Raw genomic sequence first — 57,671 nt, 5'->3', positions numbered from 1 at the left:
ACGGCCCCCCTCGTCCGTCGCCCGAGCCTGCCGCAGCCGCGGCAGCTGCGGCACGTCGTCGGTCACCTCGCACCGCAGCACATCGGTCCGCAGCAACCGCAGGGTCACCGGCCGCGTCGCGTACCGCACCGCGTTGGTGACGACCTCACTGATCAACAGCTCGACCGAGTCGGTCAGTTCCTCCAGCCCCCAGCGGGACAGGGCATGCCGGGCCAGCCGACGCGCCCGCCCCGGAGCCATCTCCTCCGGCTCCAGGAACCAGTACGCGACGTCGCTGGGAGCGATCCCATCGAACCGCGCGGCAAGAAGCGCGATGTCGTCGTCACGGTCCCCCGGACCGAGCATGTCGAGCACCTCGTCGCACAGCGCTTCCAGCGGCGGCGGATGATCCGGCCCGGTCAGCTGCGCGGTCGCGGCCAGCTTCTCCCGCAACTGCTCTATCCCGGTCCACACGTCCCGCAGCCGGGACTCCACGAGCCCGTCGGTGTACAGCAGCAACGTGCCACCGGCCGGCGCGTCCAGCTCGACCGCCTCGAAGTCCACCCCGCCCACGCCGATCGGCGCCCCCGGCGGCACCCGCAGCACCTCGGCGCGCCCGCCGAGATGCAGCAGCACCGGCGGCGGATGCCCGGCGTTGGCGATGGTGATCCGGTGCGAGACCGGGTCGTACACGGCGTACAGACAGGTCGCCATGCGGTCCGTACCGAGCCGTTGGGCCTGCTCGTCGAGGTGGTGCAGCACCTCCTGCGGCGGCAGATCCAGCCCCGCCAGGGTCTGCGCGGTGGTCCGCAGCTGACCCATGATCGCGGCCGACGTCATCGAATGACCCATCACATCGCCCACGACCAGCGCGACCCGGCTGCCCGGGAGGGGGATCGCGTCGTACCAGTCGCCGCCGACCCGCGCGGTCTCCGCGGCCGGCAGATACCGGTGCGCGAGGCGCACGCCGGTGCACTTCGGCAGCGCCTCCGGCAGCATCGTGCGCTGCAACTCGTCGGCGATGTAGGCCTCGCGGCCGTACAGCACCGCCTTGTCGATGCCGAGCGCGCTGTGCGTGGCGAGCTGGGCGGCGACCAGCAGATCGTCCTGCTCGAACGCCATCCGCTCCGGGCGGCGCAGGAACACCGCCGCGCCGATCACCCGACGCCGCCCGCGCAGCGGCGCGAGGATCGCCCGCTGGCCGTTCGGCACGGTCAGTTCGGCGTCCGGGCCGAGGAGTTCCGGCAGCGCGTCGTGCGCGGCGGGGGCGTCCGCGAAGACCGGGCGCACGCCCCGCAGCACCTCGGCGAGCGCCCCACCGGGACGTACCTCGCACTGCTCGGCGGTGACGACGGCCAGGTCGACGGGCTGCTCGGGCTGGAGCGACGAGGGCATGAAGCCGCCCTCGGTGTCCCGCTCCTCCGGGATCCGGTCGGTGCGGCGCAACCGCAGCACCATGGGCCCGGTGGGCCGCTCGTCGCCGACCGGCAGCGGCTCGCGCAGATACACGAGGATCGCGTCCGAGAACGTCGGCACGGTGGCCCGGCACAGACCCATCACGATCTCGTCCAGGTCGATGCCCCGGGCGATCCGCCGGGTCGCGGCGCCCACGAAGCGCAGCCGGTCGCCGTCCCGCCGCATGGGCATGGGGGCGCCGGGCGGCACTCCCTGCCCGCCGCGCCGCTCCAGACCGGCCGGAGCCGAGCCGGAGCGGTCCGGCTCACCGCCGGGCTGCGCCGGGATGGTCTCCGGCGCGGGCCTCGGGCGGTGCGGGTCGGGCTCGGTGGCCGCGGGCTGCGAGTGCTCGGAGAGCGCCGGCTGCGCGTGCTCCGAGGGCGCCTCGCTCTTCGCGCAGGGGGCCGCGGTGCCCGGCTCGGCCGGCGCGTCACCCATGCGTGCCTGAGCGGGTAAGGCCGTGGCGGGCGCGGTGCGCATCGACTCCTGGGTACGCAGCAGCGCCCCGCGGGGATCCGTGGGGCCGGCGCCACCCTGAGGGCGCTCGTGGGAGGTGGGGTGCTCCGTCACGCGTGTCGAATCCATCCGTCCGGGACTGCGCTTCGTGAGCGCAGTGCGTCCCGCAAACCCGATACTTCGTCCCGCAGAAAGGCCGATACCCGGATTACGTGTCCTGGGAACGGAATTCCCGCGTGGTCAGAGGCAGTTCCTGTGGCACACACGGTACCGGCGGGCTCGCCGAACGACAGTACTGCCCGTCCGCCGGGCCGTCTCCGGCTCGTCCCGGTGTAACCCTCGTACCCCTTGATCACGTCTTGCCGCCCCTCGGTGACGTACGGTCAAGCCCTGCCCGAACTGCGGGAGTTGCCCCTGTGAACCATTGCGGAGGACGATCCTACGGTTGCGGACCGGGGGCGCATCAAGGGTCTCATGAGGACAAGTGCGCGGGCGTACGGTCCCAGTCGTCCGGGAGAGACGGTACTCCCCATGCCGGATTCGGGCGCCAGTGCTGCCAACCGTCCGAGAACGGCGGGCCCCACGCGCGGATCACCTCCACCGCCGACCGCCCCGCCTCCCGGACCCGCTCGGCCGCCGAAGCGTCCATCAGACCGTCCTGCTGGGCCTGCGCGAACTCGTCCTCGTCGAGCCAGTTCCACGATCGGTCCGGATACACGCAGATGTCCAGGAAGTGGTCCTCTGAGTCCACACCGCCGTCCCAACGGGCCAGTGGTGTCTCCAGATTGACGTACCAGTTCTTGAAACGCCAACCCTGCTCCCAGAACAGCCACACCGACCACGGCTCGCCCGGCCGTGCCAGCTTCAGCACTCCGGTGCCTGACCAGCGGCCGAGCCGCACGCTCCTGGGCTGCTTGTAGCGGGAGTCGAGCGGTACCGAGGTCAGCGAGGCGCCGTCCGCCAGCGCGGGTCGTACGCACTCGGTGCCCGGTGCCATCCACACGGCCAGCAGCTCCGCGTCGTCGCGCACCACCGTGACGGGACGCGCGATATGGAAGCGTTCGCCACCGTTCTCCCGGTAACGCCACAGGATCTGACTTCCCGGCTCCCAGAACGCCGTCGCCCCGCCCGCTTCCACTCGTCTCACCACTCCGTCGTCTCCCATGCGCAGATATTAGGTGTCATGCGCATATGACGCTGCGGTACCGGTCACGGTTCACGCCTCGGCGGGAATCGGTAACCCGGGGGACACCCGCGAAGGCCGGAACTCGCCGTCCGGTCACGGCCGTGTCATCCGCAGGACATCCAGCGCCTCGTCGAGCTGCTCCAGCGTCAGATCGCCGCGCTCGACGTACCCGCCGTCCAGGACGACCTCCCGGATGGTCCGCCGCTCCGCGAGCGCCTTCTTGGCCACCTTCGCGGCCTCCTCGTACCCGATGTACTTGTTGAGCGGGGTGACCACGGACGGGGACGACTCGGCGTACTCACGGGCCCGTTCCCGGTTCGCGACGATCCCGTCCACGGTCCGGTCGGCGAGCAGCCGCGAGACGTTCGCGAGCAGCCGGACGGACTCCAGCACGTTCTTGGCGATGACCGGCAGCATCACGTTGAGCTCGAAGTTGCCGGAGGCGCCCGCCGTGGTGACCGTGACGTCGTTGCCCGTGACCTGCGCGGCGACCATGAGAACGGCCTCCGGGATCACCGGGTTGACCTTGCCGGGCATGATCGAGGAACCGGGCTGGAGGTCGGGCAGCGAGATCTCCGCGAGACCGGTCCGCGGGCCCGACGCCATCCACCGCAGATCGTTGGCGATCTTGGTGAGGGAGACCGCGATCGTACGGAGCTGGCCGGACGTCTCGACGATCCCGTCCCGCGCGCCCTGCGCCTCGAAGTGGTCCCGCGCCTCGGTGAGCGGCAGCCCGGTGGCCCGCGCGACCTCCGCGATGACGGCGGCGGAGAACCCGGGCGGTGTGTTGATGCCCGTGCCCACCGCCGTTCCGCCGAGGGGGAGTTCGGCGAGCCGGGGGAGCGAGGCCGTGAGCCGCTCGACGCCGTACCGCACCTGGGCCGCGTAGCCACCGAACTCCTGGCCGAGAGTCACCGGCGTGGCGTCCATGAGATGTGTACGACCGGACTTCACGACGTCCGCGAACTCCACTGACTTGCGGGTGAGAGCGTCGGCGAGATGCTCCAGGGCCGGGATCAGATCACGCGTCACGGCGGCGGTGGCGGCGATGTGGATCGAGGACGGGAAGACGTCGTTGGACGACTGCGAGGCGTTGACGTGGTCGTTCGGATGCACGTTCCGGCCGAGCCGCTCGCTCGCCAGGGTGGCGACGACCTCGTTGGTGTTCATGTTCGACGACGTCCCCGAGCCCGTCTGGAACACGTCCACCGGGAAGTGCGCGTCCCAGCGGCCCTCCGCGACCTCGTCGGCCGCCTCCCGGATCGCCTCGGCGATGTCCTTGTCGAGCACGCCCAGTTCGGCGTTGACCTTCGCGGCCGCGCCCTTGATCCGGGCCAGGGCCTCGATGTGGGCGCGCTCGATGTGCTGCCCGGAGACCGGGAAGTTCTCGACCGCCCGCTGTGTCTGGGCCCGCCACTTGGCGTCCGCCGGCACGCGGACCTCGCCCATGGAGTCGTGTTCGACGCGGTAGTCACTCATGCCCGGTACAGCGTCCCGGCCGTCCGTGATGTTCCCGGCCGTACCCCGTCAGGGTGACCACGACCGACGCGGCGGCCCGGCCCGGTCCCGGGCCGGGCCGCCGTCACGGACTTCCGCGGAGGACTACGCCAGGCCGGGCCCGCGCACCGGGATCGACGTGAAGGTGGGCGCCGGGGCCGGGTCCTTGAAGAAGTCGTTGCCCTTGTCGTCGACGACGACGAACGCCGGGAAGTCCTCGACCTCGATCTTCCAGACGGCCTCCATGCCGAGTTCCTCGTACTCGACGACCTCGACCTTCTTGATGCAGTCCTGCGCGAGGCGGGCGGCGGGGCCGCCGATGGAGCCGAGGTAGAACCCGCCGTGCGACCCGCACGCGTCCGTGACCTGCTGTGACCGGTTGCCCTTCGCCAGCATCACCTTGGAGCCGCCGGCCGCCTGGAACTGCTCGACGTAGGAGTCCATGCGCCCGGCCGTCGTCGGGCCGAAGGAACCGGAGGCGTACCCCTCGGGGGTCTTCGCCGGGCCGGCGTAGTACACCGGGTGGTCCTTCAGGTACTGAGGCATCTCCTCGCCCGCGTCGAGCCGCTCCTTGATCTTGGCGTGCGCGATGTCGCGCGCCACGACCAGCGGCCCGGAGAGCGAGAGCCGCGTCTTCACCGGGTACTTGGTCAGCTCGGCGAGGATGGCGTCCATCGGCTGGTTGAGGTCGATCTTCACGACGTCGCCGGCCTCGTCGAGGTGCTCGTCCGTGGTCTCCGGCAGGAACCGCGCCGGGTCCGTCTCCAGCTGCTCCAGGAACACGCCCTCGGCGGTGATCTTCGCGACGGCCTGGCGGTCGGCCGAGCAGGAGACGGCGATCGCGACGGGGCAGGAGGCGCCGTGCCGCGGCAGCCGGACGACCCGCACGTCGTGGCAGAAGTACTTGCCGCCGAACTGCGCGCCGATCCCGATCTTCTGCGTCAGCTCGAAGACCTTCTCCTCCAGCTCCTTGTCCCGGAACCCGTGACCGAGCGGCGAACCCTCGGCCGGGATCTCGTCCAGGTAGTGCGCGGAGGCGTACTTCGCGGTCTTCAGCGCGTACTCGGCGCTCGTACCGCCCACCACGATCGCCAGGTGGTACGGCGGACAGGCGGCCGTCCCCAGCGAACGGATCTTCTCCTCCAGGAACTTCATCATGGACGCCTCGTTGAGGACGGCCTTCGTCTCCTGGTAGAGGAAGCTCTTGTTGGCGCTGCCGCCGCCCTTGGCCATGAACAGGAACTTGTACGCGCCGCCGTCGGTGGCGTACAGCTCGATCTGCGCCGGCAGGTTCGACCCGGTGTTCTTCTCCTCCCACATGGTGAGCGGAGCCATCTGCGAGTAGCGCAGGTTCAGGTTCAGGTACGCGTCGTAGATGCCCTGGGACAGGGCCCTCTCGTCGCCGCCCTCCGTGAGGACGTTCTGCCCGCGCTTGCCCATCACGATGGCCGTGCCCGTGTCCTGGCACATGGGCAGCACACCGGCGGCCGCGATGTTCGCGTTCTTCAGCAGGTCCAGCGCGACGAACTTGTCGTTGCTCGACGCCTCGGGGTCGTCGATGATCCGGCGGAGCTGCGCGAGGTGCGCCGGACGCAGATAGTGCTGGATGTCGTGGATCGCCTCGGCGGCCAGCTTGCGCAGCGCCTCCGGCTCCACCTTGAGGAACGTCCGCCCGTCGGCCTCGAAGGTGGAGACACCCTCGGAGGTCACCAGCCGGTACGGGGTGGTGTCCTCTCCCATGGGGAGCAGATCGGTGTACTCGAACTCAGGCATGTCGCCCATTCCTCACTCGGCACTCGGCTCTCGGCGCTCGACAAGACGGCGCGGCTGGCCTCCATCGGCAGCGTCCACCAGCGTAGAACCTGGCTCGGAGACCGGGCTTGTGAGGTAAGGCTCAGTTCGCCGGCCCCGAGTTGTCCACACCCCTGGTCGCGATCTATCGCGAGTGGGTACGCTGCTGCCGTGGACCTTCACAAGCGCCCCACCCAGGAATCGCCGTTGTCCGCTGCCGAGCTGCGCGCCTCCGACGCCGACCGCGACCGGATCGCCGACCTCCTGCGCGACGCCCTCGCCGAGGGCCGCCTCACCGCGGACGAGCACGCCGAGCGCGTCGAGGGCGTGCTCGCCGCCAAGACGGTGGGCGAGCTGGACGTCTTCGTACGGGACCTGCCGGCCGGTCAGGCCCGCAAGGCCGGGCCGGTGTATGTGCCGCCCGTCTCCTCCGTGCCCAACCGGCCGACGCCCGGCGCCATCCCGATCGACCCCGACGACCGGCTGGTCGCCGTCTTCAGCGCCTCCACGCGCAAGGGCCGCTGGCGGCCCGGCCGCCGGATCCACGCCTACGCGATATTCGGCAGCGTGGAGCTGGACCTGAGCGAGGCGCTCTTCGAGCATCGCCAGGTGATGATCAAGGTGATCTCGGTCTTCGGCAGCGTCGAGATCCGCGTCCCGGAGAACGTCTCGCTGCGCGGCAGCGGCGCCGGTGTCCTCGGTGACTTCGCGGTGGACGCGCTGGACTCGGAGGAGACGGACGCCCCCGTGGTCTATGTGGACGGACTGGCCGTCCTCGGGAGCGTCGAGGCGAAACCCAAGCGGGGCAAGGTGATCGCCGATCTCCTCGGCCGGGTCACCGACCATGTCGCTCGCAAGGTGGACGATCATTTGCGCAAACGTCTGGATCGTTGACGCTTGTGAATCGACCACGTCCGGACAGACCCCGAAGGGATCCGGTCCGGTTGTGACCACACGGTGTTGACAACGAATTCCAGCGGTTCGGGACTCAGTGCATAGGCCCGCGCACAGCGGGTAGGCCTTGCTGCATCGTCTCTCGCTCGCGAAGCCGTCGTCAGGAGTAGACCGTGCTGCATCCGCCGCATTCGTCCCTGCAGGTCGCTGCTGTTCCGCCCCAGCGGGTGCCAGTGCGAGACAGGGATCAGGACGCCCCGTGGCACACGGAGGCCGTGTGCCGGCGTGACGAGGCCGGGCTGTTCTTCGCCCCCTCCAAGGAACCCACCGCGTCCCGGCTCTCCCGAGAGGAAGCCGCCAAGCGTGTCTGTGCCCGCTGTCCCGTCATGGTCGAGTGCCGGGAACACGCACTCCTGCAACCCGAGCCGTACGGCGTCTGGGGCGGCCTCACCGCGGCCGAACGCCGCGTGGTGCTGGCCCGCAGGCGCCGCAGGGACGTCGAACTGCAGAAGGCCGCGCGGGCCAACGGGACGATAGCGGCGGCGGGTTAGCCCGCACCGCCGACCCGGCCTCGCACACCCACCGGACAGGGCGCCCTCTCCGCACAGGAGGGCGCCCTGTCCGCTGCGGCCCGCCGGGGGCGCGGGGAACTGCGCGACCGGCCACGCACGACGCGCAGTCGACGGACGGTCGAGGTACCCCACTCCTTCGGTTTGACCGGCGGAGCTACTTGGCCTTCTCGAAGTCGATGGAGCTGTAGGCCCGCAGCTTGCTCAACCGGTGCGTCGAATCGATCCGTCGCACCGTCCCCGACTTCGACCGCATCACGATCGAGTCGGTGGTCGCGGTCTCCGACCGGTACCGCACGCCGCGCAGCAACTCGCCGTCGGTGATCCCCGTGGCCACGAAGAACACGTTCTCCCCGGACACCAGGTCGTCGGTCGTCAGTACCCGGTCGAGATCGTGCCCCGCGTCGATCGCCCGCTGCCGCTCCGCGTCGTCCTTCGGCCACAACTTGCCCTGGATCGTGCCGCCGAGGCACTTCACCGCGCAGGCCGAGATGATGCCCTCGGGCGTACCGCCCACGCCGAGCAGCAGATCGACACCCGTGCCCTCGCGCAGCGCCAGGATCGAGCCCGCGACGTCGCCGTCGGAGATCAGCTTGATCCGGGCGCCGGCCTCCCGGATCTCCTTGATGATCCCCTCGTGCCGCGGCCGGTCGAGGATGACCACGGTCACATCGTCCGGCGCGGACCGCTTGGCCTTGGCGACCCGGCGGATGTTCACGGAGACCGGCGCGTCGATGTCGACGAAGTCGGCCGCCTCGGGTCCGGTGACCAGCTTGTCCATGTAGAAGACGGCCGACGGGTCGAACATCGTGCCCCGGTCGGCCGCCGCCAGCACGGCGATCGCGTTCGTCATGCCCTTGGCCGTCAGCGTCGTACCGTCGATCGGGTCCACGGCGATGTCGCACTCCGGGCCGGTGCCGTCACCGACACGCTCGCCGTTGAAGAGCATCGGGGCCTCGTCCTTCTCGCCCTCCCCGATCACGACGACACCGTTCATCGACACGGTGGAGACGAGGGTCCGCATGGCGCGCACGGCAGCTCCGTCCGCCCCGTTCTTGTCCCCGCGGCCGACCCAGCGGCCCGCGGCCATCGCGGCCGCCTCGGTCACCCGTACGAGCTCCAGGGCGAGGTTGCGGTCGGGGGCCTCGGAGGGGACTTCGAGCTCGGACGGCAGATGATGGTTCTCGGTCATCGGAGCGCACCTTTCTGATACGACGACGGCCGGATGAGGGTTCCGCTCGACTCTATCGTCAGTTCGACAGAATGAGCAGGGGACCCCACGGATGAGCAGACCGGGGCACCTGCGACGATGAGGGCGTGGCAGGTACGAAAGGCAAGCAGACCGTTCGCGACATGGTCCTCTCCCTCGGACTCATCATGCTGGCGGCGTGGGTCATCTATCTCTTCATCCCCCATGACGAGACCGAGCAGGAGCCCAAGCGCGTCGACTACCGCGTCGAACTGCTGACGGCACGTCGCGCGGCCTCCTACCCGGTGGCCGCGCCCGAAGGTCTGCCCGCCGCCTGGAAGGCAACCTCCGTCCGCTTCCAGGGCGACGAGTCCGACCACTGGCACCTCGGGTTCCACGACCCCGAGGGGCAGTACGTGGGGATCGAGCAGTCCGCCGAGAAGCCCTCCCGGTTCATCGCGGACGCCACCCAGGACGCGAGGAAGACCGGGACCACGCAGGAGATCGGCGACGAGACCTGGGACCGGTACGAGGGGGACCGCTACGACGCCCTGGTCCTCGAGGGCGCGAATTCCACCACCGTGGTCACCGGCTCCGCGTCCTTCGCCCAGCTGACGAAGATGGCCGAGGCGCTCAGGACGGAGTGACCGCGCGTGCGGTGAACGTGCGACGGGCCCCGGCGAGTTCGCCGGGGCCCGTCGTGGTGTGCGGTGGGACTCAGACCGTGGTGACGACGTGGTCGAAGTCCAGGCGCGGGGAGCGCGGGTGCGACGCGCCCTCGCCGGGCCTGCCGATGTTGACGACCATCAGCGGCGTGTGGTCGTCGTCCAGGAACTCCTTCTGGACACCGGCGAAGTCGAAGCCGGTCATCGGGCCGGCGGCCAGGCCCGCGGCGCGGACGCCGATGATGAAGTACGCGGCCTGGAGGGCGGCGTTCATGCCGGCGGCGGACTCACGCGCCGCGCGCTCGGCGAAGAAGAGGTCCTTGGCCTGCGGGAACGCCGGGAAAAGGGTCGGCAGTTCCTCGTGGAACTCGTTGTCGGCGGCGAGGATCGCGACCAGCGGGGCGGCGGCCGTCTTGGCCTGGTTGCCCTCGGCCATGTGCGGCACCAGACGCTCACGGGCCTCGGCGGAGCGGACCAGCACGATCCGCAGCGGGGTCTGGTTGAAGGCGGTCGGACCGTACTTGACCAGGTCGTAGATCGCCTGCACCTGCTCATCGGTCACCGGCTCGTCGGTGAACGTGTTCGCGGTGTGGGCCTCGCGGAACAGCAGGTCCTGGGCGGCGGGGTCGAGAACGAGGGACATGGAACAACCTTCGTGCGATGGGTGCGGTGCGGGGGTGTACGTCATCGACCGTACGGGATTGAATTTCAACTTTCAACTAAAGTGGGCGTTGGTTGCGCACGTCACAGTGGCTCGTGGGAGTGCGGTGCGAGATGCGAGGGGGTGTGGCGACGGGCCGGAGAGGGCGAGGGTCAGCCGGCGGTGGTGCCCCGCCCGGGCCGCTCCGCCTCCTCTGCCGCGTCCTCCTCGGCCAGCGCCGCGTCCAGCCGGGCCCGTGCCCCGTCCAGCCAGCGGCGGCAGACCCTGGCCAGCTCCTCGCCGCGCTCCCAGAGCGCGAGGGACTCCTCCAGCGTCGTACCGCCCGCCTCCAGGCGCCGCACGACCTCGATCAGCTCGTCCCGCGCCTGCTCGTACCCGAGGGCGCGGTCGGCCTCCGAGACCCCGGCGGCCTCGGTCGTCCCCTCGGCCTCACTCACGTTGCTGGTCATGCGGCCCACCTTATGCGTCCCCTCCGACAGTCCCGGTCCCGTCGACGGTGCCCGCTCCGTCGACCCGGACGACGAACTCGCCCTCGGCCACCCGCGCCCGCAACGACTCCTCCGGCCCGACCTCGCCGGGAGCACGGACCACATGCCCGTCCGCCTTCTGCAGCACCGCGTACCCCCGCTGGAGCGTCGCCGCGGGGGAGAGGGCCACCACCCGCGCGTGCGTGTGCGTCAACTCCGAGGAGGCACGGTCCAGATGGTGCCCGAGGCAGCGGCGCCCCCGGTCGAGCAACGACGCCACATGGTCGGCGCGCTCGTCGATCATGCGGTGCGGATCCTCTATCGAGGGGCGCGCCAACGCATGGGCCAGCCCCCGCTCCTCCCGCTCCACCAAGGCCTGCACGCACCGCCGCGCCCGGTCCCGCAGCCACCGCACACGCTCGTACTCCTCGCCCACGTCCGGTACGACCTTCTTGGCCGCGTCGGTGGGCGTGGAGGCGCGCAGGTCCGCCACATAGTCCAGCAACGGCGTGTCCGGCTCGTGCCCGATCGCCGACACCACCGGCGTACGACAGGCCGCCACCGCCCGTACGAGCTGCTCGTCGGAGAACGGCAGCAGGTCCTCCACGCTGCCGCCGCCGCGCGCCACCACGATGACGTCCACGCCCTCCAGCGCGTCCAGCTCCTTCACCGCCTGCACGACCTGCGGGACCGCGTGCACCCCCTGCACGGGGACGTTGCGCACCTCGAAGCGGACGGCCGGCCAGCGGTGCCGGGCGTTCTCCAGCACGTCCCGCTCGGCGGCCGAGGCGCGGCCGCACACGAGGCCGATGAGCTGCGGCAGGAAGGGCAGCGGCTTCTTCCGCTCGGGCGCGAACAGCCCCTCGCTCGCCAGTGACTTCTTCAACTGCTCCAGCCGGGCCAGCAGTTCACCGACCCCGACCGGCTTTATCTCGGTGGCCCGCAGCGACAGCTGCCCGCGGGGCGCGTACCACTCGGGCTTCGCCAGGACGACGACCCGGGCGCCCTCGCTCACCACGTCGGCCACCGAGTCGAACACCTGGCGATAGCAGGTCACGCCCACGGAGATGTCGTGCGAGGGGTCCCGCAGCGTGAGGAACACGACGCCCGCGCCCGGTCGCCGCGACAGCTGGGTGATCTGCCCCTCGACCCACACTGCTCCGAGCCGGTCGATCCAGCCGCCGATGAGGCGGGAGACCTCGCCGACGGGGAGGGGGGATTCGGCGGATGTGTTCAGAGCCATGCGGCTGAGCGTAGTGGGGGGCGCCGACAAGGCCGCCTCGTGGACCAGGCCCTGCGCGCCTGAGAAGCACGGGGCGCAGCCCCTGCTTTTCAGGGGCGCGGGGAACTGCGCGGGCAACCACGAACCACCCGCACCCGCCGACGCACCCGAACCCCCACCCCAAGCCGCGCCCCCATCGGCGAAGGCCCCGCCCGGGGACCCCCTACGATGGAAGACATGACCGCTTCGCCTGGCCGCCGCCGTGTCCTCCTCGCCGCCCCGCGCGGCTACTGCGCGGGTGTCGACCGCGCGGTGATCGCCGTCGAGAAGGCCCTGGAGCAGTACGGGGCCCCGATCTACGTCCGCCACGAGATCGTCCACAACAAGTACGTCGTGCAGACGCTGGAGAAGAAGGGCGCCATCTTCGTCGAGCAGACGGAGGAGGTCCCCGAGGGCAACATCGTGATGTTCTCGGCGCACGGCGTCGCCCCGACCGTCCACGACGAGGCCGCCCGCGGCAAGCTCGCCACCATCGACGCGACCTGCCCGCTCGTCACCAAGGTCCACAAGGAAGCGATCCGGTACGCCAAGGAGGACTTCGACATCCTCCTGATCGGGCACGAGGGACACGAAGAGGTCATCGGCACCTCGGGCGAGGCGCCGGACCACATCCAGCTGGTCGACGGCCCCGAGGACGTCGCCAAGGTCGAGGTCCGCGACCCGTCCAAGATCGTCTGGCTCTCGCAGACCACGCTCTCCGTCGACGAGACGATGGAGACGGTCGGTGCGCTCAAGGAGAAGTTCCCGCTGCTCGTCTCGCCGCCCAGCGACGACATCTGCTACGCCACGCAGAACCGCCAGCTCGCCGTGAAGCAGATGGGCGCCCAGGCGGAGCTGGTCATCGTGGTCGGTTCACGCAACTCCTCCAACTCGGTCCGGCTCGTCGAGGTCGCCAAGCTCGCCGGCTCCCGCGAGGCGTACCTCGTGGACTACGCCAGCGAGATCGACGAGGCGTGGCTGGAGGGCGTGGAGACCGTCGGCGTCACCTCGGGCGCCTCGGTGCCGGAGGTCCTCGTCGAGGAGGTCCTGGAGTGGCTGTCCCAGCACGGCTTCGAGGACGTCGAACTGGTGAAGGCCGCCGAGGAGTCGATCACCTTCTCCCTGCCCAAGGAGCTGCGGCGCGACCTGCGCGAGGAGGCGGCCTCCCTGGTCGCCGAGCGCACCGGCCCGGGCGCCTGAGCGTCCGACCCCGCGTGTACGGCCCCGGAACGTGAAGGTTCCGGGGCCGTAGCCGTGCGGGCACGTGAGGATTCCGGCCCCCGTCGGCTACCGGCCCCCTCGCGAACGTGACTGTCAGTCGTACGACGTAACGTAGGGCCATGCACATCTTCGGCGTGGACATCGGTGGTTCGGGGATCAAGGGTGCCCCCGTGGACCTGGATCTGGGCGACCTGGCGGACGAGCGGCACAAGGTGCTGACCCCGCACCCGGCGACGCCGGACGCGGTGGCCGACGGGGTCAAGGAGGTCGTCGACCACTTCGGCTGGACCGGCCCGGTCGGCATCACCTTCCCCGGTGTGGTCACGGGCGGTGCCACGATCCGTACGGCGGCCAACGTCGACAGGAGCTGGATCGACGTCGACGCGCGTGCCCTGCTCGGTGAGCGGCTCGGCGGCCTGCCGGTGACCGTGGTGAACGACGCGGACGCGGCGGGTGTGGCAGAGGTCCAGTTCGGCGCGGGGCGCGACCGGCAGGGCACGGTCATCCTGCTCACCTTCGGCACGGGCATCGGCAGCGCGGTCTTCTCCGACGGCGTCCTCGTCCCCAACACGGAGCTGGGCCACCTGGAGCTGCACGGCCACGACGCCGAGACCCGCGCCTCCACCAAGGCCAAGGAGGACCACGACCTGACCTGGGAGCACTGGGCCAAGCGCGTCACCAAGTACCTCGGCCACGTCGAGATGCTCTTCTCACCCGAACTCTTCATCATCGGCGGCGGCGTCAGCCGCAAGTCCGCGAAGTTCCTCCACCTCATCGAGGACATCAGGGCGGAGATCGTCCCGGCCCAGCTCCAGAACAACGCGGGCATCGTGGGCGCGGCGATGCGGGCGGCGAAGCGCGGCTAGGGGCCGGCGCGGTTCGGTTGCGTTGTCGGCTGCCGGCCCGGTGGGGCTTCTCGCGCAGTTCCCCGCGCCCCTGAAAGACCAGGCCCTGCGGGCCTGGAAGACCACGGTCCTGCGGGCCTGGAAAGCGACGGGGCTGCGCCGCTGAAAAGCACAGGGCGCAGCCCCTGCTTTTCAGGGGCGCGGGGAACTGCGCGAGAAGCCCCGCGCACCCGCACCCGCACCCGCACCCGTACGACGGCCTCTCGCGACCCTTCGCGCGGAGCGCCCGCTACCCCCGGGGCTACCCCCGGGGCACGGTACGGCGCGGCTGGGCCGGAGGCCGTGGCGCCCGGGGCCCGACCGGCCGGTGGTCGTACGATCCCGGCCCACCAGGCGCTGCTCCCCGCCCCTGCCCACCGACCCGAGCCCGCCCCTCCCGGCCCACCAGGCGCTGCTCCCCGCCCCTGTCCATCTCCCGCTCGGCGGCCCGGCGGGCCATCAGCCGCAGCTTGCGCACGGTCACGATGACGCCGGCGACGAGGGTGCCGCCGTAGAGCCAGCCGGCCTGCATGGCGAGGGCGGTGACCAGGGCCATCAGATGCCCCCCGAGGCCGCCTTCGCCCTCGGCGAGCGGCGGCAGCCCGACCGCGAAGGCGATCGGCACGACGACGGGCGCGCTCGCCAGGTCACCGCGCCGCACCCACACCGCGCCCAACGCGCTGACCAGCAGGAACAGCACCCCGTACACGGCGGCGGAGGCGCCGAGGAGCAGCCGGTCGAGCCCGGCCAGCACGAACATGGACACCCCGCAGAACAACCCGCAGCCCAGCCCGGTGAGGCGCGGGTTGGGCATCCGGCGCACGGCCCGCGCGACGTTCCGCACGGCTCGGACCGAGGGCGGCACGGGCCCGCGCGCGACCGGAGCACGACGTGGCACGCCCGCGCCGGGGACCCGGCCCCCTCTGCCCGCCTGCGGCGGAAGGGGCGAGGCGCCGCGCTGCGGCCCGGTGCGTCGGGGATGCGGGGGGTGCGTCCTCTGCTGGTGCTCCACTCGTCCAACTTAGGTCGGTTAATGTGCCGAATGGGTTCACAGACACGCCGTCGAGCGGACCTTGGCCAAGCGTTCGATACCTCGCCGGGTCGGGTGCCGGTACGCCGTAAACTGGGGGATCGGCCGGCCTTCCGGCCGCTGGGGCACGATCCGCCGGACAGGCTCCGGGCCGGCCCCAGGCCCAGCCGCTCCAGCCCCGGCCGCCTGGCCCTCCTACGTACGGGAAGTCGCAAACGTGTCGCTCACGATCGGAATCGTCGGTCTGCCCAACGTCGGCAAGTCGACCCTGTTCAACGCCCTGACCAAGAACGACGTGCTGGCGGCCAACTACCCGTTCGCCACGATCGAGCCGAACGTCGGTGTCGTGGGCGTCCCGGACGAGCGCCTGACCAAGCTCGCCGAGATCTTCAGCTCGCAGCGCGTCCTCCCGGCGACCGTCGACTTCGTCGACATCGCGGGCATCGTGCGCGGCGCCAGCGAGGGCGAGGGCCTCGGCAACAAGTTCCTCGCCAACATCCGCGAGTCGGACGCGATCTGCCAGGTCATCCGTGCCTTCCAGGACGAGAACGTCGTACACGTCGACGGCAAGGTCTCGCCCAAGGACGACATCGAGACGATCAACACCGAGCTGATCCTCGCCGACCTCCAGACCATCGAGAAGGTCCTGCCGCGCCTCCAGAAGGAGTCGCGCATCAAGAAGGACATCGCGCCGAAGGTCGCGGCCGTCGAGGCGGCCAAGGAGATCCTGGAGAAGGGCGACACCCTGTTCTCGCAGGGCATCGTGCAGGGCTCCGGCAACGAGGAGCTCCTCCACGACCTGCACCTGCTCACCACCAAGCCGTTCCTGTACGTCTTCAACGTCGACGAGGACGAGCTGACCGACGAGGACTTCAAGAACGAGCAGCGCGCCCTGGTCGCCCCCGCCGAGGCGATCTTCCTCAACGCCAAGCTGGAGGCGGACCTCGCCGAGCTGGACGAGGCGGACGCGATGGAGCTCCTGGAGTCGGTCGGCGCGGAGGAGCCTGGCCTCGCCACGCTCGCCCGCGTCGGCTTCGACACCCTCGGCCTCCAGACCTACCTCACCGCCGGTCCCAAGGAATCCCGCGCCTGGACCATCAAGAAGGGCGCCACCGCCCCCGAGGCCGCCGGCGTGATCCACACCGACTTCCAGAAGGGCTTCATCAAGGCCGAGGTCATCTCCTTCGCCGACCTGGTGGAAACCGGCTCGGTCGCCGAGGCCCGCGCCAAGGGCAAGGCCCGCATGGAGGGCAAGGACTACGTCATGCAGGACGGGGACGTCGTCGAGTTCAGGTTCAACGTCTGAACGGGTGACCTGACGCCACGTCACTGGCGCCAAGCGCGCAGGCCGGAAGGGGCCGGGCTCAGGGGAGCCCGGCCCCTTCCGCTGTGTGCGCGGCACCTCGATGGGGACGCGGGACCTTCGAGGGGCGGTCTTCGGCTGTTTTGTGTCGGGAACGTACGGGTTTGGGGTGTCGATCTCCCGGGGTGGGCAGTTCTTCGGCAGATCGGCAGATCGGCAGATCAGGCTGCACATCAGGCTGGGGAGGGGGACCACATGTGGGTGGCATGGGCGATTCTCGGTGTGTTCGTCGTGTTCAACGGTGAGTTCCGGGTGCTGGCGATCGCCGCCGGAGCGCTGTTGCTGTGGGTCGGGCACAAGCGCGGCAACATGCTGCTGACGGCGCTCGGCGCGGGGTTCCTCGCGCTGATGCTGTACGCGGCGTACTGACCCCACCCCGGCTCCCGCCGGTCCCGCGGTCCTCAGGCCCCCGCCAACCCCGTCTTCACACCCGCGCCGCACAGCGGCACCACCGCCGTGCGCGACCCCAGCGCTCCGTCCCGCACCGCCGCCCAGCAGGCCACGCCCGTGGACTCGACGTACAGGCCGCGGGAGGCCAGGTCGCGTTGGGCGTGGCGGATCTGGTCCTCCGTCACGGTGAGGAAGGCGCCGCCCGAGTCGCGCACCGCGCGGAGGATCTGGCGGGCCCGGGGCGGGCGGGGGATGGCGATGCCCTCGGCGAAGGTGGGTGCCGTGGGAGTCGTCCCGACGAGGTCGTCGGCGCCCTCGGTCCAGGCATGGGCGAGCGGCGCCACGGCGGCCGACTGGACGGCGTACAGGGCGGGGCGGCGGTCGATGAGGCCCGCCGCGTGCAGTTCCGCGACGGCCAGGGCCGCGCCCAGCAGCAGCGTGCCGTTGCCCACCGGTACGACGATCACCTCGGGAAGGCGGCCGCCCAGGTCCTCCCACAGTTCGTGGACGTATGTCTTGGTGCCGTGCAGGAAGTACGGGTTGTAGACGTGCGAGGCGTAGAAGACGCCGTCCTCGTCCGCCGCCTCGCGGGCCACCCGGGCCGTGGCCTCGCGGTCGCCGTCGACGAGGTGGAGCTGCGCGCCGTGCGCCCCGATCTGCTCCAGCTTCTTGTCCGACGTGCCGGCCGGGACGTACACCGTGCAGGGCAGCGCGGCCCGTGCGCAGTAGGCGGCGACCGCCGTGCCCGCGTTGCCGCTGCTGTCGGCGATCACCTGCCGGGGGCCGAGCCGTAGCGCCAGCTCGGCGAGGAGCACCGCGCCCCGGTCCTTGAAGGACAGCGTCGGCATCAGGAAGTCGAGCTTGGCCCGGATGCCCTCCCGCAGTTCGACGAGCGGGGTCCGGCCCTCGCCCAGCGACACCGTCGGCGACGTCAGGGGGAGGCATTCCGCGTACCGCCAGAGCGAGTTCACCCGGCCGGAGAGGGACTTCAGCGAGGCCGGTGTGGGTGCGAAGTCCAGGTCCAGGGGGCCGCGGCAGGCCGGGCAGCACCAGGCGAGGGAGGCGGCGGCGACGCGCGTGCCGTCCGTCGGGCAGAAGCGATCCGGCAGAGGGGTCATGAACGCAGGTTAGTTCGAGCGGGGGCGCTCGGCAGGGGTGGCCGGGCGGAGAGAGGAGGGGGTGGCGGTCGCCCACCGCGCCTTCCGGCCCGCCCGGCGTATCGCCCGACCCCGTCCCCCGCTTACCATGCGCCCAGTCGTACGTCAGTTCCCCTTCGGTTCGGCGCAAGGAGCATCCGTACCCGTGGCCACGCCCCCGCCCTTCGGGCCTCAGCAGCCGCCCGAAGGTGGCCCGTTTCCGTCGCCTGGGCAGCCGCCGGCGGGCGGTGGCGGGCAGCCGTACCCGTACGGGGCGGGCGCCGAGCCCTGGGGGCGGGCCTGGGGGCAGCCGTATCCGGCCTGGGGGTCCACCCCACCGGTCAACGGGCTCGCGATCACCGCCTTCGTGCTCGGTGTGCTCTGCTTCCTGCCCGGGATCGGGCTGGTGCTCGGCGTCGTCGCGCTGGCGCAGATCAGGAAGAGGGGCGAGCGCGGCAGGGGCATGGCGGTGGCCGGAATCGTGCTGTCGACGGTCGGCGCGCTGCTGATCACCCTCGCCTGGACCACGGGCGGCGCGCGGGACGCGTGGGACGGCGTCCGTGACGCGGCGCAGGGCGCGGGCGGCACTTTCTCGGTGGCGAAGGGCGAGTGCTTCGACTCGCGCACCGGAACCCTGGAGGGGTACGCGTACGACGTCGACATCGTGCCGTGCGGCGGTGAGCACGACGCCGAGGTGTTCGCCAACTTCCCCGTGCCGGGCGACGACCGCGCGGACGGTGACTATCCGGGCGACGACGCGATGGCCGAGGTCGCCGACGACCGGTGCTACGAGCTCTCGGAGGCGTACGCGATGGACGCCTGGGCGCTCCCGGCCGAGGCCGACGTCTACTACTTCACGCCCACGCGCGAGAGCTGGCGGTCCGGCGACCGCGAGATCACCTGCATGTTCGGCAACGTGGACCCCGAGGCCGGCCTGACGGGCTCGCTGCGGCAGGACGCGACGACCCTCGACGACGACCAGTTCGCCTTCCTGGAGGCCGACGCGATCCTGAACGACGCCTTCGACTCGATGCCGGAGACGACGTACGTCGAGGACGACCTGGCCGGGCACAAGGAGTGGGCGCCGGAGGTGGCCGACGCCCTGGACCGGCAGGCGACCGCCCTGCGCGCACACGACTGGGACCCCGCCGCCGAGGAGGCCGTCTCCGAGTACGCCGACGCCCTGGACGAGGCGCGCGAGGAATGGGACGCGGCGCACGAGGCGAGCGACGCCGAGGACTTCGACGAGCACTGGGACGCGGCGCACCGGCAGACGGACGGCACCCTGGCCATCACCGCGCGCAAGGCTCTGGGGCTGGCCACCGGACCGCCGGCGGGCGACGACGGGGACACCGGCGGCGGCGACGGCGAGGAGGGGCCCGGCGCGGAGGTGTGACGGCGTCCATAGTGGGGAGAAAGTGCCTGCGTAAAGCCCTCACCGGGCACATGTCATCACATCGAGTGATTCTCTGGCCTTTGCTTGCATGGCCGAACCCACGGTTGCCACGCTGTTGCTGTCTGTACATCCAGATGGGAGCGGCCAGTGACTTTCGGTGAGCAGCCGGCGTACTTGCGTGTCGCGGGTGATCTCCGCAGGAAGATCGTGAACGGATCGCTGCCGCCGCACACCCGCCTTCCGTCCCAGGCCCGTATCCGCGAGGAGTACGGCGTCTCGGACACGGTCGCGCTGGAGGCCCGCAAGGTGCTCATGGCCGAGGGGCTGGTGGAAGGTCGCTCGGGGTCGGGCACCTATGTGCGGGAGCGGCCGGTGCCGCGCCGGGTCGCCCGTTCCGGGTTCCGGCCCGCCGGGGGTGCCACGCCCTTCCGGCAGGAGCAGGCCGACGCCGCGGCGCGCGGCACCTGGGAGTCGCGCAGCGAGCAGGTCGAGGCGGGACGGACGGTCGCCGAGCGGCTCGCGATCCAGACCGGCGACCGCGTGATGTGCACCCGGTACACCTTCCGGGACGCGGGGGAGACGATGATGCTCTCCACCTCCTGGGAGCCCCTCGCCCTCACGGGCCGCACACCCGTGATGCTGCCCGAGGAGGGCCCCCTCGGGGGTATGGGCGTCGTCGAGCGGATGGCGGCCATCGACGTCGTCGTCGACAACGTGACCGAGGAGGTGGGCGCCCGGCCCGGCCTGTCCGAGGAGCTGCTCGCCCTCGGCGGTGTACCCGGACATGTCGTCCTGGTCGTCCACCGCACCTACTTCGCCTCCGGGCGCCCGGTGGAGACGGCGGACGTGGTGGTGCCGGCGGACCGTTATCAGGTGGCGTACCACTTGCCGGTGAAGTGAGGCCGGGACGCGGCCCGTTCGGACATCCGACGGCATTCGTGTGTAGCGGACGGTGACGGGGGCATGGGTCAAGTGGCCCTTGCCGAAGGGAAGTTGAAACCGTCACCGCCTCGGGTGATCCGGTCCGAACGTAGTTCGAATTCGGTCGTTCTTGGCGACGGGCCGTCATGGCGCCCGGCAGGTGCCCGTTCCGTGCGCAGGGCGCGGGACCGCTGCTCGTCGGAGCGCTGGGGGGTGCGCGGGTGGTGATCGACGGCGCGTTCGACGGGGTGCGCCCCCCTCGTTCTGGCTGGTTGCGTACCTCTTTGTGAGAAGTCGGATTCGCTCCGTGAAGGTTAGGCGTACGCTCGGGCATATGCGGATTGCGGTTTCCTTAGGTGGTGGGGCGCGGCGGCATCCGGGGGCGGGACCTGGAGAGGCCGGGGCGAGAAGGAGCGGTGGGGGTCGATGAACGACGGCACGATCACTCTTCCCTGGCTCGTCATAAGGCAGGACGACAACGGCAATCGCTACCGGGTGGGCAGGTACGCGACGCGCGCCGAGGCACAGCAGATCGCGGACAGCCTCGATGCCCGCGGCCACAAGCAGCTCTACTGGGTCGAACGCATCGGGCAGAACGGCCAGAACGGGATGAGTGTGAGCAAGTGACTCACCCTGCCCGGCGCTCGTGTCCGCTCCCGTAGGCTCCCGCGCATGACCGAACCGATCGTGGTGGTGGGGGCCGCTCTGCTGAGCGGCGGCCGACTGCTCGCCGCGCGCCGCAGCGCACCGCCCGAGTTGGCCGGACGGTGGGAGCTGCCGGGCGGCAAGGTGGAGCCCGACGAGTCCCCCGAGCAGGCGCTCGTGCGTGAGCTGCGGGAGGAGTTGGGTGTCGAGGCGAAGTCCGCGGAGCGGGTGCCCGGTGAGTGGGAGGTGCGGCCGGGCTATGTGCTGCGGGTGTGGATCGCGCATCTGCTGTCCGGTGAGCCCCGGGCGCTGGAGGACCACGACGAGCTGCGCTGGCTGACCGTGGACGAGGTGTGGGACGTCGACTGGCTCGACCAGGATGTGCCGGCCGTGATGGAGGCGGCGCGACTGGCCTGGGGTGACGCAGGCGCGTGATGAGGTGCCGGGTGCGTGTCCACGTCCCGCACCCGGCGCTGAGCCTGTCCGTCCCGTTCGGGAGGGCTCTGCCCCCTGCTGTTTCGTCCCTGTTCGCGCAGTTCCTCGCGCCCTTTCTGGTCCGGGTCGTCGGTTGTGGGTTGTCGGCTCTACGCCGTTCGTGCCACAGTGCGCCCTCGTGCGCGGTACTTCGTGCGGGATATCGGGTATGTGCCCATTAACCCCATGAAACCGGACAGGGTCTGCTTCTGGACTGGGAAGTGATCGGCGTGATCGACAGCGGAGACGACTGCGCCGAGTGGACCTTTCCCGCGCAGCCGGGAGCGGTGCGGGGCGCTCGTGCGGTGGTGCGAGGGAAGCTGCGCGAGTGGGGCCTGGAGGTGCTCGCCGACATCACCGCCCTGTTGGTGAGCGAACTCGTGACCAACGCGCTGCGGCACGCGACCGGACCCATCGGCGTGCGGCTCGTGCGTCCCGCCGACCCCTCCGGGACTCTCCTGGTCGAGGTCTCCGACCCGCTGCCCGACCCGCCGCGTGAACGCGCGGCCGATGTCGACGACGAGAGCGGCCGGGGCCTTCAGCTGGTGGCCTGTTCCTCGCGGGCCTGGGGTACCCGCCCCGGAGAGGCGGGCAAGACCGTCTGGTTCGAGCTGGCGGTTCCCGGCTGAGCGCCTCCGTCGGCGTACGGGGTGAAGGTCCGGATGCACGGCGGGCGTTCACGGCGTACGGGAGGGGGGAGGGGGCGGCTCCCGGGGGCGCGCGTGCGACCGGCTGGTTCAAGCCAGTAGCGCTGGCTGGAGTCTTTGATTCGAGGGGGCAACGCCTGGTTAGAAGACTTGGGAGTATGTCGCAGCCGGTCCAAAAACGATCGGGACTGTGCTGTGATCGTGAACACCGTGTTGCGCGGCGCCGTAGTGCTGGATACTGCGGGCAGCCGCCCCTGGTGACCGAAGCCGGACGCGGTGAGCTGGAGGGGACGGTTCGCGTGAGCGAGATACCAGCGAAGGCCACGAAGTCCACGGGTTCGAGGAACCCGTCGGACCGCGCGAGGCCCGAGGCCGCAGACGATTCAGGCCTGGGCGGAGCCACACGCGACAGCGGCGCCGTGCGCGAGAGCGCGGGCGACGAGCCGAAGAGCGGCGAGCGCACCGGCGCGCGTCGCCCCGGTGTGCGCGGCCACGGCGCGACCGGATCCGCCGGTGACGCGGCTGAATCCGCCGGTGGCCCGGGTGTCATGGGTGGTCACGGGGTCGGCGACCCGATGTGGCAGACCAGCCCGCCCGGCTCCATGTACGACTACATCAAGGTCGCTTCGTTCTCGATCGGTCCTGACGGACTCGTCGACCAGTGGAGTCTGCGGGCCGAGCAGTTGTTCGGTATTTCGGCGGAGCGGGCCGTGGGGATGGACCCCATCGAGGCCTTCGTCGACCCCGATCGGCGTGCCGAGGGCCAGCGGAAGATGGCCGAGGTCCTCGACGGCCGGGAGTGGACCGGGGTGGTCCCCTTCCGTGTGCCGACTCCCGGCGGGGCGGAGGGGCTCGCCGAGGTATATGTGATGCCCACCACCGTGGCCGGTGGCGAACGGGCGGCCGTGTGCATCGTCGTGGACGTCCGGACCCTGCGCCGGATAGAGACCGACCTTGCCGCTTCGCAGGCCATTTTCGGCCAATCCCCGTTCGGGTTCCTTCTGATCGACACCGATCTCCGGGTGCGGCGCGCCAATCAGCGGTTCGCCGCCATCTACGGGGGCGAGGTCGACGACCACCGCGGCCGGGGCGTGCACGACTATCTCCGGTCCCCGGAGGCCGAACGGGTCGAGGCGACCCTGCGCCGGGTCCTGGAGACCGGCGACTCGATCACGGACATGCACATCACCGGCTTCGTGCCCAGCTCCGAAGAGCGCCGCCACTGGTCCGTCAACCTCTACCGCGTGCACAGCGGCACCGGCCGCCCCATCGGCATCGCCTGGCTCGCCATCGACATCACCGCCCGCCGCGCCGCCGCCCGCGAGGCCGCCGCGGCCCGGCGGAATCTCGCCCTCCTCAACGAGGCGGGCTCGCGCATCGGCAACTCCCTCGACCTGGAGACCACCGCCCGCGAACTCCTCGACGTCGTCGTCCCCGGCTTCTGCGACCTGGCCACCGTCGACCTCTACCAGGGCCTGCTGGTGGGCGACGAGACCCCGCCCGGACTCGCCGACGGAAGCGCCGAGCTGCGCCGGGTCGCCTTCGCCAGCGCCGTCTCCGACGCGCCGTTCGTCGGCGGACCCGCCCCCGTGCGCGTCGGGGCCGTCCACCACTACCCGTTCAACTCGGCCTGTTCGGACGCCCTGCGCACCGCGCGCCCCCAGGAGGTGCCCGAGGAGGGCAACCTGATCCAGTCGACGCTCGCCGTGCCGATGGTCGCGCACGACACCGTCGTCGGACTCGTGCAGTTCTCCCGGACCAAGGGCAGCGAGCCCTTCGGCGAGCGCGACCGGGGACTCGCCGTCGAGCTGGCCGCGCGCGCCGCCGTCTGCATCGACAACGCGCGGCTGTACCGCCGCGAGCACGAGCGCGCCCTGATCCTTCAGCGCTCCCTGCTGCCGCCGGGCGACCCCGAGGCCTCCGGGCTGGACATCGCCTGCCGCTATCTGCCGGGCAACGCGGCCACCGAGGTCGGCGGAGACTGGTTCGACGTCATAGAACTCCCCGGCCACCGCACGGCACTCGTCGTCGGCGACGTGATGGGCCGCGGACTGCGGGCAGCGGTGGCGATGGGTGAACTTCGTACGGCTGTCCGTACGTTGGCCCTGCTGGACCTGGAGCCCGCCGAGGTCCTCTCGGCGCTCGACGAGATCGCCCGTGGCCTCGGCACCCCCGGCGGCGTCCAGTCGACCTCGCGCACCGCCGCCAGCCGGCCCAGCGACAAGGACCTCTCCGAGGTCTACCTCGCGACCTGCGTCTACGCCGTCTACGACTCGGTGACCCGCCGCTGCACCTTCGCCAACGCCGGCCATCTGCCGCCGGTGCTGGTCGAGCCGGGCGAGAGCGCGCTGATGCTCGACGTACCGCCCGGCATGCCGCTCGGGGTCGGCGGCGAGCCGTTCGAGGAGGTGGAGGTCGAACTGCCCGAAGGGGCACTGTTGGCGCTCTACACGGATGGACTGGTCGAATCCCGCGATCACCCCCTCGACGAGGGCCTCCAGGCGTTCGTCGGCGCGCTCACCGACCCCGGTCAGCCGCCGACCACGCTCCGCGCGGACACACCCCGGTCCCTGGAGGACGTCTGCGACCACGTCCTCAACACCCTCGACACCCACCACGGCGAGGACGACATCGCGCTGCTGATGGCCCGTGTGCAGGGGCTGCCGGAGGACTCCGTCGGCGACTGGACCCTGCCGCGTGAGCCGCGCAGCGTGGGGCGCGCCCGGGAGTACGCACGCGGGCGACTGCTGGCGTGGGATCTGGAGCCGCTCGTCGACACGGCGGAACTGCTGGTCAGCGAGCTGGTCACCAACGCGCTGCGGTACGGCGAGGGCGAGATACGGCTCCGGCTGCTGCTGGACAGGACGCTGGTGTGCGAGGTGTGGGACGCCGGGCTCGTGCAGCCGCGCCGGCGTCGCGCCCGGGACACGGACGAGGGCGGACGGGGGTTGCAGCTGGTCGGGCTGCTCTCCGCCGCGTGGGGCTCGCGCCGGACACCTCGCGGCAAGACGGTGTGGTTCGAACTGCCGCTGCCGGGCGGGGAGCACGGCCTGACGGATCCGGCGGAGGCGTTGCTCAGCTTGTTCTAGGGCCGGTTGGGGAGAGGGGGCGGCCCGCCGTTCAGCGGCGGCCGCTCGTCGCTCTGCGGGCCCGGGTGGCCGTTCCGCCGTAGCAGGCGGGGCCTCGTGGGTCCGTCCGGCCGGTGTCCTCGGCGGGTTCGCCGAGGATGATGCCGCCCAGGAGGGCTCCGGCGAGTCCGTCGCCGACGGGGCCGCCGTACGGGTTGCCGTACGCCCGTACGTCCTGCTCGGCCAGGCCGCGGGCCTCCGCGGCGAGGGTGTCCGCGCGGTGGGCGTGGTCGGCGCTCTCGTCCTCTCCGGCGAGCCCCAGGTGCCGTTCCGCCTCCGCCAGCCGGATCCTGGCCCGGACGCCCACCGCCGCCCGGTGCGTGGTGATGAAGTCGGCCGCGACCGCGACGGCGCTGCGGGACGGCAGGAGCCGGCGGCCCTGGCGGCGCAGGACGTCCAGGGGGTCGTCGTACGGGCCCGTGTACGGGGCGCCCTGCTTCGCGAGCTCGGCGGCGCGGGTCAGCTCGGCGGCGAGCCGCTCCACTCCGGTCACGAACAGGTCCGCCTGGTGGATCGCGCCCTCGGCGGCCCGTAGGTGCACAGCCGCGGTGTCCAGGTCGCCGGGGTAGGCGGACTGCCGGGCCCGGTTCAGCTCGGTGGTCGCGAAGACCAGGCGGTCCTTGGCCTGCTCGACGTGGCCGGCGACGGGGAGGGAGGCGGCCGGGGCGTAGGTGTCGTGCAGGGCGGTGAGGATGCCGGCCGCGGTCGCCGTACGACCGGTCAGCTCACGGAAGCGGGTCTCGGCGCACTCCAGGGCGGGGGTGATGTCCCGCTCCAGGGCCCGGAGTTGATCGAAGGCGGGGGTCGCGGTGTCGAGCCGCCGCTGTGCCGTCGTGCACCGGGTGAGGATCTCCTCCAGCAGTGCGCGCTCCTCGTCGGGCGACAGCGTTTCGCTCTCCTCCTCCAGCCGCAGGCCCGCTCCGAACGCGGCCACCAGTTCGCCACGCGCGTCCGTCAACGCCTCCACGAACGGCCGCACCGCGTCCCGCGCCGCGGGCGTCTCCGCGAAGGGCTGAGCCGGATCGAGCACGAACGGCCGGGCCGCACGCGAGCCGAGGGAGCCGGCCGCCGGGGGTTCCGCCGCGTCAGACTCGTCGGCGTCGGGCTTCTCGACGTCGGGCCGGTCGAGGCCGGACTTCTCCATGTCCGGCCTGCTCGCAGCCGGCCGGTCCGTGGGCGGCTGGTCCGTGTCGGGTTTGTCGGGGCCCGGGGGGACCACGCCCGACTCGGTCGTATCCGGCTGGTCCGCGTCCGGTCGGGGCTCGCGGTGATCCGGGGCGGCCTCCGGGGACGGCTCGGCCTCGGCGGGGCCCGGTTCCTCACCCGCGGGTGGCGTGGTGGCGCGGTGGCCCGGGCGAGCCGCCGCGAAGCCGAGTTCCTCGGTGCTGGTGCGGACGCTGTCGTCGGTTTCGACGAGCAGGCGCCGGGCGCGGTGGCGCAGGTCGGTCAGCGGGGTGGTGGGGGCTTCGAAGCCGCCGGTCGGGGTCGTGCGCAGCCGGGCGCGGCGTCTGCGTCGTACGAGGGAGTACGCGGCGACGGCGACGGCCGTGCCCGCGGCGGCCACCGGCAGGACCAGATCCGAGCCGGAGCTGTCGTCGGCCGGAGCCGCGATCCCCTCGGTGGCCGTCGCGGGCACGGCGAGCCGGGTGGGGGCGGCGGGCGCGGGCCGAGCGCCGACGGGCGGGCCCATGACCCGGACCACGGACCGCTCGGCGGTGTGCGGGGCCGTGGGCGGCCCCTCGGCGGCCGTCCGCGTCGCCGTGGGCAGCAGGAGCCACGCCAGGGCCACGAGCCCCCCGAACGCGGTGTGGGCCACGCGCACGGCTATGTGGGACGTGGCCCCGCGCGCTCGGCTCCTTCTCAGACGCGACGTCACATTCGGGAGCGTATGGCCGGTGACGGGCGCCCGCGAGCGGGGTGGGCCGGAGTGGGGGAGCCGCCCGTGCGCGGGACGGGCGGGGCGTCACCCGCCCGCCCGGGACCTCACCCCGCCGAGGAGCGCCTCCTGATCTTCGAGCCGAGCCACACCAGCGGGTCGTACTTGCGGTCGACGGCCCGCTCCTTGAGGGGGATCAGGGCGTTGTCCGTGATCTTGATGCCCTCGGGGCACACCTCGGTGCAGCACTTGGTGATGTTGCAGTAGCCGAGACCGTGCTCCTCCTGGGCCGTCCTCTTGCGGTCCAGGCCGGTGTCCTCGGCCGCGTCCAGCGGATGCATGTCCAGTTCCGCGACCCGCATCAGGAAGCGGGGACCCGCGAAGGCGGGCTTGTTCTCCTCGTGGTCGCGGACGACATGGCAGGTGTCCTGGCAGAGGAAGCACTCGATGCACTTCCGGAACTCCTGCGGGCGGTCCACGTCCTCCTGCATCATCCGGTACTCGCCCGGGCCGAGCTTCTCCGGCGGCACGAAGGCCGGGACCTCGCGCGCCTTGGTGTAGTTGAACCCCACGTCCGTGACCAGGTCACGGACCACCGGGAAGGCGCGCAGCGGGGTCACGGTGATCGTCTCGTCCCGCTCGAACACCGACATGCGGGTCATGCACATCAGCCGGGGACGGCCGTTGATCTCCGCCGAACACGAACCGCATTTGCCCGCCTTGCAGTTCCAGCGGACGGCGAGGTCGGGGGCCTGGGTCGCCTGGAGGCGGTGGATGATGTCGAGGACCACCTCGCCCTCGTTCACCTCGACCCTGAAGTCCTTCAGACCACCGCCCTCGACGTCGCCGCGCCACACCTTGAAGCGGGCCTCGTAACCGCTCATGACCGCGGCTCCTCGTAGCTGCTCACTCGTACAGCTCCTCTTCGGCGAGGTACTTGACCAGCTCCTCCTTGTCGAAGAGGGCGAGCAGGTCGGGACGGATGGCTTCGGTGGTCTCTCGGGTGAGGGCGATCGGGCCGACCACGCTGTCGCCGGCCGTCGGGTCGGTGAGCCGGCAGAGCAGGTTGATCCGGCGCCAGTCGCGGTCCATCGTCGGATGGTCCTCGCGGGTGTGGCCGCCACGGGACTCCGTGCGCTCCAGCGCCGCCCTCGCCACGCACTCGCTGACCAGCAGCATGTTCCGCAGGTCCAGGGCGAGGTGCCAGCCGGGGTTGAACTGCCGGTGCCCCTCGACACCCGCCCGGCGCGCCCGCACCCGCAGATCGGCGAGCCTGTCCAGCGCCTGTTCCATCTCGCCCTCGCGGCGGATGATGCCGACCAGGTCGTTCATGGCCTGCTGGAGTTCCTGGTGCAGGGCGTACGGGTTCTCCGGCGGCCGGCCCCCCGCAGCCTCGGCCTCCCCGGGCGCGGGGCCCTCGGCGGAGAAGGGGCGCAGCGCCTCGGCGGCGGCCGTGTCGACCTCGATGTCGTCCACCGGCGGGCGCGCACCGGCCAGGCCCGCCGCGTGCTCGGCCGCGTGCAGGCCCGCTCGACGGCCGAAGACCAGCAGGTCGGAGAGGGAGTTGCCACCCAGCCGGTTGGAGCCGTGCATCCCGCCGGCCACCTCACCGGCCGCGAACAGCCCCGGCACCCCGCGCGCCGCCGCCGTGTCCGACTCGACCGCGATGCCGCCCATCACGTAGTGGCAGGTCGGCCCGACCTCCATCGCCTCCGCCGTGATGTCGACGTCCGCCAGCTCCTTGAACTGGTGGTACATGGAGGGCAGCCGGCGCCGGATGGTCTCCGCGGGCATCCGCGTGGAGACGTCCAGGAAGACCCCGCCGTGCGGCGAGCCCCGGCCCGCCTTCACCTCGGCGTTGATGGCCCGCGCCACCTCGTCGCGCGGCAGCAGTTCGGGCGGACGGCGGTTGTGGTCCGGGTCCTCGTACCAGCGGTCGCCCTCCTCCTCGGACTCCGCGTACTTCTCCTTGAAGACGTCCGGGACGTAGTCGAACATGAACCGCTTGCCCTCGGAGTTGCGCAGGACACCGCCGTCGCCGCGCACCGACTCCGTGACGAGGATGCCCTTCACCGACGGCGGCCAGACCATGCCCGTCGGATGGAACTGCACGAACTCCATGTTCAGCAGCGGTGCCCCCGCGAGCAGCGCCAGCGCGTGGCCGTCACCCGTGTACTCCCACGAGTTCGACGTCACCTTGAACGACTTGCCGATGCCCCCGGTGGCGATGACCACGGCGGGCGCTTCGAGGACGAAGAAGCGCCCGGACTCGCGCTCGTAGCCGAAGACGCCCGAGACACGTCCGCCGTCCTTCAGCACTCGGGTGACCGTGCACTCCTGGAAGACCTTCAACCGGGACTCGTAGTCACCGGTCTCCTTGTGGTCCTCCTGCTGGAGAGCGACGATCTTCTGCTGGAGCGTGCGGATCAGCTCCAGGCCCGTACGGTCGCCGACGTGGGCGAGGCGGGGGTACTCGTGGCCGCCGAAGTTGCGCTGGGAGATCCGGCCGTCCTTCGTACGGTCGAAGAGGGCACCCCAGGTCTCCAGCTCCCACACCCGGTCGGGGGCCTCCTTGGCGTGCAGCTCGGCCATCCGCCACTGGTTGAGGAACTTGCCGCCGCGCATGGTGTCGCGGAAGTGGACCTGCCAGTTGTCACCGGAGTTGACGTTGCCCATGGCGGCCGCGATGCCGCCCTCGGCCATCACCGTGTGGGCCTTGCCGAACAGGGACTTGCAGATCACGGCCGTACGGGCGCCCCGCTCGCGGGCCTCGATGGCGGCGCGCAGTCCGGCGCCGCCGGCGCCGATCACGACGACGTCCCACTCCTGTCGTTCGACCACGGACATCAGAACAACCTCGGATCGTCGAAGGCGCCGGACGCGACCAGGTACACGTAGAAGTCGGCGAGCGCCACGCTCACCAACGAGGCCCAGGCGAGCTGCATGTGACGGGCGTTCAGCTTGCCGACCCACTGCCACATCCGGTAGCGCACGGGATGCCTGGAGAAGTGCTTGAGCTTGCCGCCGACGATGTGCCGACACGAGTGGCAGGAGAGGGTGTACGCCCAGATCAGCACGATGTTGACGAGGAACACGAGGGTGCCGAGGCCCATGTGGCCCCACGCGTAGGTCTCGTCGCGGAAGGCGAGGACCGTGTCGTAGGTGAGGATGCCGGCGACCAGCAGGGCGGCGTAGAAGAAGTACCGGTGCAGGTTCTGCAGGATCAGCGGGAAGCGGGTCTCGCCCGAGTACGTCTTGTGCGGCTCGGCCACGGCGCAGGCGGGTGGGGACGCCCAGAAGCCGCGGTAGTAGGCCTTGCGGTAGTAGTAGCAGGTCAGGCGGAAGCCGAGCGGGAAGATCAGGATGATGATCGCCGGTGAGACGCCCCACCAGCCGCCGAAGATCTCCCAGTTGGGGCCGCCGTGCATGGGCTCGCAGCGTTCCGCCAGGCAGGGCGAGTAGAACGGCGAGACGTACGGGGCGGCGTAGTAGTGCTCGTCCGCGAAGGCCCGCCAGGTCGAGTACACGATGAAGGCGAGCAGTCCGGCGGCCGTGGCGGCGGGGGCCAGCCACCAGCGGTCGGTGCGCAGATGCGGGGCGGAGATCGCGGCGCGCGTACGGGTCCGCACGCCGCCGCGCCGGGGATGGGGTTCTGTTGCGGGTGGTTCCGTACCAGTGGCCAACGGGGGACTCCCGGTCGGGTTGGTTGTCGGGGGTGGGCGGACGACGGCGGTCAGGGGGCGCGGCGGTCGCGGGAGCCGAGGCCCTCGTCGTCCGAGTCCGTCCACAGGGAGCTGTCGTACGGCGTGTCGGGGATGGGGACGAGGTCGGGGCGGCGCGGCTTCGCCAGGGAGGGGGCGGCCTCGCCGAGCAGCGCGATGCTCTCGCGCAGGTGGTCGGCGTCGGTGCGGACGCGGCGTATCTCCAGGCCGCTGCCGCCGAGTTGTTGTTCCAGGCGACGTACGGACCGGGTCAGTTCGTCCAGGCAGCGCCGGACCGACGTCAAGTCGTCGTGCACGGACATGACTTGCCCTCGCTTTCAGGGGGTGGTGGGCCCCAAGGCGGCAACGTTCATGCGCCTGCGAGTGTCGCGCGTCACACCTGCCGGTGGGAAGCGGTTTGCGGTTTTCTTTTGCGCGGGTGGGCTTCGCCGGGCGGGGTGCGTTCTCGGGTGCGAGTCCGTGGGGCTTCTCGCGCCGTTCCCCGCGCCCCTGAAAAGCAGGGGCTACGCCCCGTGCTTTTCATCCCGCGGCCCCGTCGCCTTCCAGGCCGCGGGGCCTGATCTTTCAGGGGCGCGGGGAACTGCGCGAGCAATCCCCGCCGGAGCCGCACCCGACGACGCACCCACCCGCCCCCGCCTCGGAGGGCCGCGCGGCCAAACGGGTGGGTTCCGGAACCCCCTCGTCGTGTCGGCCGCCCCGCAGGGGCCCCGTCCTCTTCAGTGGGCCGCATCCGTCTGATCAGCTCCATATACCGCCGAACGTGATCAGAGCCACCCCCGTCCCCGTACTCCCACCGCGGAGCGAGGAGGTCGCCATGACGCCGATTCCCCACGACCGCGTTCGACCGCGCGCACCGCGCCGCTCGCTGGTGTTCCTCGCCGCCGGCGTGCTCACGATGCCCGTGCTGAGCGGCTGCGGTGAGGAGGACCCGGCGGGCAGACCCGTCGCCGAGCAGGACATCGCGCCCGCCGCGCGGAACCTGGTCGCCGACGGCGGCACCCTGCGCTGGGCCGTGGACGCCGTGCCGGAGACGCTGAACACGTTCCAGGCGGACGCCGGCCCGGCCACCGCGCGGATCGCCGGGGCCGTACTGCCGTCGATGTACCGCCTCGACGCCAGCGGACGCCCCGAGATCAACTCCGACTACGTGGAGTCCGCGAAGGTCGTCGAGCGCGAGCCCCGACAGGTCGTGCTCTACAAGCTCAACCAGCAGGCGGTGTGGAGCGACGGCCGGGAGATCGGCGCCGCCGACTTCGCCGCCCAGTGGCGGGCCCTGTCCGGCAAGGACTCCGCGTACTGGACCGCCCGGAACGCCGGCTACGAACGCATCGAGAAGATCGAACGCGGCGACAACGACCTGGAGGTCCGGGTCACCTTCGCCCGCCCGTACGCCGACTGGAAGTCGCTGTTCTCGCCGCTGTACCCGAAGCAGGTGATGGGCACCCCGGACGCCTTCAACGACGGCGCCCGCAAGAAGCTCAAGATCACCGCCGGTCCGTTCGCGTGGAAGGACATCGACCGCAAGGACGGCGAGGTCACGCTCACCCGCAACCCCCGCTGGTGGGGCCGCACGGCCAAGCTCTCGACCCTCGTGCTGCGTGCCGTGCCGCGTGCCGAACGCGTGGAGGCGCTGGCCGAGGACAAGGTCGACATCGCAGAGATCGACTCGGTCCAGGCCGAGCGCATCACGCTCGCCTCCCGTGACAGGAAGAAGTCGGGGGCCGCCGGGCCGCTCTCGCAGGATGATTCCGCGAAGGCGCTGCGTTCCTGGGCGATCGCGCACGGCTCGGACGAGAAGGCCGCCGACGACGAGATCAGCGCCCGGAAGAAGCGGCGCGCGGCGATCGCCGCGTACACCGCCCAGCAGTCCGCCCTGCGCGGCTTCACCATCCGCCGTTCCCTGGAGCCCGCGTTCACCCAGCTCGCCCTGAACGGTTCCGACGGCCCCCTCGCCGACGAGCGGGTCCGCCGCGCCGTGGCCCGCGCGATCGACCGGAAGAAGCTCGCCGCCCTCGTCCTCGAACCCCTCGGTCTGCCCGCCGTCCCCGTCGGCAGCCACCTCGCGCTCGCCGGCCAGGCCGCGTACGCCGACAACAGCGGCGCACTCGGCGGCCAGGACACCGACGAGGCGCGCGCCCTCCTCGCCGACGCCGGCTGGGAGCAGGGCGGCCCCCTCGCGCCCGGCCGGAAGGCGGCAGGCGCGGAGGGTGAGCAGGAGGAGCCGCAGCAGAAGGAGCAGAAGGAGCAGAAGGAGCAGAAGGAGCAGAAGCGGTCGGGCGCCGAGGACTCCAAGAACGGCAAGGCCTCCGACGCTTCCGCGGTCTCCCCCGACGAGAGCGTCTACATCGTCGGCCAGGACGACAAGCCGTCCGACGCCGACGAGAAGGAGGGCGAGGCGGGCGCGAACCTCGCCCAGGACGGGAAGCAGTTCCAGCCGGGCGGTGCGCCCGGCGCGTACGCCCCGCGCGGGACACGGGCGCCCGCCGACGCCGCCAAGGGCCCGCTCACCAAGAACGGCAAGCTGCTGACGCTGCGGTTCGTGCTGCCGTCGGGGCCGGGCACGGAGCCGCTGCGGGCCGTCGGCGAGCGGATCGCGGCGATGCTGGATCGGGTGGGGATCCGTACGGAGATCTCGAAGGTCGCCGACGAGAGCTACTTCAAGGACCACATCGCGAACGGGCAGTACGACCTCGCGCTGTACTCCTGGCCGACCTCCGCGTACCCCGCCACCGACGCCCGGCCGATCTACGCCAAGCCGGTGCCCGCGGCCGACGGCTCGCTGAGCGTCGAGCAGAACTACACGCGCGTCGGCACCGACCGGGTCGACCAGCTCTTCGACCAGGCCGTGGCCACCCTCGACGAGGCCAGGACGCGTTCCCTGATCCGCAAGGCGGACGCCCGTATCTGGGCCGCCGCCGGGTCCATCCCCCTCTACCAGCGGCCCCAGCTCGTCGCCGCGCGCACCGACCTCGCGAACGCGGGAGCCTTCGGCTTCCAGACCCCGTACTACGAGGACATGGGCTTCCTGAAGAAGGGCGCGAAGGGGCCGGCGCGGCCCAAGGAGAACCAGACGGCCGAGGAACAGTCCGCCGAGAAGCAGTCCGCCGAGAGGCAGTCCGCCGAGAGGCAGTCCGCCGAGAGGCGGTGAGCAGCCGAGAAGTGCGCGTTTTCAGCGTTGCCTCTCCAGGGTGAGGACGGCTTTGGCGATGACGGCCATGCGGTTGGGGCTGACGCGGGATCTGTGGAAGATCTGCCAGGACTTCAGCCTCGCCGTGCCGCGTTCGATGGGAGCCCGGTCCTGGAGAGTGCTCGCAGGACGAAGTCAGGTCTTTCCGCGCGAAGTGTCCTCAGCAGGCCGGGGGCGCGGTCGGCGAGCAGTTCGACGACGGCGGTGACGTAGGCGTGGGCGGTGCCGACGGACATCCCGAAGCCGTTGCGCGATCCGCGCCAGGCTGTCGTGGCGGCGCAGGTACACAAGAGCGACCAGAACACGCTGGTACGGCGGGAGTTGGCACCGTCGGACACCCCCGCGGGTGACGACGAGCATCGTGACCCACTCGACCAGCGCATGCGGCAGGTCGAGTGCGGCAGGGCAGGGAACCAACAGGGCTCCTGCACCGATGGGTTGAGACTTCGTCACCTCCCTCAACGGCACGGGAGCCCTGTGCGTCGCGCACCCCCTCACCCACACCGCCGACGTCACCCGACCAGAGGCCACGTCGAAAACCCTCACGGAGTGGACCATCGGCCGGGACCAGCACTCCCCAGCCCGGCCACGGCCTGCTGGTCGGGGAAAGCCCTTTTTCCTGGACTTCGACCAGGACCTCAGCGTCTTCCTCCACCAGCGTCGGCTCGCCCTCGACGAGGACGGCAGGGTCTCGACGAGGGCGACGCGGAGTCCAGCCCCCTCATCCTTGCCGTCGGGTCAAGCCGGCCATGGCGGCTGGATCGACGATGCGGTCGAATGCCCCGGCGTCGATGTCACCGGAGGCCAATGCGGCCTCGCGCAGAGTGGTTCCCTCTTCGCTGGCTTTGTGGGCGATCGCGGAGGCTTTGTCGTAGCCGATCACGGGAGAGAGGGCGGTGACCAGCATCAGTGACCGGTCGACGTAGTCGTCGATCTGTCCGCGGCTGAGCTGGGTGCCCTCGATGCAGTACTCACGCAGCTTGGTGCACGCGTCAGCGAGGATGGTGGCTGCGTGCAGGAAGTTGTTGATGATCATCGGTCGCATGGCGTTGAGTTCGAAGTTGCCCTGAGAGCCGGCAAAGGCGATGGCGGTGTCCTCGCACAGCACCTGGATGCAGACCATGACCATCGCCTCGCACTGGGTCGGATTGACCTTGCCCGGCATGATCGAGGAGCCTGGCTCGTTGGCAGGGAGGATCAGCTCACCCAGCCCGCAGCGGGGGCCGGAGGCCAGCCACCGGATGTCATTGGCGATCTTCATCAGCGGCACGGCAAGGGCCCGCAGCCCGGCGGAGGCGCCGGCCATGGCGTCCAGGCCACCCTGGGCGGCGAACTTGTTGGCGGCCGTGGTGAACGGGTAGCCGGTCGCGGAGGCGATCTCGGCAGCGACCTGTGCGCCGAAGCCGGACGGGGCGTTGAGTCCGGTGCCGACCGCTGTGCCGCCCGCGGCGAGCTCGTACAGACCCTGGGCGGAGTCGGTGACGCGGTCGATGGCTTGGGCCAGCTGGTGGGCGTAGCCGGACCACTCCTGCCCGACGGTGAGCGGGACCGCATCCTCCAGGTGGGTGCGGCCGATCTTCACCACATCCTGCCACTGCTCGGCCTTGGCCTCGATGGCCTGTCGCAGCGCCTGCACACTGGGCAGCAGGTGCTCGTGGACCGCCTTGACCGCGGCGATGTGCATGGCGGTGGGGAAGGTGTCGTTGGAGGACTGGCCCATGTTGATGTGGTCGTTGGGGTGGATCGGGGACTTGCTGCCCAGCTCGCCACCTGCCAACTGGATCGCCCGGTTGCTGATCACCTCGTTGACGTTCATGTTGGACTGGGTTCCGGACCCTGTCTGCCACACGTAAAGCGGGAAGTGGTCGTCGAGCTTGCCCGCGATGACCTCGTCGGCGACTTTCTCGATCAGGTCGGCCTTCCAGGCCGGCAGCCGACCGCCACGCCCGTTGACGATCGCGGCAGCCTGCTTCACGTAGCCGTAGGCACGGTAGACGGCCTTGGGCATCCGGTCGTCCCCGATGGAGAAGTGAATCAGGGAACGCTGGGTCTGCGCCCCCCAATAGCGGTCGGCGGGAACGTCGATGGTGCCCATGGAATCGGTCTCTTGCCGGGTGCCGGTCGCGTCCAGGCCGACGGGGATGTCGAGGATCTTCGGGGCCTGGTCCTCTCCGGCCTGATCGCCGCCGTTGTGGTGCGCGGTCATGACGTCACTCCGTCCCCGTAAACCGGTTCCCACATGGCCTCCCGGACGGCCTGGCCCGGGTCGGTCGGCTTGACGGTGGCCACGCCCTCGTCGACCGCAGCCTCGACCACGGCCGTCGCGGTGAGCGCCGAGGACTCCCGGAGGTCTTCCACGGGCGGCAGCAGGCAGTCGCCCGGTCCGGTCGGGTGGACCTGGTCGGCGATGGCCTGCGCGGCGGCGAGCAGCATGCCCGCGGTCACCTTGGACGCCCCGGAGACGATGGTGCCCAGGCCCAGCCCCGGGTACAGCAGCGCGTTGTTGGCCTGCCCGATCTCGTAGGTCACGCCGTCGTGCTCCACGGGCGGGACGGGGATACCGGTGGTCACCAGCGCTTTGCCCCCGGACCAGGCGATGACGTCGGCGGGCATGGCCTCGATGCGGGAGGTGGGGTTGGAGAGCGGGAAGATGATCGGCCGCTCGGTGGCTGCGGTCATGGCCTCGACGACCTCGCGGGTGAACGCCCCGTGCACCGTGGATGTCCCCAGCAGGATGGTCGGCTCGGCCCGCCGGACGGTTTCCAACAGCGAGATGGCGCCGTCGTCTTTGGCCCAGTCCGCGACGTCCGCGGGATCGCGTGCGTACGGCTGCTGGTAGTCCCGCAGGTCGGTCATGTCCTGGGTGAGCAGCCCATGCTTGTCGATCAGCCACACCTGTGCGGTGGCCTGACCAGGATCCGCGCCGTCGCGGATCATCGCCTCGCGCAACTGGTCGGCGATGCCCACCCCCGCAGTGCCGGCACCGAAGACGACCAGCTTCTGGTCCCGCATCGGCACGCCACTGACCTTGATGGCCGACAACGCGGCAGCCAGGGTGATGGCACCGGTCCCTTGCATGTCGTCGTTGAAGATCCGGTAAGTGCCGCCGTAGGTGTCGAGGATCCGCCGGGCGTTGCTGGGGCCGAAGTCCTCGAAGTGCAGCAACGCGCCAGGGAACATCGACGACACGGTCTCCAGGTACTTCTCGATGAACGCGTCGTAGTCGGCGCCGCGGACCCTGGGGTGCCGGTTGCCCAGGTAAAGCGGGTCGTTCAGCAGTGCCTCACGGTCCGTGCCGACGTCCAGTGACACGGGGATGACACGCCGCGGGTCGACACCGGCCGCCGCGGTGTAGACCGCGAGTTTGCCCACCGAGATCTGGATCCCGCCTACGCCCCAGTCCCCGATACCCAGGATCTGCTCGGCGTCGGTGCACACGATCAGGTCCACGTCCTGAGGCCCGAGCTGAAGCGTGGCGAAGGACTTCTCGATGTCATCCGGCCGGTCGATGGACAGGAAGACGCCTCGCGGGCGGCGGTACTCGGAGGAGTACTTCTCGATCGCCTCGCCGACCGTGGGGTCGTACACGATCGGCAACAGCTCCACGAGGTGATCAGTGAGCACCTTGAAGTACAAGGTCTCGTTACGGTCGTGCAACTGCTCCAAGTACACGTTCTTGGCCAGGTCGGTGTCTTGTGCCTGCAACTGCTGGTAAGCGCGCTTCGCCTGCTGCTCCAGCGTCAACACCCCAGACGGCAACCGCCCGGTCAAGCCCAACTCGTCCCGCTCCGCCTGCGTGAACGCCACGCCCCGGTTACGGAATGGATCCACCAGGCCGCCTGGAGTAATAGGGGTCCGCACTTTCCTCTCGCTCACAGAGCTCTCCAATTTGCGTGTGCATGGAATTCTGTGTCGGGCCCGAACGGGCCGCCCCGGCCTGTGCCGACGTGTCGGCGCACCGGGTAGGCAGCCTGTGGCCGACCCGCCGGCCGGTTGTTGCCAGGAACCACAGCACCGAATGCCCCAGGCCGCTCCCGGCAAACCGATATAAGTTACGTAATCGGAAACCGGCCGCACAGTAATTTCCTGCGTAGGAGTTTCACGGGATCCTGTCGAATAGGTCTCAAAACTTTCATGATTGACGGTGAGGGTTTTCGACATGGCCTCTGGTCGGGTGACGTCGGCGGTGTGGGTGAGGGGGTGCGCGACGCACAGGGCTCCCGTGCCGTTGAGGGAGGTGACGAAGTCTCAACCCATCGGTGCAGGAGCCCTGTTGGTTCCCTGTCCTGCCGCACTCGACCTGCCGCATGCGCTGGTCGAGTGGGTCACGATGCTCGCCGTCACCCGCGGGGGTGTCCGACGGTGCCAACTCCCGCCGTACCAGCGTGTTCTGGCCGCTCTTGTGTACCTGCGCCGCCACGACAGCCTGGCGCGGATCGCGCAACGGCTTCGGGATGTCCGTCGGCACCGCCCAGGCCTACGTCACCGCCGTCGTCGAGTGCGACCGCGCCGGCAACAGCCGCGCCGACTCCTCGGCCGAGCACCGCCGCCACGGGGTGAACGTCCAGGCCGTCACCGACCCGGCCGGCAAGGTGCTGTGGATCTCGCCCACGCCACCACCGGTACGACGTCCACCCGGCGGGGAAACGCTGCCCCGCGACGACACGGCCCACTCCGGCCGGCCTGCGCCGGGTCGGCCCGAGCCGGCTCGCGACTTGGCTGAAGAACCGCAGAGTCCGAGGCGCCCAGGCGGTGGCCGCTGCGGCGCAGGCTCAGCACGCCGCCGTGGCCGGGGAGAGCACGGCCGCCGCCATGGTGAACACTCTGGGTGCCACGGGCTCAGGCCGCGGCGAGACCCCGCTGAGGAGGCTGAGCCGTGAAGAGCGGCTCGTATGGGTGGCCCTCCGGGGTGAAGATCAGAACGAAGTCTTCTCCCACCTGGGTGGCTACCTCCCGCAAGCGGGCCAGGGCCTCTGCCTGGTCCGGAAGGCCGAGGCCAAGGGCTGCGGCGGCGCGGTCTCTCCGGGCCACGAGGTCCGGCATGTCCTCCAGACACGCGGCCTCGAGCCCGCGACTCTCCTCGTCCGTGAATGCCTGGCAGTCGCGCCACCACGGGACGACCAGCAGCAGCCGCACCAGCTCGGGCAGGCCGATGGCGACCAGAGACGCACCTCCATCGGAATCGGCATAGAGGACGGGACGTTCCTCGCCGCCTTCATCGCAGAAGAAGTACGTGCCGCCTGCACCGTCGCCGGCGAACCCCTCGAGCGCGGCGCCCGAGGCGAGATGCACTTCCTCGACGTGGTCGCCTCGGTCCGGGGCGAAGTCACTCGCCCAAGCAGGAAAACGGGCAGCTTCTTCCTGCTCACGGACGGCAGCGATCAACGATTCCTTGGGCCGCAGCCTGTGGCTCACTGCTTGACCACCATCATGGGGATCAGTGACGGGTTCGTATCCGACGGACTCCGGCCGCCGCCCCGTACGACCGACACGGGGCGGCGGTCCGCGTATGCGGGCCGGAGCGGCCGGGGACCCGTCTGAGCTGGGACGGGGCCGGTGTGAGCTGGGCCCGAGCAGCCCGGGGAGCCCCAACGGCGGCGGGCCCGTACCATGGGGTGAGGCCGTGGCGTGTCCAGCCCGGCAGGGTCCGCGTGACGAGAGACGTACGCGAGGGCCGTCCACACACCCCGGGAGATCGCCGCATTATGGCCACGCGCCACGACATTCGCAATGTCGCCATCGTCGCTCACGTAGACCACGGCAAGACCACTCTGGTCGACGCCATGCTCAAGCAGGCCGGTGCCTTCGCCGCCCACGCCGCCGAGTCGCTCGACGACCGCATGATGGACTCGAACGACCTGGAGCGTGAGAAGGGCATCACGATCCTGGCCAAGAACACGGCGGTGAAGTACCACCCGAAGGATGGCGGCGACGTCATCACCATCAACATCATCGACACCCCCGGCCACGCCGACTTCGGTGGTGAGGTCGAGCGCGGTCTGTCGATGGTCGACGCGGTGGTCCTGCTCGTCGACGCCTCCGAGGGCCCGCTGCCGCAGACCCGCTTCGTGCTGCGCAAGGCGCTCCAGCAGCGCCTGCCGGTCATCCTGTGCATCAACAAGACGGACCGCGCGGACTCGCGCATCGACGAGGTCGTCAACGAGACCTACGACCTCTTCCTCGACCTCGACGCCGACGAGGACCAGATCGAGTTCCCCATCGTCTACGCGTGTGCGCGTGACGGTGTCGCCTCGCTGACCAAGCCGGAGGACGGCACCGTCCCGGCCGACAGCAACAGCCTGGAGCCGTTCTTCTCCACGATCCTGTCGCACGTCCCGGCTCCGTCCTACGACGAGTCGGCCCCGCTCCAGGCGCACGTCACCAACCTGGACGCCGACAACTTCCTCGGCCGTATCGCGCTGCTCCGCGTCGAGCAGGGTGAGCTGCGCAAGGGCCAGACGGTCACGTGGATCAAGCGCGACGGCACGATGGCCAACGTCCGCATCACCGAGCTGATGATGACCGAGGCGCTCACCCGCAAGCCGGCCGAGGTGGCCGGCCCCGGTGACATCTGTGCCGTCGCCGGTATCCCGGACATCATGATCGGCGAGACCCTCGCCGACACCGAGAACCCGATCGCGCTGCCGCTGATCACGGTCGACGAGCCGGCGATCTCGATGACCATCGGCACGAACACCTCGCCGCTGGTCGGCCGCGGCGGCACCGGCAAGGGCGCGGACAACAAGGCCGCGGTCAAGGACCGCAAGGTCACCGCCCGCCAGGTCAAGGACCGCCTCGACCGCGAGCTGGTCGGTAACGTCAGCCTCCGGGTCCTCGACACCGAGCGTCCCGACGCCTGGGAGGTACAGGGCCGCGGTGAGCTGGCGCTGGCCATCCTGGTCGAGCAGATGCGCCGTGAGGGCTTCGAGCTGACCATCGGCAAGCCGCAGGTGGTCACCAAGATCGTCGACGGCAAGGTCTACGAGCCGGTCGAGCGCATGACGATCGACGTCCCCGAGGAGCACATGGGCGCGGTCACGCAGCTCATGGGCGTCCGCAAGGGCCGGATGGACAACATGTCGAACCACGGCTCCGGCTGGGTCCGCATGGAGTTCGTCGTCCCGTCCCGTGGCCTCATCGGCTTCCGTACGGAGTTCCTCACCGGCACGCGCGGTACGGGCATCGCCCACTCCATCCACGAGGGCCACGAGCCGTGGTTCGGCACGCTGACGACCCGTAACAACGGCTCGCTCGTCGCCGACCGCTCCGGCGCCGTCACCGCGTTCGCGATGACGAACCTCCAGGAGCGCGGTGTGCTGTTCACGGAGCCCGGCACCGAGGTGTACGAGGGCATGATCGTCGGTGAGAACTCGCGCTCCGACGACATGGACGTGAACATCACCAAGGAGAAGAAGCTCACGAACATGCGGTCCTCCTCGGCCGACTCGTTCGAGGCGATCGTCCCGCCGCGCAAGCTCTCCCTGGAGCAGTCCCTGGAGTTCTGCCGCGACGACGAGTGCGTCGAGGTGACCCCGGAGGCCGTGCGCATCCGCAAGGTCAACCTGGACGCCCGCGAGCGCGCGCGTGCCGCGAGCCGCGCCAAGCACGGCTGACGGAGCGCGGACCTGGTCCGGTCCCCGCTTCTGCGGGGGCCGGGACCACGTCGCGTCCGGTGGCGGCGTGGTCGCGTGCCGAGCAGGAGTACCACGCGCCGCCGTGGTGGCGGTCGCACATCGTTCCGGCTCCGGCGTTTGATCGGTTCCCAGGGCTCCTCCGAGCGACGCTACGCGTGTAGACTGACGCGACCGCACTGCACGCCGACGCGCCCTCGAGCCATCTGTCGAAGCGTCAAGTCCCGGTTCCCCGGCCTGTGGAGGGTCGGGCTTCAGGCGTATCCGCATACAGGGGAGGTCCCATGGGGATGCTGGGGATTCCGGGGAGATTGCGAAGAGCGCGCAAGGGAGGCTGGACTTGCGGCCGGGACCCTTCGACTGACTGTCTGTCGGCTGTGAAGCGCTGTTCGGATATCGGTGTTGCAGCGATCAAGTTTCGGACATGTAAACAAAAATCGTTCCGCGTATGTCCGATTCGTCGGTATCCCATCTCGCCTGTCAAGCGCGACCAGGTGTCAATCTTTGCAATTTTTGCTCAAAATATGGACGGTAGGGAGATCCCTATGTCTTCCGCCCTTGACGCGCGTTGACCCGTTTGGCGAAAGTTCCCCCAAACCACAGAACCTGCCGGTATCTGTGCTGCGCTCAACTCTCCAACCCCCCGGGGGAAGAACAGACATGACCAGTCCAACCAAGGCCGAGGGCTCCGGGTCCGCGGTCGCCTTGGACCCCGAGCTCGAGACGACCGCCGAGGTCGCCAAGGGTGAGAAGAAGCTTGAGGGTCGTTCCCCCGGGCAGTTGATGTGGCAACGGTTCAAGCGGGACCGTACGGGAGTCATCTCCGCGTGCGTAGTGATTTTCTTCTTCGCGATCGCCGCGCTCGCGCCGGTCATCTCGAGCCTGTACGGCAAGAACCCCTACACGCTCTACGCGCAGGAGCCCGACTACCCGTTCCTGCTCGACGACTTCGCGATGCCCACCGGTTCCTTCGGCGGCATGTCGGGTGACTTCTGGTTCGGTGTCGAGCCGAAGCTGGGCCGCGACGTGTTCACGATGCTGCTGTACGGCATGCGGACCTCGCTGTACATGGCGGTCATCGTCACGGTGTTCAGCGTGGTCACCGGCGTCCTCATCGGCATGATCGGCGGCTACTTCGGCGGTCGTGTCGACTACTGGGTGGGCCGGGTCACCGACTTCTTCCTCGGTTTCCCGTCGCAGCTGTTCTTCATCGCCTTCATGCCCGTCGTCACCGCGCTGTTCGTCGACCCGCGCGACGAGACGCCCACCTATCTGCGGGCCGTGGCCATCATCCTCGTGATGTGGTTCCTCGGCTGGATGGGCCTCGCCCGTCTGGTGCGCAGTTCGGTACTCTCGCTGCGCGAACGCGAGTTCGTGGAGGCGGCCAAGGTGTCCGGGGCCTCTCCCTGGCGCATCGTGCGCAAGGAGATCCTGCCGAACATCGTCACCCCGATCCTGGTGCAGGCCACGTACATCCTGCCCAGCACGATCCTCACCATCGCCTTCCTCTCGTTCGTCGGCGTCGGTTTCACCGAGCCCACTCCCGACTGGGGCCGCATGTTCGCCGTCGGCTCCGAGGTGTACGAGCAGGACCCGATGTTCATGTTCTTCCCGGGCGTGGCGATGGTCGTCTTCGTGCTCTGCTTCAACCTTCTCGGCGACTCCGTCCGGGACGCATTCGACCCCAAGACCGGACGGTAATCGTCCATTGGTGGGTGGGGGGACTGCCGCCCCCGACCCGGGTTCTCCCGGGCCGTCAGGCAGTACTCGTGGACAACTATCGACAGGTAGGTGCATAGGCATCATGAAGCCCATCAGAAACCGCACCACGCGCGCCGTGGCCGTCGCCCTCGTGGCCGGCTCGCTCGCGCTGGCCGGCTGCGCGGACAACGGCAAGGGCGAGACGAAGGACAACTCCAAGTCCCAGAAGGACGCCGCCGAGCAGTCGAAGCCTGTCGCCTACGGTGACGCCGCTGCGTCCACCGGCCCGGCCGAAGAGGTCAAGGGCGCCAAGTCCGGCGGTGTCATCAACGTCTATCAGCAGTCGGACATCACCCACCTGGACCCGGGTCAGATCTACGTCTCCGACGCCGGTCAGCTCGCGAACCTGATCCACCGAGGTCTGACGAACTACCAGGAGGACGACAAGGGCAACCTGACGGTCGTCGGTGACATCGCCACCGACTCCGGCAAGTCCTCCGACGGCGGCAAGACCTGGACGTACACGCTCAAGGACGGCATCAAGGACGAGGACGGCAACGCCATCACCTCGGCCGACGTCCGCCACACCATCGAGCGTCAGTACTCCAAGGTCATCTTCGACGGCCCGACGTACGTCCAGAGCTGGCTCTCCGGCTCCGACTACCGCAAGGCGCTGCCGGACGGCCCCTACAAGGGCAAGCACCTGCCGGACTCCGTCCTGGAGACCCCGGACGACAAGACGGTCGTCTTCCACTTCGACCAGCCGCGCCCGGACCTGCCGCAGGCCCTCGCCATGGCCGGTTACGCCATCGTGCCCGAGAAGCAGGACACGAAGGAGAAGTACGACAAGGCGCCGGCCTCCCTCGGCCCGTACAAGATCTCCGAGCTCAAGGCCGGCAAGTCGCTGAAGCTGGTCAAGAACGACCAGTGGGACCCGAAGACGGACGTCGTGCGTCACCAGTACGTCGACGGCTTCAACTTCACCAACACCATCGACCAGGCCAGCCAGACCAAGCGTCTGATCGCCGACCAGGGCGAAGCCAAGAACGCCATGCAGTTCACGGACTCCGTGGACCCGGCGCAGATGTCGACGGTCATCGGCAACGCCGCGACCAAGAAGCGCACCATCCAGGGCTACCAGCCCTACGTGTGGCAGCTGACCTTCAACCTCGACGCCGCCGCCGTGAAGGACAAGAAGGTCCGCGACGCGATCACCTACGCGATCCCGTCCCAGGCCATGGTCCAGGCCGACGGTGGCCGCTACGGCGGCGAGGTCGCCGGTGGTCTGATGGCGCCGACCCTGCCGGGTTACGACGCGTCCTACGACCCGTTCGGCAAGCAGAAGAAGCCCAACGGTGACCTGGACAAGGCCAAGGCGCTGCTGAAGGAGGCGGGTGTCAAGGAGGGCACGAAGCTCACCTACGCCTACTCCAACACCCCGCGCGGCCAGGCCCAGCAGGTGATCATCAAGGACGCGCTGGCCAAGATCGGCTTCGACGTCCAGGCCAAGGAGATCGACCGGGCCAGCTTCTACGAGCAGGTCGGCAAGCTGGACAACCCGTACGACATCTACATGACCGGCTGGGGCCAGGACTGGTCCTCCCCGTCCACGGTCATCACCCCGGTCTACGACGGCACCCTGGTCGCCGACGGTGGCTCGAACTACTCCCACATCAAGGACGCCAAGGTCGACGCCCTCATCAAGAAGGCGCTGACCCAGGAGCCCGAGGCCGCGGCCAAGACGTGGGAAGAGGCTCACCACCGCATCGTGGAGGAGATCAACCCGGCCGCCCCGGTCTACTACTCGAAGCAGATCCAGCTCTTCGGATCGAACATCGGTGGTGCCCGGTACAGCACGGAGTCGAGCTACATCGACATCAACGACGTGTTCCTGAAGCAGCCGTAAGTCGTCAGTCCGGCCAGTCCGGTTGATCCGCGGGGGTGTGCGCCAGGCGGAGCGCACCCCCGCGGTCGGTTCCACCCCCTCCGACCGCCGCGTTTCGAAGAGAGCATCCACCCGCCATGCTTCAGTTCCTCATCCGCAGGCTGATCGGCGCCGTCGTCATCATGTTCCTGATCGGCGCCTTCACGTTCTTCCTGTTCTATACGATCCCCCAAGACTTCGCGCAGCTGTCCTGTGGCAAGAACTGCTCCCCCGAGAACATCGCGGTCATCAGAGAGAACCTCGGCCTCGACAAGCCCATCACCACGCAGTTCTGGGAGTTCATGTCGGGCATCGTCCTCGGCCGGGACTTCCCGGTGGGGCACTGCTCCGCACCCTGCCTGGGTGTGTCCTTCCAGAGCGGTGACTTCGTCTGGGACTCCATCTCCGACAGCTTCCCGCTCACCCTGTCGCTGACCTTCGGTGGTCTGGTCATCTTCCTGGTCCTGGGCCTCGCCTCGGGTCTGCTCGCCGCCTGGAAGCGCGGCACCGCCGTCGACAAGGCCGTCAGTGGCGCCTCGATGGTGCTCAGCTCCTTCCAGATCTACTTCCTCGGCCCGATCGTCCTCGGCATCCTCGTCTACAGCACCGGCTGGATGGAGAGCCCCAAGTACGTGCCGTTCACCGAGGATCCGGCCGGCTGGTTCGTGGGCCTGCTGATCCCCTGGGCCGTGATGGCCACCATCTTCACCGCCCAGTACACGCGTATGGCCCGCTCGACCATGATCGAGCAGCTCTCGGAGGAACACGTCCGCACGGCCCGCGCGAAGGGCATGAAGCAGCGGTACGTATTCTTCCGTTATGCCTGGCGTGGTTCACTCATCCCGATCGTCACCATCATCGGTATGGACCTCAGCGCGCTGCTGTCCGGGGCCGTCGTCACGGAGTACACCTTCGACCTGGCCGGCCTCGGCCGACTCGCGGTCGAGTCCTCGGTCGGCAAGGACATCCCGCTGACGATGGGCGTGATGCTGTTCGGCGCGTTCTTCATCCTGATGCTGAACATCATCGTGGACATCGCCTACGCCTACATCGACCCGCGCGTGCGCCTCAGCTAGGAGAAATACCGTGACCACTCTGACCAAGACCGAAGGTGAGAAGGCCCCGACCGGGCCGGAGGCCTTCCTCTCGGTCCGCGACCTGCGGGTGCGGTTCTCCACCGAGGACGGCATAGTCAAGGCCGTCGACGGGCTCTCCTTCGACGTCGAGCGCGGCAAGACGCTGGGCATCGTGGGCGAGTCGGGCTCCGGCAAGTCCGTGACCAACCTGACCGTCCTCGGGCTGCACAACCCCAAGACCACCACCGTCGAGGGCGAGATCATTTTCGACGGGAAGGAACTCGTCACCGCCAAGGAGAAGGAGCTGGAGCAGCTCCGCGGCAACAAGGTGGCGATGATCTTCCAGGACCCGCTGACGGCGCTCTCGCCGTACTACACGGTGGGCCGGCAGATCGCCGAGCCGTTCATGAAGCACACCGGCGCCTCCAAGAAGGAGGCCCGGCAGCGGGCGATCGAGATGCTGGCCAAGGTCGGCATCCCGCACCCGCAGAGCCGCGTGGACGACTACCCGCACCAGTTCTCCGGCGGTATGCGCCAGCGCGCCATGATCGCCATGGCGCTGGTCTGCGACCCCGACCTGCTGATCGCGGACGAGCCGACCACCGCGCTCGACGTGACCGTCCAGGCGCAGATCCTCGACCTGCTCAAGGACCTCCAGCAGGAGTTCGGCTCCGCGATCATCTTCATCACCCACGACCTCGGCGTCATCTCCGACATGGCCGACGACCTGCTGGTGATGTACTCGGGCCGGGCCGTGGAGCGCGGCAGCGTCCGTGAGGTGCTGCGCAGCCCCAAGCACCCCTACACCTGGGGTCTGCTCAGCTCGATGCCCCGCCTCGGCGGCGACACCGGCCAGGCGCTCACCCCGATCCCCGGCTCCCCGCCCAGCCTGCTCAACCCGCCCACCGGCTGCCCGTTCCACCCGCGCTGCGCGTTCACCGGTGAAGTCTCCGGCAACCGCTGCAGCACGGAGCGGCCACCGCTCGGCGAGGGGCGTGCCTCTGCCTGCCACCTGACGGCGGACCAGAAGCAGACCATCTTCATCGACAAGATCCAGCCCCGGCTGCGCTAGGGAGAACCGAGATCATGAGCGACAACCTCACCCTCCCCGCACAGCAGGGCTCCCAGGACACCGCGGCCGAGACCCTGCTCAGGGTCGAGGGGCTGACGAAGCACTTCCCCATCTACGGCGGCTTCCCGATCAAACGCAAGGTCGGTGCGGTCCAGGCCGTGGACGGCATCGACCTGACCGTCGGGGTCGGCGAGAGCGTCGGCCTGGTCGGTGAGTCCGGCTGCGGCAAGTCGACCACCGGCCGGCTGATCACCCGGCTGATGGAGCCGACCGGCGGGAAGATCACCTACAGGGACCAGGACATCACCCACGCCTCGCGCAGGCAGCTGGCGCCGGTGCGGTCCGAGATCCAGATGATCTTCCAGGACCCGTACTCCTCCCTCAACCCGCGGCAGACGGTCGGCACGATCATCAAGTCGCCGATGGAGGTCAACGGGATCAACCCCGAGGGCGGCCGGGAGAAGAAGGTCCGCGAGCTGCTGGAGCTGGTCGGTCTCAACCCCGAGCACTACAACCGCTTCCCGCACGAGTTCTCCGGCGGTCAGCGCCAGCGCATCGGGGTCGCCCGCGCGCTGGCCCTGAACCCGAAGCTGATCGTCGCGGACGAGCCGGTCTCGGCGCTGGACGTGTCGATCCAGGCGCAGGTCGTGAACCTGCTCCAGAAGGTCCAGGACGAGCTGGGCATCGCGTTCCTGTTCATCGCCCACGACCTCGCGATCGTCCGGCACTTCTCCAAGCGCGTCGCGGTGATGTACCTCGGCAAGATCGTCGAGGTGGCGGACCGGGACTCGCTGTACAACCGGCCCCGGCACCCGTACACCCACGCCCTGCTCTCGGCGGTGCCCGAGGTGGCCATCGACGACGAGGTCGAGGCGAAGGAGCGGATCCGGCTCGCCGGTGACGTGCCCTCGCCGATCGCGCCGCCGTCCGGCTGCCGCTTCCGGACGCGGTGCTGGAAGGCCCAGGACAAGTGCGCCTCCGAGGAGCCGCCGCTGGTCCAGCTCTCCGGCAACCTGGCCGGCCACCTGACGGCCTGCCACTTCCCGGAGGACCCGACGACCGAGGCCCGCGCCGAGGACGTCGTCCTGGACCCGGCGCTCAAGGCGTTGGAGGACAGCGGGCCGGAGGAGCCGAACGCGAAGATCGCGAAGGGCTGACACGTTCGGCTACGGCTCGTGCGAGTCTTCGAGGGCTCGTCGTACGACGGTGGTGATCCCGGTGACGGGGGCACCGGCGCGGTACGACGAGCCCTCTGTCGTGCGGAAGAGCACGCACTCACTACGGAGACCCCCTCTTGAACCCCACACCCCCCGCCATCCACAGCATCACCTCCCGGACGGGGGCTGCGGGTGTCCGAGGCCAAGGCGTCAAGAACCGGGTCCACTTCGACCTCAAGCCCCGGGGCCGCACCCGTGCCGAGGAGGTCGAGCGGGCGGTCGCGCTGGGCGCCCGGGTGGCCGCCGACCACACGCGCCCCGGCGGCGGCTGGGTGCTGATGGCCGGCCCCGAGGGCAATGAATTCCGCGTGGAGCGCGGTGAGTCGGGCTGAAGCTCAGGTGTTCCTCAAGTTGCGTGCGGGGCCCGTGAGTTCGCTGATAGAAAGAGAACACCTTCCGGGCCGGAAGGTAACGGGGAAACGGGGAAAACTTAATGAAGATCAGAAACAGGAATGTCGCCGGAATGGTCACGGCCGTGCTTCTCGCCGTGCTCACCTCCCTGATTCCGGCGTCCTCGGCGCACGCCGAGGCGGGCGGCCGCTGGTACTTCGTGAACCAGTACAACGGCAAGTGCCTGAAGGGGAACGGCGAGGGCAAGCCGCTGTCGCTGGCCACCTGCAAGAACAAGGACGCCTTCCACTGGATCAACTACGGCCAGACCGGGATGGTGAACTTCAGCCTCGACGTGTACCCGTACGGTGCGATCTGCATCAACAACAGGGGCCGGGGCACGACGCCCAACCTGAAGGCGTGCGGTACGGCCAAGACCTCGGGCTGGCGGATCAACTCCGCCAAGAAGAACGCGAAGACCGGTCTGGTGCACATCGGGTGCGGTTATCTGCAGGCGGTGAGCACGACCAAGGTCGTCTGCACGAAGCGCCCGAAGAACATCAAGAAGATGACCTACATCGTCAAGTACTCCCTGAAGTGACCGAGTTGCCGGTCGTGCTCGCGGTGTGAATTACTGGTGGATCAACGGGGGATTCACCGGGAAAGCGCGCCGCGGAAAGGCCCGGGTCCGTCTCTCCACGGACCCGGGCCTTTTTCCTGCGGTCGTCCCTTTCGCTTTTCCCGTGTGCGCCTTCGCGTGGCGTACGCCTTTTCGTGGTCCTATGCCAGCCGCACCCGTGGATCGATCAGCGCGTACACCGCGTCGACCACGATGTTCGCGATGACGATCGCCGTGGCCGCCACGAGGACGACGCCGAGGAGCAGGGGCAGGTCGTTGTCGCGGACGGCCTTGATGGAGAGGGCTCCGATTCCGTGCAGGCCGAAGGTCTCCTCGGTGATGATGGCGCCGCCGAGGAGGTAGCCGATGTCGAGGCCGAGGATGGTGACGATGGGGCCCATGGCGCCGCGCCAGGCGTGCCGGAAGAAGACCGTGGGCCGGGACATGCCCTTGGCGCGGGCCGTGCGGACGTAGTCCTCGGCGAGGCTCTCCACGAGCTGGGAGCGGGTCATCCGGGTGTAGTTCGCCGTGAAGATGATCGCGAGCACCAGCCAGGGCAGGAGCAGGCCCTTGAACCAGGCCGGCGGGTCCTGGGTCAGGCCCACGGCGTCCGAGGGGCGGGGGAGCAGTCCCCACTGGTCGGAGAGGTAGTACATCGCCACCACGCCGACGATGTAGATCTGGAGCGACGAGCCGACCAGGGAGGCCGACGAGGCGATCTTGTCCGCCGCCTTGCCCTGCCTGACCGCCGCGATCATGCCGGTGCCCACACCGAACACCACGAAGACGACCGTGCTGCCGAGGGCGAGGGAGAGCGTCGTCGGGAACCGGTCGGTGATCAGGCCGAGGACCGGTTCGTGGTTGGTGAAGGAGTAGCCCAGACAGGGCGCGGGGCAGTGGCCGAGCCCGGCGAAGTCCCGGCCGGCGAAGACCCCCACCAGCCAGTGCCAGTACTGCACGGGCAGCGGATCGGCGATACCGAGGTTGTGCCGGACCAGGGCGAGCGTCTGTGGGGTGCACACCTTGCCGCAGGCGGCGCGGGCGGGGTCGCGCGGGGCGACGTAGAAGAGGAGGAAGGTGATGGCGCTGATGATCAGCAGGATCAGCAGCGCGCTCAGCGTCCTGCGTGCGATGAAGCGGAGCATGACTGCGCGGTTCCCTGGCCGGCTCAGGCCTTGGCGTACAGCTTGTAGATGAGGAACGCCGAGAAGAGCGGGTCGAACTGGGCGCCGCCCACCTTCGAGCCGTACAGGTAGTAGCGCCGCTGGTAGGTCTCCGGGATGATCGGCGCCTCCTTGGCCATGATCTCCCTGTCCAGGGCCGCCCAGGCGGCGTTCTCCTTCGCGGGGTCCGTGAGGGTCGCGTCCTTCTTGATCGCCGCGTCGACCCAGCCCACGTTCAGCTGGGAGACGTTGGGGGCGTTGTCGGCGATCGTGGTGCCGTCGAAGAGCGGCTGGATGAGGGTGTAGGCGGCGGGCCAGTCGGGGGACCAGCCGTACCACATCACATCGAACTGGTTGTCGATCTGGCCCACTTGGTCGTAGTAGCTCGTCGACTCCACGGCCTTGACCACGGGGTCGAAGCCCGCCTCCTTCAGGGCGTTGACGATGACGACCTTGGTCTTGTCGTAGGCGTCGTTGGAGCCCTGCGGATAGGTGTAGACGATCTTCTGGCCGAGCTTGCCGGCCTCCTTCAGCAGCGCCTTCGCCTTCGCCGTGTCGCCGCGCGGGTTCTTCAGCTTGCCGTAGACGTCGAACTTCACCCGGCCCGCGATGTCCGGGCTGAGGATGGTCGTCGCGTAGTCACCGGCCGACGGGCCGCCGTAGATGGAACGGATCTGCTCCAGCGGCCAGGCGTGGTTGAGGGCCTGGCGGACCCGGACGTCCTTGATGCGCCGGCAGTTGATGGCGTAGTAGTACAGACCGGTCAGCAGGCCGTCGACGGTGCGGGACTCCAGGGTGCTGTCGCTGATCACCTTCTGGATGCGCTCGGCCGGCACCCCGCTGTAGGCCATGACCGCGTACTGGTCGGTCCCCGAGTCGGCGATCAGCCGGTCGGTGGCCGGCAGGGCCTCGGGGCCGAACTCGAAGACGACGGAGTCCGGGTAGGCGTTGCGGATCGCGTCCGTCTTCGGGTCCCAGTGGGTGTTGCGCACCAGCGTCAGGGACTTGTCGACCGAGTGCTGCCTGATCCGGTACGGGCCGCAGGAGACCGGGTCCTTGTCGTACTTCTCCTTGCTGTCGTGCGCGACCGGCACGGCACCGTAGGAGTGCATCGCCAGCGCCCAGTTGAGGTCGGGACGGGCCGTCTTCAGGTGGAAGGTGATGGTCTTCTTCGCGGCGTCCGTGACGACCGAGGAGAGGTGCTTGCCGCCGTACGGGCCCTTGTAGACGGACCGGAAGTCGTGCGAGCCGGTCAGCCAGGTCTGGACGTACGTGGCGCCCTCGGTGGTGAAGCTCGCGAAGCCGCGCTCGATGCCGTGCCGTACGTCGTCGACGGTCAGCTCGCTGCCGTCCTCCCACTTCAGGCCGTCCTTGAGGGTGAACGTCCAGGTCGCGCCGCCGTCGGACATGGTCCCGGCGTCGGTGGCGAGGTCGCCGACGAGCTTCATGGAGCCGTCGGAGGCGATCTTGTAACCGGTGAGGCAGCGGACGTAGAGGTTCGCGACCGTGGAGTTCCAGGCGAAGTAGATCCGCTGCGGGTCGAGGTGGGAGAAGTCGTCCGGGCCGATCGGATGGATCGTGCCGCCCTTGCGCGCGCCCGGGACCTCCGGAGCGGGGCCGGCGGAGTCCGCGGCGGTGCCCACCGCGACCTTGGAGTACCTGGCGGCGGAGCCGGAGGCCGTGCCGCTCCCCGCCGTACCGCCCCCGCCGCCACTGCTGCACGCGCTGAGGACGAGGGCGCCGCCGGCCGTCGCGACCGAGCTTGCGATGACGAAGTTCCTACGGGAGATCGACATGGGTGTCCTGCCTGAATCAGGGAGAGGGAGTTTCTCGAGGAAGGGGCTCAGCGTCCGCTCTTGGGGTCCAGCGCGTCACGGACCGAGTCGCCGAGGAGGTTGAAGGCGATCACGAAGATCACCATCGAAAGACCGGGGAAGAGCATGTACGTGATGTCGCTCTGGTAGACCTGCGCGCCGCGCTGGATCATCACGCCCCAGTCCGGGGTGGGGTCGCTGAGGCCGACACCGAGGAAGGCGAGGGCCGCCTCGGTGGTGACGTACATCGGCAGCGCGAGGGTCGCCTGGATGAGGATCGGCGTCCACAGGTTGGGCAGCAGTTCGCGGAAGACGATCCGGGCGGGGGAGGCCCCCGTGACCTTGGCCGCCTCCACGAACTCCCGCTCGCGCAGGGCCAGTACCTCGCCGCGCAGCAGCCGGGCGATGGGGGCCCACCCGAAGGCGGTCATCACCGCGATCAGGCTGACCACCGTCAGCCAGGTCGGGGTGTTCTCGTCGGGCGGGACCAGGATCGAGATCAGCACTGGCCACATGGCGATGAAGAAGAGGGTGGAGGGGAAGGCCAGCAGGATGTCGACGACGCGGCCCACGACGTTGTCGATCCGGCCGCCGAGATAGCCCGCCGTCACCCCGACGACGATGCCGAGCGCCGTGACCAGCAGGGTCGTCACCGTGGCGATCAGCAGGGAGTTGCGGATGCCGTAGAGGAGGAGGGTGAGGACGTCCCGGCCGAGTTGTGGTTCCACGCCGAACCAGAAGTCGCCGCTGACGCCGCCGTTGGGGGCCACGGGGAAGCCGAACTGGTTGAGCAGGCCCGGCTGGTTCTGCCCGTACGTCGTGTACGGGTTCCTGCCGTAGAGCTTCGCGATCAGAGGGGCGGCGATCGCGGTGGCGAAGAACAGCAGGACGACGTAGGCCGAGGCGACGCCGGCGTGGTCGCGGCGGAAGCGGCGCCAGGCGATCCGGCCGGGTGAGCGGGTGCCGCCGGGTCGGGACGGGGTGGGTGGTGCCGTCTCGACGGGGGCGGCGGTGAGTGTTGGCGTGGTCCCCATGACGTGACCCTTCAACCGGCTGCGGTGGTGGGTCAATGCGTTCGTGGGGGCTTTGACCAAGGGGAGGGGGATTGCCGAACGCGCTCTTACGGGGCGAACCCTTCTCTTACCGGCTCTTCGGGATTTTTTCAGACGCGCGGGTGGGTGGGGGTGGGTGGGCGCGTGGTCGGGTGCGGGTGCGTGGGGGCTGGTCGCGCAGTTCCCCGCGCCCCTCAAGGGCCTACGGCCCTTTCGGGCCGAAAAGCACGGGGCGCAGCCCCTGCTTTTCAGGGGTGCGGGTGCGTGAGAAGCCCCCACGCACCCGCACCCGCACCCGACAACGGACCCGGCCACGCGCCCCCCATACGGCCCCCCAAATGTGCGGTATAGGCGAAACGCGTCGATATTGTCCGGTAACAAGAAGATCGCGCACGTACGACGAGGAGGCCCCATGCGTGGAGCCACGCACGCCCGATGGATCGCCGGCGCGGCGGCGGTGGCTCTCGCCGCGACCGCCTGCGGAGGCGGGGACGACGACAGCGGCGGCGGCAGCGGCAGTGGTGACACGGGCGCGGTGCTCAGCTCCTCCTGGGGTGACCCGCAGAACCCGCTGGAGCCCGCCAACACCAACGAGGTGCAGGGCGGCAAGGTGCTGGACATGATCTTCCGCGGGCTGAAGCGGTACGACGCCAAGACCGGCGAGGCGAAGGACATGCTCGCCGAGAAGATCGAGACGACCGACTCGCAGAACTTCACGATCGACGTCAAGGACGGCTGGACCTTCCAGAACGGGGAGAAGGTCACCGCCAAGTCCTTCGTGGACGCCTGGAACTACGGGGCGAGTCTGAAGAACAACCAGAAGAACGCGTACTTCTTCGAGTACATCGAGGGCTACGACCGGACGCACCCCGACGACGGCAGCAAGCAGACCGCCGACACCCTCTCCGGGCTGAAGGTCGTCGACGAGAACACCTTCACCGTCAAGCTCACCCAGAAGTTCTCGACCTTCCCCGACACCCTCGGCTACAACGCGTACGCGCCGCTGCCGCAGTCCTTCTTCACCGACCACGACGCCTGGCTCGCCAAGCCCGTCGGCAACGGCCCGTACGCCGTCGACTCCTACACCAAGGGCTCCCAGCTGTCGGTGCGGAAGTGGGACGACTACCCCGGCGAGGACAAGGCGCAGAACGGCGGCGTGGACCTGAAGGTCTACACCGACAACAACACCGCCTACACCGACCTGATGGCCGGCAACCTCGACCTCGTCGACGACGTCCCCGCCGCCCAGCTGAAGAACGTCCAGGCCGACCTCGGCGACCGGTACATCAACACCCCGGCCGGCATCATCCAGACCCTGTCCTTCCCGTTCTACGACGCGGACTGGAACAAGGAGGGCTCGGAGAAGGTCCGCGAGGGGCTCTCTCGGGCGATCGACCGCGACCAGATCACCGACACCATCTTCCAGAAGACCCGCACCCCCGCCACCGACTGGACCTCTCCCGTCCTCGGCGAGGAGGGCGGCTACAAGAAGGGGCTGTGCGGTGACGCCTGCGAGTACGACCCGGACGCCGCCAAGAAGCTGATCCAGGAGGGCGGCGGCCTCCCCGGCGGCCAGGTCAAGATCACGTACAACGCGGACACCGGCTCGCACAAGCAGTGGGTCGACGCCGTCTGCAACTCCATCAACAACGCCCTCGACAACGACAAGGCGTGCGTCGGCAACCCGGTCGGCACCTTCGCCGACTACCGCAACCAGATCACCCAGCGGAAGATGAGCGGCCCGTTCCGCGCGGGCTGGCAGATGGACTACCCGCTGATCCAGAACTTCCTGCAGCCGCTGTACTACACCAACGCCTCCTCCAACGACGGCAAGTGGTCCAACGCCGACTTCGACAAGCTCGTCGACGAGGCCAACGCCGAGTCGGACACGGCGAAGGCCGTGGAGACCTTCCAGAAGGCCGAGGAGGTCGTCCGGGACAACATGGCCGCCATCCCGCTCTGGTACCAGAACGGCAGCGCCGGCTACTCGGAGCGGCTCTCCGACGTCACCCTGAACCCGTTCAGCGTCCCCGTGTACGACCAGATCAAGGTCAGCTGACCTCCCATGGGACGGTACGTCGCCCGGCGCCTGCTCCAGATGATCCCGGTCTTCGTGGGCGCCACCCTCCTGATCTTCCTGATGGTGAACGTGATGGGCGACCCCATCGCGGGCCTGTGCGGCGACCGGGAGTGCGATCCGGCGACGGCCGCCCAGCTCAGACGGGAGTTCGGCCTCGACAAGCCGGTGTGGCAGCAGTACCTGACCTACATGGGGAACGTCTTCACCGGCGACTTCGGCACCGCGTTCAACGGGCAGGAGGTCACCGAGCTGATGGCCTCCGCCTTCCCCGTCACCATCCGGCTGACGATCGTCGCGATCCTCTTCGAGATCGTCATCGGCATCACCCTCGGTGTCGTCACCGGCCTGCGGCGCGGCCGGCCCGTCGACACCGGGGCGCTGGTGGTCACCCTGGTCGTCATCTCCGTCCCCACCTTCGTCACCGGTCTGCTGCTCCAGCTGCTGCTGGGCGTGGAGTGGGGCTGGATCCGGCCGTCCGTCTCCTCCGAGGCGCCGTTCGACGAGCTGATCGTCCCCGGGCTCGTCCTCGCCTCCGTCTCCCTCGCCTACGTCACCCGTCTGACCCGGACGTCCATCGCCGAGAACACCCGCGCCGACTACGTCCGCACCGCCGTCGCCAAGGGACTGCCCCGGCACCGGGTGATCCGCAAGCACCTGCTGCGGAACTCCCTGATCCCCGTGGTCACCTTCATCGGCACCGACATCGGCGCGCTGATGGGCGGCGCCATCGTCACCGAGCGGATCTTCAACATCCATGGCGTCGGATACCAGCTCTACCAGGGCATCCTCCGCCAGAACACCCAGACCGTCGTCGGCTTCGTGACCGTCCTCGTGCTGGTGTTCCTCATCGCCAACCTGCTCGTCGACCTCCTCTACGCCGTACTCGACCCGAGGATCCGCTATGCCTGAGCCGCCCCCCGAGGAGCCGCACGTCTCGGGCGGCCAGCGCGCCGCCGAGGACGGGGCGATCGCCGCGACGGGCCTGGACGGCACGATGGACCTGGCCACCACCGAGGGGGAGACCTTGGAGAAGGGGCTCGGCAACGCCGACGCGGGCGGACCCGCAGACAAGGCCCGCAGCCTGTGGTCCGACGCCTGGCGCGACCTGCGGCGCAACCCCGTCTTCATCATCTCGGCCCTGGTGATCCTCTTCCTGGTCGTCATCTCCCTGTGGCCGTCGCTGATCGCCTCCGGCAACCCCCTCAAGTGCGACCTCGCCAAGGCCCAGGAGGGCGCGCAGCCCGGTCACCCGTTCGGGTACGACGGTCAGGGCTGCGACGTCTACACCCGTACCGTCTACGGGGCGCGGGTCTCCATCGCCGTCGGTGTCTGCGCCACGCTCGGCGTCGCGATCCTCGGGTCGGTGCTGGGCGGACTCGCCGGGTTCTTCGGCGGGTACTCGGACTCGTTCCTGTCCCGGATCACCGACGTCTTCTTCGCGATCCCGGTGGTGCTCGGCGGTCTGGTGCTGCTGTCCGTGGTCACCAGCAACTCCATCTGGCCGGTGATCGGCTTCATGGTGCTGCTGGGCTGGCCGCAGATCTCCCGCATCGCCCGCGGCTCGGTCATCACCGCCAAACAGAACGACTACGTGCAGGCCGCCCGCGCGCTCGGCGCCTCCAACTCCCGGATGCTGCTGCGGCACATCACGCCCAACGCGGTCGCCCCCGTCATCGTCGTGGCCACCATCGCGCTGGGCACCTACATCGCCCTGGAGGCGACCCTGTCCTACCTGGGCGTCGGCCTGAAGCCCCCGAGCGTCTCCTGGGGCATCGACATCTCCGCCGCCTCCCCGTACATCCGCAACGCCCCCCACGCCCTCCTGTGGCCCTCCGGAGCCCTGGCGATCACCGTCCTGGCCTTCATCATGCTGGGCGACGCGGTCCGCGACGCCCTCGATCC

The 57,671-nt window shown here is 69.8% G+C and carries 45 protein-coding genes and 3 pseudogenes (2 of these 48 only partly in view); 26 read left to right on the top strand and 22 right to left on the bottom strand.

What is annotated here, in order from left to right; translation table 11 throughout:
* The 4 genes from ACZ52C_RS06580 to ACZ52C_RS06565 all read right to left on the bottom strand — a co-directional run.
* Positions 1–2,019, bottom strand: the 5' portion of a protein-coding gene (locus tag ACZ52C_RS06580) for an ATP-binding SpoIIE family protein phosphatase (RefSeq protein ID WP_469073700.1). Its footprint begins 93 nt before the window's first position; 2,019 of the gene's 2,112 nt are visible here — the first part of the coding sequence; it begins with the start codon at positions 2,017–2,019; its stop codon lies beyond the left edge, outside the window.
* A 343-nt stretch (positions 2,020–2,362) separates the two neighbouring features.
* A complete protein-coding gene (gene fomD / locus ACZ52C_RS06575; protein WP_469073699.1) occupies positions 2,363–3,055 on the bottom strand; it encodes a cytidylyl-2-hydroxypropylphosphonate hydrolase in 693 nt (230 codons plus the stop codon).
* 114 nt (positions 3,056–3,169) lie between these two features.
* Positions 3,170–4,555: a class II fumarate hydratase gene (locus ACZ52C_RS06570; RefSeq protein WP_469073698.1), complete on the bottom strand. Its 1,386-nt coding sequence runs from the start codon at positions 4,553–4,555 to the stop codon at positions 3,170–3,172.
* Between the two features lie 123 nt (positions 4,556–4,678).
* Complete coding sequence (locus tag ACZ52C_RS06565; RefSeq protein WP_469073697.1) at positions 4,679–6,346, bottom strand: fumarate hydratase; 1,668 nt, start codon at positions 6,344–6,346, stop codon at positions 4,679–4,681.
* 189 nt (positions 6,347–6,535) lie between these two features.
* Between ACZ52C_RS06565 and ACZ52C_RS06560 the strand changes: the two genes are divergently transcribed.
* On the top strand, positions 6,536–7,258 hold the full coding sequence (locus ACZ52C_RS06560) for a DUF1707 SHOCT-like domain-containing protein (RefSeq protein WP_469073696.1): 723 nt from the start codon (positions 6,536–6,538) through the stop codon (positions 7,256–7,258).
* A gap of 173 nt (positions 7,259–7,431) precedes the next feature.
* Positions 7,432–7,809 carry a WhiB family transcriptional regulator gene (locus ACZ52C_RS06555; RefSeq protein WP_041669242.1) on the top strand — a complete coding sequence of 126 codons (378 nt, stop codon included), beginning with the start codon at positions 7,432–7,434 and terminating at the stop codon, positions 7,807–7,809.
* A 175-nt stretch (positions 7,810–7,984) separates the two neighbouring features.
* On the opposite strand, the gene glpX is transcribed toward ACZ52C_RS06555, so the two are convergent.
* Positions 7,985–9,019 carry a class II fructose-bisphosphatase gene (gene glpX, locus ACZ52C_RS06550; RefSeq protein WP_033531799.1) on the bottom strand — a complete coding sequence of 345 codons (1,035 nt, stop codon included), beginning with the start codon at positions 9,017–9,019 and terminating at the stop codon, positions 7,985–7,987.
* Between the two features lie 125 nt (positions 9,020–9,144).
* On the opposite strand from glpX, the gene ACZ52C_RS06545 reads away from it, so the two are divergent.
* On the top strand, positions 9,145–9,663 hold the full coding sequence (locus tag ACZ52C_RS06545; protein ID WP_469073695.1) for a DUF4245 domain-containing protein: 519 nt from the start codon (positions 9,145–9,147) through the stop codon (positions 9,661–9,663).
* Between the two features lie 70 nt (positions 9,664–9,733).
* On the opposite strand, the gene ACZ52C_RS06540 is transcribed toward ACZ52C_RS06545, so the two are convergent.
* From ACZ52C_RS06540 to xseA, 3 genes are all read right to left on the bottom strand, one after another.
* Positions 9,734–10,324 (bottom strand): malonic semialdehyde reductase, encoded by a 591-nt coding sequence (locus ACZ52C_RS06540; RefSeq protein WP_469073694.1) that lies wholly within the window; start codon positions 10,322–10,324, stop codon positions 9,734–9,736.
* A 170-nt stretch (positions 10,325–10,494) separates the two neighbouring features.
* Positions 10,495–10,791, bottom strand: a complete 297-nt coding sequence (locus ACZ52C_RS06535) for an exodeoxyribonuclease VII small subunit (protein ID WP_469073693.1) — start codon at positions 10,789–10,791, stop codon at positions 10,495–10,497.
* Between the two features lie 10 nt (positions 10,792–10,801).
* The gene (xseA, locus tag ACZ52C_RS06530; protein ID WP_469073692.1) at positions 10,802–12,052 is read right to left on the bottom strand and encodes an exodeoxyribonuclease VII large subunit; all 1,251 of its coding nucleotides are present in this window, start codon (positions 12,050–12,052) and stop codon (positions 10,802–10,804) included.
* A gap of 207 nt (positions 12,053–12,259) precedes the next feature.
* On the opposite strand from xseA, the gene ACZ52C_RS06525 reads away from it, so the two are divergent.
* Both ACZ52C_RS06525 and ppgK read left to right on the top strand, forming a co-directional pair.
* On the top strand, positions 12,260–13,270 hold the full coding sequence (locus ACZ52C_RS06525; RefSeq protein WP_469073691.1) for a 4-hydroxy-3-methylbut-2-enyl diphosphate reductase: 1,011 nt from the start codon (positions 12,260–12,262) through the stop codon (positions 13,268–13,270).
* Positions 13,271–13,410: 140 nt separating this feature from the next.
* Positions 13,411–14,157 (top strand): polyphosphate--glucose phosphotransferase, encoded by a 747-nt coding sequence (gene ppgK / locus ACZ52C_RS06520; protein ID WP_469073690.1) that lies wholly within the window; start codon positions 13,411–13,413, stop codon positions 14,155–14,157.
* Positions 14,158–14,437: 280 nt separating this feature from the next.
* Here the strand turns inward: ppgK and ACZ52C_RS06515 are convergent, their stop codons facing one another.
* Entirely contained in the window at positions 14,438–15,019 is a 582-nt protein-coding gene (locus tag ACZ52C_RS06515; RefSeq protein WP_469073689.1) for a DUF6542 domain-containing protein, read from the bottom strand.
* Between the two features lie 403 nt (positions 15,020–15,422).
* Here ACZ52C_RS06515 and ychF point away from each other — a divergent pair, with 403 nt between their 5' ends.
* Together ychF and ACZ52C_RS06505 are read left to right on the top strand one after the other, a co-directional pair.
* Complete coding sequence (gene ychF / locus ACZ52C_RS06510) at positions 15,423–16,511, top strand: redox-regulated ATPase YchF (protein ID WP_329898204.1); 1,089 nt, start codon at positions 15,423–15,425, stop codon at positions 16,509–16,511.
* 258 nt (positions 16,512–16,769) lie between these two features.
* The gene (locus ACZ52C_RS06505; protein ID WP_469074192.1) at positions 16,770–16,937 is read left to right on the top strand and encodes a hypothetical protein; all 168 of its coding nucleotides are present in this window, start codon (positions 16,770–16,772) and stop codon (positions 16,935–16,937) included.
* Positions 16,938–16,969: 32 nt separating this feature from the next.
* On the opposite strand, the gene ACZ52C_RS06500 is transcribed toward ACZ52C_RS06505, so the two are convergent.
* Positions 16,970–18,076 carry a threonine synthase gene (locus tag ACZ52C_RS06500; RefSeq protein WP_060883431.1) on the bottom strand — a complete coding sequence of 369 codons (1,107 nt, stop codon included), beginning with the start codon at positions 18,074–18,076 and terminating at the stop codon, positions 16,970–16,972.
* 184 nt (positions 18,077–18,260) lie between these two features.
* On the opposite strand from ACZ52C_RS06500, the gene ACZ52C_RS06495 reads away from it, so the two are divergent.
* The 6 genes from ACZ52C_RS06495 (at position 18,261) to ACZ52C_RS06470 (ending at position 25,266) form a co-directional block, all read left to right on the top strand.
* The gene (locus ACZ52C_RS06495; protein ID WP_469073688.1) at positions 18,261–19,490 is read left to right on the top strand and encodes a DUF4190 domain-containing protein; all 1,230 of its coding nucleotides are present in this window, start codon (positions 18,261–18,263) and stop codon (positions 19,488–19,490) included.
* A 147-nt stretch (positions 19,491–19,637) separates the two neighbouring features.
* Entirely contained in the window at positions 19,638–20,390 is a 753-nt protein-coding gene (locus tag ACZ52C_RS06490; protein ID WP_469073687.1) for a GntR family transcriptional regulator, read from the top strand.
* Between the two features lie 447 nt (positions 20,391–20,837).
* Positions 20,838–21,038 (top strand): SPOR domain-containing protein, encoded by a 201-nt coding sequence (locus ACZ52C_RS06485; RefSeq protein WP_469073686.1) that lies wholly within the window; start codon positions 20,838–20,840, stop codon positions 21,036–21,038.
* 45 nt (positions 21,039–21,083) lie between these two features.
* Positions 21,084–21,491 (top strand): (deoxy)nucleoside triphosphate pyrophosphohydrolase, encoded by a 408-nt coding sequence (locus tag ACZ52C_RS06480; protein ID WP_045559144.1) that lies wholly within the window; start codon positions 21,084–21,086, stop codon positions 21,489–21,491.
* A 260-nt stretch (positions 21,492–21,751) separates the two neighbouring features.
* Complete coding sequence (locus ACZ52C_RS06475; RefSeq protein ID WP_469073685.1) at positions 21,752–22,159, top strand: ATP-binding protein; 408 nt, start codon at positions 21,752–21,754, stop codon at positions 22,157–22,159.
* A gap of 317 nt (positions 22,160–22,476) precedes the next feature.
* Positions 22,477–25,266, top strand: coding sequence for a SpoIIE family protein phosphatase (locus tag ACZ52C_RS06470; protein WP_469073684.1), 2,790 nt, complete (start codon positions 22,477–22,479; stop codon positions 25,264–25,266).
* 31 nt (positions 25,267–25,297) lie between these two features.
* Here the strand turns inward: ACZ52C_RS06470 and ACZ52C_RS06465 are convergent, their stop codons facing one another.
* The 5 genes from ACZ52C_RS06465 to ACZ52C_RS06445 all read right to left on the bottom strand — a co-directional run bounded on the left by ACZ52C_RS06465 (position 25,298) and on the right by ACZ52C_RS06445 (position 31,205).
* The gene (locus ACZ52C_RS06465) at positions 25,298–27,121 is read right to left on the bottom strand and encodes a hypothetical protein (RefSeq protein ID WP_469073683.1); all 1,824 of its coding nucleotides are present in this window, start codon (positions 27,119–27,121) and stop codon (positions 25,298–25,300) included.
* Between the two features lie 167 nt (positions 27,122–27,288).
* The gene (locus tag ACZ52C_RS06460) at positions 27,289–28,065 is read right to left on the bottom strand and encodes a succinate dehydrogenase/fumarate reductase iron-sulfur subunit (RefSeq protein WP_469073682.1); all 777 of its coding nucleotides are present in this window, start codon (positions 28,063–28,065) and stop codon (positions 27,289–27,291) included.
* 22 nt (positions 28,066–28,087) lie between these two features.
* Entirely contained in the window at positions 28,088–30,028 is a 1,941-nt protein-coding gene (locus ACZ52C_RS06455; RefSeq protein ID WP_469073681.1) for a fumarate reductase/succinate dehydrogenase flavoprotein subunit, read from the bottom strand.
* Complete coding sequence (locus ACZ52C_RS06450; protein WP_469073680.1) at positions 30,028–30,864, bottom strand: hypothetical protein; 837 nt, start codon at positions 30,862–30,864, stop codon at positions 30,028–30,030. Before ACZ52C_RS06450 ends, ACZ52C_RS06455 begins: the two co-directional genes overlap by 1 nt.
* Positions 30,865–30,914: 50 nt before the next feature.
* Entirely contained in the window at positions 30,915–31,205 is a 291-nt protein-coding gene (locus ACZ52C_RS06445; protein WP_045559138.1) for a hypothetical protein, read from the bottom strand.
* 512 nt (positions 31,206–31,717) lie between these two features.
* Between ACZ52C_RS06445 and ACZ52C_RS06440 the strand changes: the two genes are divergently transcribed.
* Positions 31,718–34,051, top strand: a complete 2,334-nt coding sequence (locus tag ACZ52C_RS06440; RefSeq protein WP_469073679.1) for an ABC transporter family substrate-binding protein — start codon at positions 31,718–31,720, stop codon at positions 34,049–34,051.
* 21 nt (positions 34,052–34,072) lie between these two features.
* Here ACZ52C_RS06440 and ACZ52C_RS06435 read toward each other — a convergent pair.
* The 3 genes and pseudogenes from ACZ52C_RS06435 to ACZ52C_RS06425 form a co-directional block, all read right to left on the bottom strand.
* Positions 34,073–34,507 (bottom strand): annotated as a pseudogene (locus ACZ52C_RS06435) (helix-turn-helix domain-containing protein).
* Between the two features lie 304 nt (positions 34,508–34,811).
* Entirely contained in the window at positions 34,812–36,296 is a 1,485-nt protein-coding gene (gene fumC, locus ACZ52C_RS06430; RefSeq protein WP_469073678.1) for a class II fumarate hydratase, read from the bottom strand.
* Positions 36,293–37,921 carry an NAD-dependent malic enzyme gene (locus tag ACZ52C_RS06425; protein ID WP_469073677.1) on the bottom strand — a complete coding sequence of 543 codons (1,629 nt, stop codon included), beginning with the start codon at positions 37,919–37,921 and terminating at the stop codon, positions 36,293–36,295. Before ACZ52C_RS06425 ends, fumC begins: the two co-directional genes overlap by 4 nt.
* A gap of 442 nt (positions 37,922–38,363) precedes the next feature.
* Between ACZ52C_RS06425 and ACZ52C_RS06420 the strand changes: the two are divergent.
* Positions 38,364–38,709, top strand: a pseudogene (locus ACZ52C_RS06420) (helix-turn-helix domain-containing protein); the annotation flags it as partial.
* Between the two features lie 220 nt (positions 38,710–38,929).
* Here the strand turns inward: ACZ52C_RS06420 and ACZ52C_RS06415 are convergent.
* Complete coding sequence (locus tag ACZ52C_RS06415) at positions 38,930–39,505, bottom strand: hypothetical protein (protein ID WP_469073676.1); 576 nt, start codon at positions 39,503–39,505, stop codon at positions 38,930–38,932.
* A 290-nt stretch (positions 39,506–39,795) separates the two neighbouring features.
* Between ACZ52C_RS06415 and typA the strand changes: the two genes are divergently transcribed.
* The 8 genes and pseudogenes from typA to ACZ52C_RS06375 all read left to right on the top strand — a co-directional run bounded on the left by typA (position 39,796) and on the right by ACZ52C_RS06375 (position 49,642).
* Positions 39,796–41,703 carry a translational GTPase TypA gene (gene typA, locus ACZ52C_RS06410; protein WP_469073675.1) on the top strand — a complete coding sequence of 636 codons (1,908 nt, stop codon included), beginning with the start codon at positions 39,796–39,798 and terminating at the stop codon, positions 41,701–41,703.
* 678 nt (positions 41,704–42,381) lie between these two features.
* A complete protein-coding gene (locus ACZ52C_RS06405; protein WP_469073674.1) occupies positions 42,382–43,422 on the top strand; it encodes an ABC transporter permease in 1,041 nt (346 codons plus the stop codon).
* 103 nt (positions 43,423–43,525) lie between these two features.
* The gene (locus tag ACZ52C_RS06400; RefSeq protein WP_469073673.1) at positions 43,526–45,328 is read left to right on the top strand and encodes an ABC transporter substrate-binding protein; all 1,803 of its coding nucleotides are present in this window, start codon (positions 43,526–43,528) and stop codon (positions 45,326–45,328) included.
* Between the two features lie 116 nt (positions 45,329–45,444).
* Complete coding sequence (locus ACZ52C_RS06395; RefSeq protein WP_469073672.1) at positions 45,445–46,422, top strand: ABC transporter permease; 978 nt, start codon at positions 45,445–45,447, stop codon at positions 46,420–46,422.
* A 10-nt stretch (positions 46,423–46,432) separates the two neighbouring features.
* Positions 46,433–47,494: an ABC transporter ATP-binding protein gene (locus ACZ52C_RS06390; protein WP_469073671.1), complete on the top strand. Its 1,062-nt coding sequence runs from the start codon at positions 46,433–46,435 to the stop codon at positions 47,492–47,494.
* Between the two features lie 14 nt (positions 47,495–47,508).
* The gene (locus ACZ52C_RS06385) at positions 47,509–48,651 is read left to right on the top strand and encodes an ABC transporter ATP-binding protein (RefSeq protein ID WP_469073670.1); all 1,143 of its coding nucleotides are present in this window, start codon (positions 47,509–47,511) and stop codon (positions 48,649–48,651) included.
* A gap of 200 nt (positions 48,652–48,851) precedes the next feature.
* A pseudogene (locus tag ACZ52C_RS06380) lies at positions 48,852–49,043 on the top strand (VOC family protein); the annotation flags it as partial.
* Positions 49,044–49,144: 101 nt separating this feature from the next.
* Positions 49,145–49,642, top strand: coding sequence for a hypothetical protein (locus tag ACZ52C_RS06375; protein ID WP_469073669.1), 498 nt, complete (start codon positions 49,145–49,147; stop codon positions 49,640–49,642).
* Between the two features lie 179 nt (positions 49,643–49,821).
* Here the strand turns inward: ACZ52C_RS06375 and ACZ52C_RS06370 are convergent, their stop codons facing one another.
* Genes ACZ52C_RS06370 through ACZ52C_RS06360 form a run of 3 tightly spaced genes read right to left on the bottom strand, consistent with a single transcriptional unit; the run spans position 49,822 to position 53,671 of the window.
* On the bottom strand, positions 49,822–50,805 hold the full coding sequence (locus ACZ52C_RS06370) for an ABC transporter permease (RefSeq protein WP_469073668.1): 984 nt from the start codon (positions 50,803–50,805) through the stop codon (positions 49,822–49,824).
* A gap of 23 nt (positions 50,806–50,828) precedes the next feature.
* Positions 50,829–52,619, bottom strand: coding sequence for an ABC transporter substrate-binding protein (locus ACZ52C_RS06365; protein WP_469073667.1), 1,791 nt, complete (start codon positions 52,617–52,619; stop codon positions 50,829–50,831).
* 47 nt (positions 52,620–52,666) lie between these two features.
* Complete coding sequence (locus tag ACZ52C_RS06360) at positions 52,667–53,671, bottom strand: ABC transporter permease (protein WP_469073666.1); 1,005 nt, start codon at positions 53,669–53,671, stop codon at positions 52,667–52,669.
* Positions 53,672–54,101: 430 nt separating this feature from the next.
* Here ACZ52C_RS06360 and ACZ52C_RS06355 point away from each other — a divergent pair, with 430 nt between their 5' ends.
* The 3 genes in view from ACZ52C_RS06355 to ACZ52C_RS06345 are tightly spaced (at most 6 nt apart) and all read left to right on the top strand, a layout consistent with a single transcriptional unit that may run on beyond the window.
* Positions 54,102–55,748 carry a peptide ABC transporter substrate-binding protein gene (locus ACZ52C_RS06355; protein WP_469073665.1) on the top strand — a complete coding sequence of 549 codons (1,647 nt, stop codon included), beginning with the start codon at positions 54,102–54,104 and terminating at the stop codon, positions 55,746–55,748.
* A gap of 6 nt (positions 55,749–55,754) precedes the next feature.
* Positions 55,755–56,678: an ABC transporter permease gene (locus tag ACZ52C_RS06350; protein ID WP_469073664.1), complete on the top strand. Its 924-nt coding sequence runs from the start codon at positions 55,755–55,757 to the stop codon at positions 56,676–56,678.
* Positions 56,671–57,671 carry the 5' portion of an ABC transporter permease gene (locus ACZ52C_RS06345; protein ID WP_469073663.1) on the top strand. It continues 13 nt past the right edge of the window, so only the first 1,001 of its 1,014 coding nucleotides appear in the window; it begins with the start codon at positions 56,671–56,673; the stop codon falls past the right edge of the window. The genes ACZ52C_RS06350 and ACZ52C_RS06345 overlap by 8 nt, the downstream gene beginning before the upstream one ends.

Source organism: Streptomyces sp. NPDC034049 (assembly GCF_055575575.1).
This window is presented reverse-complemented; position numbering and strand designations above follow the sequence as displayed.

Bases quoted from the DNA above. Each gene is read 5' to 3' on its own strand.
- fomD (WP_469073699.1), bottom strand. From the start codon at position 3,055: ATGGGAGACGACGGAGTGGTGAGACGAGTGGAAGCGGGCGGGGCGACG.
- ACZ52C_RS06570 (WP_469073698.1), bottom strand. From the start codon at position 4,555: ATGAGTGACTACCGCGTCGAACACGACTCCATGGGCGAGGTCCGCGTG.
- ACZ52C_RS06565 (WP_469073697.1), bottom strand. From the start codon at position 6,346: ATGCCTGAGTTCGAGTACACCGATCTGCTCCCCATGGGAGAGGACACC.
- glpX (WP_033531799.1), bottom strand. From the start codon at position 9,019: ATGACCGAGAACCATCATCTGCCGTCCGAGCTCGAAGTCCCCTCCGAG.
- ACZ52C_RS06540 (WP_469073694.1), bottom strand. From the start codon at position 10,324: ATGTCCCTCGTTCTCGACCCCGCCGCCCAGGACCTGCTGTTCCGCGAG.
- ACZ52C_RS06535 (WP_469073693.1), bottom strand. From the start codon at position 10,791: ATGACCAGCAACGTGAGTGAGGCCGAGGGGACGACCGAGGCCGCCGGG.
- xseA (WP_469073692.1), bottom strand. From the start codon at position 12,052: ATGGCTCTGAACACATCCGCCGAATCCCCCCTCCCCGTCGGCGAGGTC.
- ACZ52C_RS06525 (WP_469073691.1), top strand. From the start codon at position 12,260: ATGGAAGACATGACCGCTTCGCCTGGCCGCCGCCGTGTCCTCCTCGCC.
- ppgK (WP_469073690.1), top strand. From the start codon at position 13,411: ATGCACATCTTCGGCGTGGACATCGGTGGTTCGGGGATCAAGGGTGCC.
- ACZ52C_RS06500 (WP_060883431.1), bottom strand. From the start codon at position 18,076: ATGACCCCTCTGCCGGATCGCTTCTGCCCGACGGACGGCACGCGCGTC.
- ACZ52C_RS06485 (WP_469073686.1), top strand. From the start codon at position 20,838: ATGAACGACGGCACGATCACTCTTCCCTGGCTCGTCATAAGGCAGGAC.
- ACZ52C_RS06480 (WP_045559144.1), top strand. From the start codon at position 21,084: ATGACCGAACCGATCGTGGTGGTGGGGGCCGCTCTGCTGAGCGGCGGC.
- ACZ52C_RS06460 (WP_469073682.1), bottom strand. From the start codon at position 28,065: ATGAGCGGTTACGAGGCCCGCTTCAAGGTGTGGCGCGGCGACGTCGAG.
- ACZ52C_RS06455 (WP_469073681.1), bottom strand. From the start codon at position 30,028: ATGTCCGTGGTCGAACGACAGGAGTGGGACGTCGTCGTGATCGGCGCC.
- ACZ52C_RS06445 (WP_045559138.1), bottom strand. From the start codon at position 31,205: ATGTCCGTGCACGACGACTTGACGTCGGTCCGGCGCTGCCTGGACGAA.
- ACZ52C_RS06440 (WP_469073679.1), top strand. From the start codon at position 31,718: ATGACGCCGATTCCCCACGACCGCGTTCGACCGCGCGCACCGCGCCGC.
- fumC (WP_469073678.1), bottom strand. From the start codon at position 36,296: ATGACCGCGCACCACAACGGCGGCGATCAGGCCGGAGAGGACCAGGCC.
- typA (WP_469073675.1), top strand. From the start codon at position 39,796: ATGGCCACGCGCCACGACATTCGCAATGTCGCCATCGTCGCTCACGTA.
- ACZ52C_RS06405 (WP_469073674.1), top strand. From the start codon at position 42,382: ATGACCAGTCCAACCAAGGCCGAGGGCTCCGGGTCCGCGGTCGCCTTG.
- ACZ52C_RS06400 (WP_469073673.1), top strand. From the start codon at position 43,526: ATGAAGCCCATCAGAAACCGCACCACGCGCGCCGTGGCCGTCGCCCTC.
- ACZ52C_RS06395 (WP_469073672.1), top strand. From the start codon at position 45,445: ATGCTTCAGTTCCTCATCCGCAGGCTGATCGGCGCCGTCGTCATCATG.
- ACZ52C_RS06385 (WP_469073670.1), top strand. From the start codon at position 47,509: ATGAGCGACAACCTCACCCTCCCCGCACAGCAGGGCTCCCAGGACACC.
- ACZ52C_RS06375 (WP_469073669.1), top strand. From the start codon at position 49,145: ATGAAGATCAGAAACAGGAATGTCGCCGGAATGGTCACGGCCGTGCTT.
- ACZ52C_RS06370 (WP_469073668.1), bottom strand. From the start codon at position 50,805: ATGCTCCGCTTCATCGCACGCAGGACGCTGAGCGCGCTGCTGATCCTG.
- ACZ52C_RS06365 (WP_469073667.1), bottom strand. From the start codon at position 52,619: ATGTCGATCTCCCGTAGGAACTTCGTCATCGCAAGCTCGGTCGCGACG.
- ACZ52C_RS06360 (WP_469073666.1), bottom strand. From the start codon at position 53,671: ATGGGGACCACGCCAACACTCACCGCCGCCCCCGTCGAGACGGCACCA.
- ACZ52C_RS06355 (WP_469073665.1), top strand. From the start codon at position 54,102: ATGCGTGGAGCCACGCACGCCCGATGGATCGCCGGCGCGGCGGCGGTG.
- ACZ52C_RS06350 (WP_469073664.1), top strand. From the start codon at position 55,755: ATGGGACGGTACGTCGCCCGGCGCCTGCTCCAGATGATCCCGGTCTTC.